The sequence below is a fragment of the uncultured Varibaculum sp. genome (genome assembly GCF_902489465.1).
Classification (GTDB): Bacteria; Actinomycetota; Actinomycetes; order Actinomycetales; family Actinomycetaceae; genus Varibaculum.
Genome location: NZ_CABTZZ010000017.1, coordinates 1 through 40,467, shown reverse-complemented (window position 1 = coordinate 40,467; position 40,467 = coordinate 1). Strand labels below are relative to the sequence as shown.

Here is a 40,467-nt window from a genome sequence, read left to right as displayed (position 1 = left end):
GGGGGGGGGGGGAGGCGCCCCCCTATTTTGGGCGGACCCAAAGCAAATATCTTTTTTCAGGGTGCCTGTGGGTGGTGCGGGGGCCGGCGCCCCCACGTCGGTTGGCGCCCGGGGAGCCGTAGTGGACAGTCCGTTTAGGTTACCCTGCACCTGATCAAGCACATTTTGCGTGTTAACAATCTGCTCATCAACACCGTGGGTCAGCGCCGAGATCTCTTTAAGAGAAATCCGTGCGGTACTCACCGCGGATTTAATGGCTCCCAGCTGTTGCGACAACTGCGTCACCCGGACATTTAGCGCAGAGGCGGCCTTAGCGGACTGTTCACGCAAACCAGCAGCGGTGTGTTGCGCATCGGATAGAGACTGATCAAAGGATTTCATCAGCGTTTTTAAATCCTCGGCGGTCTTTGCTGCATCCGACCCGGTTTTCCCGACCGTAGCGAGCAGATCTTCTATCTCGTCCAGCTGGGATTTCAGCTTGGTAGCGAGCTCTTGGGTCTGCGGGAATTCTTCCAAAACCGCAATCTGATCACGCATTTTGGTTATCGAATCATTCGCCCTCTTAATGCCTGATTGCAGTTGCGAATCCATTTCGGTGATTTTATTCGTTGCATTAGACACCGCCGAATTAGCCGCCGCCGAGGTCTCATTGAGTGCCTTTTGAGCGTTAATACTGGCTTGTCCCGCCTTAGCAGCAAAATCTGAGGCATCGGAGACAAGCGTTCCTAGAATGCCTTGGACATCCCTTAAAGCTGCCGAAACATCAGCCAATGCCGGATCAGCAGCAGATAGCGCAGACCGGACTCTTTTCATAGTCTGTAAGGAATCTGCCAAAGAGGTATTGGCAGAATCCAAGGCGACTTGTGCATCATCTAGATCCTGGTTGATACCGCCCAAGGCATCTAGAGCGCTTCCTTCAGCGCCAAGAATACTCGCGTCAATCTCTAAACCACCCTCACGCAAAGCCTGCGCAATGGCCTCTCCGACTTTTCCCCGGAAAGCTGACGTGATTTGAATATCAAGTTGATTTGCTCCGGTGTCGGTAATTTTTGGCGCAATAGCTCCTTTCTTTTCATTAACGCGGTATTCGACAGTCGGATGGTTACGTTTGCCGCTGAAAATATCAACTAAGTCTTTACTAAAGGTTTTGGGGATGACGAAAGTGGCATACACCTCCCCGGTTCTGATTTTGTGTTCGGCAGTGTCTTGATCGGTAAACTGCCAGCCGAGCTGGTCATTATCTGATAATTGTTCGACTACGAGGTCGCCAACGTTGAGCTTACCGGTCAGTGCAGAGGCTGCTCCCGCATCGTTATTTACTACCGCAATGGGCAGATTTCCGGTTGCCTCATAGGGATTCCAAAAGGCCAAAATGTTCAGCCAGGTGTACAGGGCTGGGGTAACCAAAATACCGAATACGATAATTAGGGAAAGCGGAACCGCAATAATCCGCTTCAAGTCCCGAGTGAACACCCGCCAACTATCTCTCACCGTCTAATCATAACCTCACGTTAAAAGTCTGACAGTTCGTGCTGCGCCCCTTAGTAATCAACCCTGGAATAATCCCGGTATCACGGAGGATTGCGCGTTCACCACCAGATTTAGATCAGGAAGCCTGCCCGATTTTAGAGTCCTAAGAACTCTTTGACCTTTGGGAGTTCACTTTGCATCTGCTGGTAGCCCGCGGAAAAATTCTCTTCCAGCTTAGCGGGATCATCTTCAAAATTCGCCACCCCCATATGCTGCGGATAAAACACGTAGGCTTTACCAGCCGATTCCAACCGCTCTAGTTCGGCTCGGGTCCGGTTGTAATTCCTAGGGCGTTCAATGAGAGCCTGAGCAGCCTTCGGGTAACGAGTTAGCAAACAGCGATATGCCAAATCAGGTAGGCGGTTTTCTTTCACGTATTCTCGTGGCCGGGTCAGCAGAACCAGGAACTTTTCGTAACCATCTGCCTGCGCCACGTCCAAGGGAATTCCGCCACTGGGACCTATTGCTCCATCCATACAGGCTTCACCCGCAATATAAGTAACTGGGGTAGCTATCGGCATCGATCCAGAGGCCTTACATACGTGAGTCAGTTTTTGTTCCGAATCCACCTGATTCTGTGAAAAATATAGTTCTGCTCCGCGCTGCGCGTTATATACCCCTACCCGCCATTCGGCTGGATTTGCTGCGAAACGCCCGTAGTCCAGCTCGAGCATTCCCCCAGGCTCGGTCAGGTCGTAGTACATATGGCGAGTGTCGAAAAGCCCTTTACCTTTTATCGCCGTTTTCCATCCGCCAAAATCGCGGTCAGTACTAATATCAACGAAGCAGCGTTTAGAACGCTGTGGAAGACGCGCCAAATAGTTCACCAAACTAGTGGCACCTGCGGATATTCCGGCGACATAATTCAAGTAGATTCCCGACTCCAAGAGCATATTTATTGCCCCCGCAGTGTAACTACCCCGCATTCCCCCACCTTCGAGCAGCAAGGCAGTGTCAAAGACATTGTTCTCAAACTGTTCCATACCGTGTCACCCCAAAAACAATCATACGGTTTGCCATAGTACCTGATTCGGCTAACTTTGGCGCCCCAGGGAATCCGTGAACCAAGGAAGGATGGTTTCCCCTCTCACCCGTCTGGGGGCGGGGGATAAGTTTTTCCTCCTGCCTAGGCTAGTCCGGTGCGCGGGCAGGCTGGGTTTTTCCTCCCGCCCAAGAAATTCGGAAAACGTAGCGACGTTTTCCGAATTCTTATGCCCACCGCACCTACTCGGATAAAACCCAGCCTCCCCGCGATGTCACTGTCAGCGCTCGGCGTGCAGGGAATAAGCGCGAGATAAGATCGGTTCCTGTAAAAGTTGCCCACCCCACCCCTTAGCACGGGAATAAGTTTTATCCGAGTCGGCTAGGCGGGCGTTAAATCCGAAAAGGCAACGCCTTTGCGGATTTTGGGCAGGAGGAAAAACTTATTCCCGTGCTGGACGGAGCGGGAGGAAAAACCTAGCCTCCCTGCCCACATTTGCCAAACGTGCTACAAGCTAGGACGGAGGGTTTGCAGCATGCGCTCTGCCCACTGGGCATTCGGTTCCACTTTAGAGCGCACTTTCGACGCTGCCAGTTCGTCCGTAGCTAACTGGGCTGCCACCCGCGCATCTAGATGTTGAACCTTCATAGTGGCAGTGCCGGGAACTAAATCTAGACGTACCCCGGCTACCCCCAGGTGCCGCTGTATGGGACCGGCACTGGTGGTAACCGATTGGGCTCGTTCATGAGGCGCAAAGTTAACTTTGCGCCGCAGCCACCCATCACGATAGATAAGCACGGTGTCGGTAGCAGCAAAAGCGCGGCGAAAACGGGCGAAAGGATCTAACATCTTGGCTTTTTTACCAATGCAAATGAAAGAACCCACCTCCTGCGAATCCGAATTCTTGCCGTTAAAAGCCGCCTGCAGCAGCTTTTCACTTTCTGCGCCCTCGCCAATCCCTAAATCTCTAATCGCCATGTCTAAAATAATTTTTGCCTGCTCCAGGGTTCCTACTGGCAACAGTAGGTTATCGGCAGCTTGCTTCTTTTGGTTACCGCTGGCTTCCACCCCATGACCGGCGAGGGTAACTTCGGCTTGCCACCAACCAAAAGGTCGCCACAATAGGGGCTGCAAAAAACGAATCGCGTGAATCCGCCCCGGTGGCAAGGTCTGAGATTTTAGAGCGAGCAGACCCGAGGTGACGCGGATACCGTCGTGCGTAATGTTGGCACTGAAATTGAAGCGGGAGTTAAAGCGTGACCAGACAATAGAAATGATCATCAAAGGTAAGACCGCTAGAGAAATAATCATGGAGATAATGCCCCCACTTATTAGGGCACCAAGACTCACCTTGAGCGCCAGCAGGGAAGCCGCCATACCGATCCCCGCTGCTAGTGCAATGATGATTAGCCAGATAACTTCCGAACATAGCAGGATGGAAGCCACTAATTTGCCTGGAGAAACCCGATAAACTTCGTATTCGTCTGCAGCTAAGTGGTAATCGTCCTCGGCAAAAAGCGCAGTCCCCGCCAACCCTTGGGCATGGGGATGTTCAGAATATTCATTAGGGAGGGTACGCCCCGCGATCCGGGCTACTACTTCCCGGCGTGCCCGATCTAAATATTTATTCGCCAGGAACTGGATTTCTACCCGGGAGCCTTGCCCACCTGCTGACTCTACGCGCAAGGCTCCCAAGCCAAAAATGCGAGCAGCTAGTGGCCGATAGACATCAACCGATTGCACCCGATCGAGGGGAATCTTCCGGTGTTTTTTAAAGAAAATCCCGCGGCGATATTGCACGTCGGTAACGGTTATTTTCCAAGAGGTCGCTCGCCAGGCGAAATACAGATAGATGATAAACAGCGCTAGTATCGTCAGCGGTACCGCAATCACTAGCAGCAACAGCAATGTGGGATGCCCGGCTAGATTCCCCTGGAGATAGTTAACCAGGGCAATCACATTATTTAGCGATTGCGTAAGCGCAACCGCCAGGATAATCACCAACGCCTGCCAGACTTGTAAGAGTGGAGTCAGCCAATGTACCCGCCGCCAGTCAGAGCTTTCTTCGCTTGTGGTGCTTACAACCCTAGATCCACCCTCGCTAACGGACAGATTTACACTTTCATTTTGGGAGTAGTCGTTCCCGGCAAATCCCGAAGAGTTTTCATTTGTTAGTTCGCGGTACTTTTCGCCCATCTAAATACCCTCAAGATTGGTTTCAGCAAGTTCAGAAATTTCTTCCCGCAATTGCGCAGCCTGTTCCCGAGGAATCCCCGGCAATACTGCGTCCGTCGATGCGGAGGCAGTATGCAGTTTCACCTGCGCAATCCCAAAATGACGGGCGACTGGGCCTTCTTCTACGTCCACATATTGCAGCCTGCCCAAGGGAACCACAGTTAAGGACTTGAACATTATTCCCTTGCGAATCTGCAAGTCAGTTCCGGTAACTGCCCACCCCATAGCGCGCACTTGCCGCGGAATAAGCCATAGCAGCCAAAGGGCTATTCCCAGCACCAGACCGATCACCACCAGACCTATCCATTTTTCAGAGAGGGTGAAAAAAAGAATTATCGCCACTGCTACGAAGCAAAGCAGAAAAAATGCTACTGCTGCCAGACGTACCTTAATAAGCTCCAAAGAAACCGGACGAAACTTCACCCCTGCCGGCGCGAATGGATCTAACTGAGAGGAAACCATCTATTGTCCTTTTTGCTTTTATCCTATCAACACCATCCCCAACACTAAGAGTGGGGAATACTGGGCAACCCATTGTCACGGGACTGGAGCCCATTGACACTTGCCCTCGCTAAAGATCTGCGTTAATGCCCATTTTGGGCTAATGCCGGGCTAAGTAACATTTTTTGTGCCTTTATTTCCCCCACATTTTTGGGTACAAAAAACCCCGGGCAGTTGAGGGATGCCCGGGGTTTTTTCAGGTAGTAAGAGGAGCTACCCGATCATAAAGGAACGTGTAAGGCTGATAGCACCGGCTGCACCGATGCCACCCAAGATAACGATTCCGGCGAGGGAGCCGGCGCCGCCCATGCGGTCAATCGCGGAGAGATTGTTGGCCGCATAAGCCGTAGCATCAACATCGTTAGCGGTTAGGTTGCCGCTAACTTCGGTCGTACGAGCCTGAATCTGAACGGTGGTCTGAACGCCCTCATTGGACAGCCCCTCGGCAGCCTGTGCGGTCAGCACGCCAGCAGGAATCAACGCTGCCGCAGCGATTCCGCAAGCGGCCATCTTCTTGATCGAAGTTCCCTTGTTCATTTCAGTCTCCCTCACGACCTGAATTCTTTCTTGTTGGTATTAATATTACCACCCGGTCAAATGAAAGCAAGCTAATTACCCTAATTTATGCGTGATCTACGTCACAATTTATAAAAACTTATGTAGTGGAAAGTAGATCAGTTTTCGAATTAACGCCTTGACCAGCAGTTATAAACAATTTACAGATTGTAACAAACTAATAACGCCAATACTTACCGTCCGGTAAGTATTGGCAATTTCCAGGATTTTCTCACTAAAAACCATTGAACTGTGACCTAGCTTTAATAACTTTTTCATCACTTCAAATCTTTTAGTGCCCGCGTTCACATAAATTGTTCTATACGCCTACCGCATTACTTCTACCAGAAGAGCTAATCACCCCCGGCTCCCCAGGACATCCTCTCAAGATTCGCTCTCTACCCATATATAGAGTGAGCCGAAAACCGAGCTACCCCGGCTACTTAAACCCACAAACGCTGCTTAGTTGATAATCTAAAACCGTGAATGACATGGATAATTTCCTTCCCTTAGCTGCAATGGCCGCTGCCGCGCTGCCCGAAACTGACTTCGTCTCGCTATGCTCGCCTCGATTTGAAACTGAGGATCTACGCATATGCGCAGTAAAAGATACCGCTGAACGCAAGTGGCTAGTGACCTGTCCTACCACTGAACACGCGGACAAGCAGCTACTAACCCAAACCCAGATTATGCAGGAGCTGTCCCACGATGGCGCGCGCCTGCCCTTCCGTCTCCCCTGGCCATCTCACACGGTGCGGATAGTGGGAGGAAAACACGCCCTCGTCCATCCCGCTTTCCCCGGAAGACCTGCTCGCGCGGAAGATCTAACGGTTTCAGATAAACTTGCCGCCTCCCTAGGGCAAGCGCTAGCTGCGCTACACGACCTACCCGCCCGGGTTTTACAAGCTGCCGAGCGTCCCACTTTTTCTGCGGACCAGATTCGTAGGCGCTGGCTAAGCCTACTTGATGAAGCTGCCCCTACCCATGCCGTACCGCCCCGGCTGTGGCAACGCTGGGAGGAACGTTTAGAAGATATTTCCCTCTGGCGTTTCGCTAGTGCCTTTATACATGCGGATTTGCAGGAAAGCTACCTATATATAGATAAAGAAGCTGTCAGTGGAATAACTGGGTTCGGACAGGCAAGATTCGGAGATCCAGCCCGTGACTTAGCCTGGGTGGTTTCCTCATCTTCAGACGAGTTCGCCAAAGCAGTGCTCGAGCAGTATCGAAAACTACGGCTTTACGAAGATCCTGAACTTAATACGCGAATTGAGCTTAATTCGGAGTTAGTGCTGTTGGAATGGTTAATGCACGGGGTACATCAAAACAGTAAAGAAATCATCACTGACGCTCGCGAGTTGATTACTCAGTTAGCAGACACCCTAGATAGTACCGGGTTGTTGCCCGCCCTGCGGGATGAGTCTACCCAGAAAAATCTAGCCAGCACAGAAGAAACCGCCACTGATAATCCGGCAGTCTCCCCTGCTGGTGAGCCACTAGCGACTATGGAAGAATCCGTAACCGAGGACGAGGACCAGATAGTCGCTGATGACTCAGTAGCTAACGAGGACGTGTAGGTCTCGAAAGCACCTAGACCAGATCCGGGAATAGCTCTTCGAGTTTTTGGGGAAGGCTTAAGCGCTCACTCCATTCTTCCAGGTTGCACAATAAGTCATAGCGCACAAAATAAAGTGCCGCCTCTACTTCGTCCAAGCGCAGCCCCAACGAATCAGCGTAAACCAGGCGATAAGTATTTATTTGGCGCATATAGTTCGCTACTGCTTCTTCGCTTTCTGCGCCTATATTGCCGGAGCTGTCAAAGGTTAAGGAATCGGTTTTCCAGTCAATAATTGTAGGTTTGCCACTAGCGGGGTTACGCAAAATCGCATCGATACGGGCTACTAGTTTGGTCGCCATCGGCGCCGCGAATTCAATCTCGGACTCCAGATACTCCCAGCCGCGATCAGGGTGTACGGTTCCAGATTTCCATTTTTGTTGTAGTCTCTGCAGCGATTTGAGCAGCCCTTTATCTAGATCCTGGGGCACCGAATATACACAACCTCGCAGTTCTTGATCAACCCACTGGTGAAACAAGGTACCTACCGTAGCGCCTCCGGATGGAAATGCTGGCAGAGGACGCCGCTGACTGAGAGCAAAACCAGCCGGATCCTCCTGTAATTTGCGCGCCCGAGTGACCCCACTTGAAACCGGAAGTTCCACTTGACCCCGAATTTCTTTTTCCGCTTGTTCATCACGAGTTAGCTGTACTGCTTGTAGCATCCAATCGGAATGTTTAGCTGCGATAGTTAATAGTTCTTCGGGATCTTCGGCAGACAGCAAACTATGGAGCCAGCGATCATCTTGCGCACCTCCTATTAACGTTCTCAGCTCATTTGCGGCACTTGAAAGTCGCGATAACTGTACAGATGGAGGCGTCGGCCAGAGGACTTCGCTCGGGACTGGCATCCAGTCATCATCTTCCGCCGGTTCCCGGTTCCGCAATTCCCGCATTTTCCCACTGGAATCAATTTCCACTAAGAACTGGGAGGGTACCCGTTCAGTGCTGGTGGTAGCGGTGTGTGCGCTGCCGCCAATTAGTAGTTCCGACTCCGCGCGGGTAAAAGCCACATAGGACAGGCGTCGGTCGGCTAACTGCGAGGTAAACCCCAAAGCACATTTATAGCTGTCTAAAACTTTGGGATTATCAGAATAGGCCTCCTCTGCAAAGTCATAACCACTTTTTTCCAGGCCACGCTCGATAGTTGGTAGTACTTCCTTATCTGGGCGCAAATCGTAGGGAATCATCGCGACATCGGTAATCCAAGATGATTCACTGCATTTACCATTTCCCGTTTTGAAGGGAGCCTTGGGAAGATTTCCCTGGTGGGTACGGCTTTCATCTAATCCCGGAATGGCAACCCAAGTCCATTCCAGGCCTTTGGCTGCGTGAATAGTCATTAGTTGAATAGCGTTCGGATCAGGCTCCTGTAAGGGCATATCGAGGCCAGAGCCTTGCTCATCAGAAAGCCGGAGCCAGTCTAAGAAGCTGTGCAGATTCGTGCTGACTCCATTGGATTCATATTCGCGGGCAATTTTGACAAAGCTTTCTAGGCAACGCTCAGATACTCCCCCGTCTGGGCGGATTTTTACATCCAAGTCCAGGCGTAAAGCAAAAATCGTGCGCTGTACTAATAAACCGAGGGGGTCATGAATATGGCGACGTACAGTAGCCAATTGGGTGCGGAGAATATTAAGTCGCCGATGTGCTTCGGCGCTAAAGGCGCTGCCAGCTCCCGGGCATGTCCATCCCACTTCCGGGAGGTCATCTAACGCATCCATTAGGAAGGCTTGGGGATTAATATCGGGGTTTTCATCTGGATTGGCCAAATGCCTTGCCCATCTCCACAGTAGGTCAATATCTGCCGGGCTAATACCGCACCCAGTAATTAGTCGCATGAGGTAATCACCTCGTCCGGCATCTGCGGATACTTGCAGTGCCGCAATCACGTCGGCAACTGCCGGATCATAGATGAGCCCTGCGACCCCGGTGACCTCTACCGGAATACCCCGTCGGCGTAGAGCCTGAGTGATTAGCGGACCTTGGGAATGTTTGCGCAGTAACACTGCCCCCGTAGGTAGATTTTCCTGCTTTTGCGGTGGAAGCTGCTTATTTTTGAGGGCTATTTCGTCTCGCTTCCTCCAACGCTCAGCAAAAAAATCCGCCACTAGTTCCGCTTCTTCTTCGCAGTCTTTTGCAAAGTAAAGATGGACTTTTCCGGGGTCGTCCCGTTTTTGCGGGCAGGTAACCAGCTCTTTAGCTTTTACCGAGGACGCGGGAGCGGCAAAAACATCTGGGGAGGGGGCGGGATCTATCTTATATTCCGGCTTAGGAACCTGGGTCAAGAAGCGGATTTGCTGCTCAACTTGCTGGGCGCTTTCTCCGTCCGCAAGTTTACTTAAAGGCAGTACCACCTGATTTGCTACCTTTAAAATCTCTTCCCGGTTGCGATAGGTGACCGGCATATCCTGGATATGATTGGTCATTTCTTGGGGGGCAACCCCGAATTCGGTTAAGAAGTTTTGCATTGAAAGCTCGGAGGCACCCCGCCAGTCGTAGATGGCCTGGTTAGGGTCACCTACTGCCATCACGCCTTTACCAGTAAAAATAGTAGAAAATAGTTTCAGCTGTGCCACAGAAGTATCTTGAAACTCGTCGAGCAGTATCACGTCATAACGTTGCCGCAGCGCACCCCGTATATCGGGAAAACGCGCGACTAGCATAGCCGCATAGTAGATTTGATCAGCGTATTCGAGGTAACCGTTTTCTTTTTTGTATTCCTCGTAGCTTTCGAAAATATCTAGTAACTCACTGCGATGAGTTAACGAATCCAAGAATTCTTGCATCTTAGCATTGGGTTTGTGCGATCTTCCTTTCGGCTTGCCTAAGCTATATAGTTCTCGCATCTGTTTTAATCCGGCTCGCACCTTTGCGATGTCTAAGAGCTGGTCGCGTACTTGGGAACCGATAGCTAGAGCCCTACCTGCTGTAGTAGCTACAGTTTTATCAGTAGTTAAATCTCCCGGCCAGGTGCTGACGATTTCGTACATAATCTGCCAGCGACGCGCCTCATCTAATAGCATGCTTGCCGGAGAAATCCCCAAGCGCGAACCATACTGGCGCACAATCTGGTTCGCAAAAGCATTATAGGTAGAGGTTACCGGCAGGATCGTCCCGCCGGTCTCCGGATCGGTTAATACCTCTGCTACCTCAGAAAAGTCGGGGTTAGCTGCTAAGAGCTGCAGGTTATCTCGCAGGCGGCTAGCCAGTTCTGCATCCGCCTTATTTGAAAAAGTCAGCCCCAGCACCCGATCGGGAGCGACTAAGCCGTTGGCCACCAGATACACTACTCGGAACGCCATGGTGGCAGTTTTTCCTGCACCGGCACCGGCAATTGCCATCATTGGTTGATCAACGGGAGCAGTAATAACTTTTTCTTGATCTTCATTTGGCGAATATTGCCCAATGGCTGCCGCGATCCGCGCTGGCGAGTAGCGAATATTTGGGGTATCACTCATAGCACTTGTTCTCCTTCAGCCTTTAGGGGACAACTAGAACGCAGGGAACAACGGTCACATTGTTGGTTTTCCACCGCCCGAAATACCGACCCGGAAACCACTTTTGCCGCCTGAATAATATTGTCGAGCACTAAAGCTTTTTGCTCATCAGTTAACGGGGCTTGCACCATTTCTTTCGCGATTTCTTCATAGTCAGTTTCTCCTCTAGCTTTCCGCTTGTGCTTGGAAAGATAGATCAAACTGGCGCTTTGAATCTGCTCTGGTGACCTGGCTAGCAGTGGAGCCAGCAGCTGGCGGGACCGGCTATCTCCTCCTAACAGCGCAGCTTCTAGAACCAATTGGTAGCAGGCCAGCTGTAAATGGTCAGCTAGCTCTTTTTCGCTAGGAACCGTCTTACCCGTCTTGAAATCGACTATTCTGATCCCGTCCTCGCCAGCTTCTAAACGATCTAGCCGGGCGGCCAACATGGCTACGTCGGATACCATCGCGTAGGAGCCCATTTCGGTTACCGCCGGCATTTTATGATCATCTAAATAACGGCTAAGGCGACGCACCATTTCTTCTCGTTTTTTCCCGTCTTGGCGCGAAAAGAAGGCTTCTGTTTCTTGGGGCCAGTGGGCGTAAAAGAAGGCCAAACGCTCGGACAAACTACTGTCTGTCATTTCTTCAGCAATCTGGTGCACGAGAGTTCCCCAAGCGGCGTGACCGGTAGCCTCGACCTTTTCCCCTCCCCGCCGTGAGAGCAACCAGCGAAACTCGCATTCGTTCAGATTCTCTAAAGCAGAGGGCGATATTACTGCCCGGCTACCAGCAGATTTTAGTCCGGCGGGATTCGTCCACCAGTCACTATCTATTCCTACTTGACGCCAAGTATCAGGATTAGCAAACCGAGCTCCTTGAGAAGCTAGAAATGCTAAAGTTTCCACTGCTTTTTTACGAGTTTCCCCGTCCGTCTTACTGGCGAGCACTCCCCTTAGATGTCCCACCAGGGAACGCAACGAGGGGAATAACTGATGATCACCGCGGTTTTCTGTTTGCGAAGCACCCTCCGCTCCCAGCTGTTGATCCCAATCACTGCCCAGGTATTGCGCGGCAGAAAAACTGCTAGTTTCCAAGCGTGCATGCAGATTTTCAAAAAAAATCGAAGGGTTTTCCTCAGCATCGCAGCGCACAGTAACCAACATTTTGCTGTGAGCCCGGCTGAGGGCGCACCTAGCCAGACATCGTTCCCTTTCTAAGGCACGACTGCGAGATTCCCCGGGAGCAAATTGTAGCTTTCCAGTGGGACTAAGCAGCGCGGTTGCATGGAGAAGATCCGAGATTTCCCCAGAGCGCAGCAGGGAACCGCGCTCGGAAATAGCTGGCCATTGCCCGTCCTGCATCCCAATAATTACGCAGGTATCCCAGGTGCGTCCCGCCGCAGAAAACACGGTTTCTAAAGCTACCGCCGAACCTATCCCATGGGTATCGGTAAGTACGTCCTCGGCTTGGGTTTGTTGTAATAACACCTGACAGTACGCCCTCATATCGGCATTTAAGTGCCGCTGCGACCAAATCTCGGCGTGGCGAACCAAGGCGATGACTGCATCTAAGGCTTGATCAGCAAACTCGTCACCAGATAGGGCGCGCTGACACCAAGAATCTTCAAGATTCAGTAAAGCCCATATTATTTCTAGAGCCACCAGAGGAGGCTCTGCTAACTTAGATAATGCAGCAGTTAAAACTTGGTGACAAAGAATAAAGATCTGCCCGCCCTCTACCATTTCAACCTGGGTAATCGGAAACCGCGGGGTGCCGATGGCGGCATAAAAGTCTGCTATTTTTGCTTCTACAGCGATATCGGCACCCACTAACGCGCGTTCCAAACGCAGCATCTGCAGGGAATCTAGAGCAAAAAGCGGGGAACGCAGCAGGTGTCGAATTGCTTTACCCCGAGCGGAAACTAGCTTGTCATCCCGTAAATACTGCGAGCTAGCCCCAGAAGTTTGCTCGGTGCTGGCTGGTTTCGGGTTATCTTTACCCCACTGTTTTGCGAGCTCGCTTTGTCCCGGCAGAGTAAAAAGTGACAATAAGGCGCCCGTAACGTGGTTCGCTTTGAAAAGTATTGGCCTTTGCCGCTCGTTTACGGGAATCTCCAGTCCCCGTAAAAGTGAAACAATTTCGTCTAGCTGGGAGCGGTTCCGAGCAATAATCGCCATATCTGCCCACGGAACTTGCCGAGTTAAGTGCTGGTAGCGTAGATATTCCGCGATCGCCCGAGCTTGAGAGGAAACGGTAGAAAACTCCGCGAATTTTTGTTCGCGCTTACTATCACAGTCCGTCTTAGTGCTTAGGGGATCTAAAAGCTGCAACCCTCCCGAAGTCTCCCGGAAAGATTCCTCTAACGTTATCTGAGGGCATTGTAGCTGCTCGGCCAGGTAACTACCACCATGAGGGTAGCCCCCACGGAAAGTTTCCACCGCCACCTCCGGGTTATAGAGGGCGAAAACTTTAGTGCCTCTCTTGCCCATCTCTGTCAATAGGCGCACAGTAGAAGCCGGACAATCTTGCAGGTCATCAACCACCACCCACTGAGGAAGCTGGGGTGATGCCAGTAATGCGGCGTCGCGCTCCCAGCCGTTTAAGACCTGACCAGCGCGATCTTGCATCCTGGCAGCATCCCAGCTGTTGTCTTTATAAGAGGGCTCGTATTGACTAAGCAATACTGCTGCCGCCTGCCACTCGGCAACCGCGAGTTCGCCCCCTAACTCGTCGAGACGTTGCGCACTGATTCCCCAATGGGCACAGGTGGCAAACAGGGCACGCACTTCTGAGCAGAAATAATCAGTTTGCCTGACCTCGGGGGTGATATATTCCGGCCAAGGCGCATCTACCTGCTTTAATAGTTCCTGGATCCGGGCATCTTCTTGTGACCCGGTCAGCAATACCGGTTCTACTAGTTGTTCGCGCCGCGCACTAGCAAAATCTTTAAGTACCTGGAATGCCAAGGCGGTAGGGGTAATGAATGGACGAGAGATCGGAAGTTTTCGGCTCGCCCGCGCGGTATTTAAGTATTCTGTTCGCGCGCGGGAAGGAGCTATTCCTATTATCTGATTGTGGTGGCGGTGCAGCATTTGCATAGCTGCCAGAGCCAAAATGGTTTTCCCGCTCCCAGCTGAACCGCGCACTATTAGCGAAGTAGGCGATTGCAGCTTTTCAAGTATCTGCTTTTCCTTTTCTCCTAGCTTCGGAATTTCCAATTCGGCAGGGAAAGGAACAGCGCGCAGACTAAATGACATACGAATAATTATAGGAAAAACTTCAGTTCCGGCAGTGGTTTGGTTGCTCTGGCTCGATTTTCTGCTCACGATACGACTTCACTGTAGGTAACCCGGAAATTTCCACCCCGAGCCCACCTCGCAAGCAGCATTTTCCTGGGAGGTGGCCGCTAGGATTGGAAAGCGTATCTAAGCTTTAGCTGTTAGCTAGCAAGCGGGCAGAGCCCGGTGGCAAGCAGTTAGGATAAGGCTAGACGACTGTTAAACGGAGGAAAACGTGAATATCTCACTGGGACTTAAAGGTGTTGCCAAAACTCTAGAGCTGGAAGTAGCCATGGATGCTGACCAGATTAAAGCCACTTTGCAGGCAGCTTTAGATAAGCCCGAAGAGTTGCTCTCGCTAACTAATAAGCAGAACCAGCAGGTACTTATCAACCCGCGTTTAATCGCCTACTGCCAGATAAGCGAGGAGCAACCGCAGCGAGTAGGATTCGGAATCGGATAAGCACCCGCATACCCGGCTTACTGGGTTAGCTGGCTCAACCGGCCGCCGGTGCCCGACGAATTCCCGCCTCACGGGTTCCCGGCACCGCGCAAAAAGCCGAGGCAGCACCCGAGGGTTAGCGGAAACTCTGCCTCTTTCCGGGTTCTAAACGCCTATCCAGGAGCTAAACTTCTGTCACTATTAAGCCTTCAGTCCGGTACGCTCCATCCGAGCCCGGTGATGTTCCTTGATCGCCTCGGGAATATCTTCCCCGTCCTCAGCCGTTAATTCGGGATAGCCCACAATGGCCTGACGGAAAGTAGAACGCACATCTCCGAGCACCCGTCGTCCCCACAGGGACAGCCTGGCCGGTACCGTCACCTGAGTAGCGCACGCCTGAGTGATTACCGGCGCCGCCCAAGCTTCTTGCCCGCAATCCCAGGCGACCTCGGAAAGTTCGTCTTGTGCTTGCGAGGAGAGTCCCCCAGTTAAGCTCCGGTTAAAATCGGCCATGGCTCCAATCGTTACGTAGCTTTTGACGAGACGTTCATACCAGTCAGTAGGACGCAAACGTTCCTCTAGCTGTACGGTCAGCCCCATATATTGCTTCATCTCTTCTGGCAGATCAACCCCGACATTTTGGCTAACCTGGGCTACCTTTTGATAGTTTTCCCAAGCCCGCGCGGACATCTGTCCTAAGGCGATTTCTTGATCCACCGTGGGGCATAGCGAAGCGTCTTTTGCTAACCGCTGCTGCATAGCCAGGGTGAAGTATCCGATAAGTCCCAGTCTCTGTGCGTCACTCACCCTCTTAGACTAACGCGCCTTGGGGTTTGATTCTCGCTTTTGAACAGGCTTGAGCCGCTTCTAGCAAGGAAAGCGGCTTCCAAAGAACTGTAAGCTGCGTTACCCATATTGTTTACCCTCCCTGATGGTGGGTTAGGATGGAAGAGAAGAAGACGGGTTGACCGATCGTTTTCGTAAACGAAGTATTTTTTATAGGGCACTCGCCCCGGCCTCTGTCGTGCAGAGCCAAGATTTTTCGCGATCGGCTACCTCCATAGTTCCAGGGGAAATCCCCGTGAAAGGTATTCGATTGACAACTGAAGAAAATATGCAACCAACCAGTGGAATTGCTGATACTTCTGCGGCGCACGCTCCGCATATTGAACAGGCGAAAGCCGATGTGGTGGGCGATTCCTCTATGGATCTTTCCGAAAAAACTTTTGCTGATTTCGGGGTTTCTGCTCCGCAATGCCGGGCACTTGAAGATGCTGGAATCATCCATCCCTTCCCGATTCAAGCCCTCACTTTGCCGGTAGCGCTCGGGCGACACGATATTATCGGGCAAGCAAAGACCGGAACCGGGAAAACCTTGGGTTTTGCGCTCCCGGTTCTGGAGGACGTGGTGGCACCGGATGAAGATGGCTACGAAGACCTGCTAGATCCTGGCCATCCGCAAGCCTTAATCGTCTTGCCCACCCGGGAGCTGGCTATCCAGGTCGCTAGGGAGACCGCCCAGGCAGCTGCCCGCCGCAAAGTACGTATTTGCGAAATCTATGGGGGGCGGGCTTTTGAGCCGCAAATTGCTGATCTTAAGCGAGGAGTCGAGATTGTAGTCGGTACTCCTGGTCGCCTGATTGACCTGATGAAACAGGGACATCTGAGCTTGTCGTCAGTGCGCACTATGGTGCTGGATGAAGCCGATGAAATGCTGGATTTGGGTTTCCTTCCCGACGTAGAGGTGCTTCTTTCGCGCACCCCCGCCAATCGCCACACTATGCTGTTTTCCGCCACTATGCCCGGGGAAGTTGTGGCGCTAGCCCGCCGCTATATGGAACATCCCACCCATATTCGGGCGCAAGATCCCGATGACCAGGGCGCCACAGTGAAAACCACTCGACAAGTAATTTACCGGTGCCACGCCCTCAATAAAGTAGAAGTACTGGCACGGATTTTACAGGCGCGCGAACGCGGCCTCACCATTATTTTCACTCGCACTAAACGCACTGCCGCCCGGGTAGCAGAAGATCTTGGCAAACGCGGTTTCGCGACCGCAGCATTGCATGGCGATTTAGGGCAAGGTGCCCGCGAACAGGCGCTGCGGGCTTTTAGACACGAGAAAGTCGATGTTCTGGTAGCCACCGATGTGGCAGCTCGCGGTATTGATGTTGATGATGTCACCCACGTAATCAACTATCAGTGCCCCGAGGACGCTAAAATTTATATCCACCGCATCGGGCGCACTGGCCGCGCCGGGAATTCGGGAACCGCGATCACCTTTGTGGACTGGGATGACGTGCCTCGTTGGAAGCTGATCAACAAAGAGTTATCGCTGGGCGCGGATGAACCGGTGGAAACCTACCACACCAGTCCTCACCTTTATACCGATTTGGATATTCCTAAGGACGCTGGAGGGCGCTTACCGCGTTCGATGCGTAAACGTGCCGGACTGGCTGCCGAAAAACTTGAAGATCTCGGGGAAACCGGGGGTCGCGGACGGGGTCGCGGCCGCTCAGGGCGCAGGCAAAATTCTCGTGGCCGCTCTAAAGGCGGACGGGGTAAAGGCTCTCGGGGCACGCGGGATCGACGTCGGGAACGCGATAGTCACCAAGGGTCAGGTACCCAGCGCCAACCGCGTCCTCGGCGCGCGCGCCGGCGTCGCCGCAAAGGTAGTGAAGACTAGGCGCGTCCTCGCACAGTAGCGACTTGTCTGCTAATAAGGTAGCTACCTCTACTAGTTAGGTTAAGGGAAAATGCCTAAGCGCATACAACGCTGCAAATAAGTCGCTAAGTACTGCCCAAACCCGTAGAATTTCAGCAACGTCCGCCTAGCGTAGGGATTAACGAAATATCCGCAGGCCTGAATACATTCAAAGCACTTTTGATCGGGAAGGAGAAATAGATGAACCGCGTTCAGCGAGGTGACTGGGATCAGTGGTGGCGTAGCGCCGCTATCTATCAGATTTATCCCCGTTCTTTTTCCGATTCCAATGGGGATGGGATCGGCGATCTGGCCGGGGTTTTAGACAAAATCGATTACCTGGAAAAACTGGGAATCGATGCCGTCTGGTTTTCCCCTTTCTACCCTTCACCCCAGCACGATACCGGTTATGATGTAGCCGATTATCTGGATATTAATCCCGAATATGGCGACTTGGAGACTTTCGATAAGGTTCTCGCGCAGCTGCATGAGCGCGGCATGAAAGCCATCATCGATGTGGTTCCTAATCATTCCTCTTGGGATCATCCTCTGTTTAAGCAGGCGCTAGCCGCCCAGCCCGGGGATCCGGCACGCGATATTTATATGTTCCGCAAATGCGTGGACACCACTCCCAATAACTGGGGGTCTATGTTCGGTGGATCTGCCTGGTCAAAAGTGGAGCCTCTAAGTGGTAAAGCTAGCGATCGCGACTGGTGGTATCTGCATATTTTCGATGCCTCCCAACCTGACTTCAACTGGGAAAATCCGAAAGTTCACGAATTTTTCCGCTCCTACCTGCGTTTTTGGTTAGATCGCGGGGTGGATGGTTTCCGGGTAGATGTGGCGCATGGCTTAGTGAAAGATCCCGCGCTGCCCGATGATTTGGTCGGTCCTGATCGCCTGAATTATGAGGGTCCCAATAGCGACAATGGCCGCGCCCTCGATGTGGGTCCGTTCTTTAATCAGCCGGGGGTGCACGATATTTATCGCGAATGGCGCCAGGTGTTAGATGAATATGGGCGCGACCGGATGCTGGTGGCCGAAGCCTGGGTGAATACCCCAGAACAAGAAGCTATGTATGTGCGCGAAGACGAAATGTCACAGGCCTTCAACTTTTCGGTAGTTAACTGCCAGTGGGAGCCGGCAGCGCTCAGAAAAGTCATCCGCCGTACCCTGGAGGCATCGGCCTCGGTAGGTGCTCCTCCCACTTGGGTGTTGTCGAACCACGATAAAGTTCGCCACGCCAGCCGTTTCGGTTACCCCAATGGGGCTAATACCGAAAACGGGATTGGGGCAACCGACTCGCAACCAGATCGAGAAATCGGCCTGACCCGAGCCTTATCAGCAACCGCTTTCCTAGCGGGACTACCCGGCTCTATCTACCTGTATAACGGGGAAGAATTGGGACTACCCGATGCCACCAAGCTCCCGGATGAGGCTCGACAAGATCCCACTTGGCAGCGTTCTGGATTTAGGGTACGAGGACGCGACGGCTGCCGGGTACCTCTACCCTGGTCTAATGACCCCCGCTCTAATTTCGGCTTTTCCCCAGTGGGCGCCAGCCCTGCCTGGCTGCCACAACCAGATGATTGGGGTGAAATCTCGGTTAAAACGCAAGAGGCTGATCCCGACTCGCCGCTAAACTTTTACCGTAAAATGCTTAGGGTTCGACGTGCCCTCGGCCTAGGAATGGGCGAAGCTACCTGGTTAGAAAGCGATCCGGAGGTACTGGCTTTACAGGTGAGCGGATCGACTGGCCACCAAGTAGTGGTAGTAACTAACCTGGGGGCTGGTTCGCGTCCCTTACCGAGGGTCGCAGTAGGAGATTCGGCAAATACCCTCCTGGAAACCCCCGGAATTGGTTCCTCCCATAGCTTTGGCCACAGTGGTGAAGATAAAATTGCGCCCGGACAAACTCTCTGGATCGAAATCTAGAGGTTTTCGGGACTTAACTGCTCAGACTCCCTCGAAAAGCTGGAAAAACGGGATCATTTATCAGCATGAAACCGGTGTAACTAATGCCACTGCCAAAATAGTGGATTTAAGTCGGTCATTTTCCCTTTAACCGATAGCCTTGGAATTGTACGCCTTGTAAGGAGATTGAATATGGCAGACAACCTTACCCATTCTTTAGGTTCATTTACCCGTTCTATTTCTGGTCGTCGCGCTGAAGACTCCACTCCTATGGAGTTTTGGACAGGAATGTCGCAAGCGATTGTAGAACGTATCGCGGAAAATTGGGAAGCAACCACCCAGAAGTATGCCGCGGGACGCCAAGAGCATTACTTCTCGGCTGAGTTCCTAATGGGCAGAGCCCTGCTCAACAACCTGGATAACCTGGAATTATTAGAACAGGCGAAAGAGGCTACTAACGCCTTCGGTATGAATCTCACCGACGTTCTGGAGGCCGAACACGATGCCTCCCTTGGTAACGGAGGATTGGGACGCCTAGCTGCCTGCTTCCTGGATTCTTGCGCCACTATGAACTTGCCGGTGCGCGGATACGGAATCTTGTACCGTTACGGACTATTTAAACAAGCCTTTGAAAACGGTAACCAGCGTGAGCATCCGGATCCGTGGATGGAGGAAGGCTATCCTTTCGTTATTCGCCGCGAGGAAGAGCCCCGGTTTATCAACTTCGCAGATATGCAGGTGCGGGCGATTCCCTACGATATGCCGATCACCGGATATGGCACCGATAACGTAAATACTTTGCGTTTGTGGAAGTCAGAACCGATGGAAGAGTTCGACTATGACGCTTTCAATTCGCAACGTTTCACCGATGCGATTATTGAGCGGGAACGGGTGGCTGACCTGTGCCGGGTTCTGTACCCGAATGACACTACTTTCGAGGGCAAAGTATTGCGGGTACGTCAACAGTACTTCTTTGTATCTGCCTCTCTGCAGGACATGGTAGAAAACTACATTAACCATCACGGTGATGACCTGCACGATTTCGCGAAATACAATTGTATCCAGCTAAATGATACCCACCCGGTATTGGCGATTCCGGAATTGATGCGGATTCTGCTTGACGATCACGGGATGGACTGGGAAGATGCCTGGCAAATCGTACAGAGCACTTTTGCCTACACCAACCACACGGTGCTCGCTGAAGCTCTAGAAACCTGGGAATACGCAATTTTCCAGCGTCTATTCCCTCGGATTCTGGAGATCGTAGCCGAGATTGACCGTCGCTTCCGGATGGAACTGGAGGCACTGGGCTTTGATGTTGCCCGGATTGACTATATGTCTCCGATTCATGGTGGCCGTATCCATATGGCTTGGATTGCCTGCTACGCAGCATTTTCGATTAACGGGGTGGCTGCCCTGCATACCGAAATCATTAAGCGGCAGACCTTGAAAGACTGGTACGAGATTTGGCCACAAAAGTTTAATAACAAGACTAATGGTGTTACCCCGCGGCGCTGGCTAAAACAGTGCAATCCCCGTCTAGCTAACCTGCTTACCGAAAAGCTGGGCTCTACTGACTGGGTTACCGATATGGATCAGCTCAAGAGCCTACGCAAGCTGGCTGATGACTCGGATCTAATGGCTCAGCTGCTCGGGGTAAAAGCTGATAATAAACGAGACTTTGCCCAGTGGTTGGAACAGCGCTCCGGACAAAAGATTGATCCATCTGCGATTTTCGATGTGCAGATTAAACGTTTGCACGAGTATAAACGTCAGTTGTTAAACGCGCTATATATTTTGGATCTGTATTTCCGGATCAAAGATAATCCGCAAAAGCCCTGGCCGCATCGAGTATTTATTTTCGGGGCTAAGGCTGCTCCCGGATACGTACGAGCCAAAGCGATTATTAAACTGATCAACACTATTGGGGAACTGGTCGCTAGTGACCCTGAGGTTTCTAAAGTTATCCAAGTAGTATTTGTCGAAAACTACAATGTTTCCCCGGCGGAGCATATTATTCCTGCTGCCGATATTCACGAACAGATTTCTACTGCTGGTAAAGAGGCTTCGGGAACTTCCAATATGAAGTTCATGATGAACGGGGCGCTTTGCCTGGGTACTTTAGATGGCGCGAATGTAGAGATCGTGGATTCCGTTGGGGAAGAAAACGCCTACGTTTTCGGCGCCAAGGAAGAAGAACTGCCCGAGTTGCGGTGCACCTACGATCCGCGCAAGCTTTATGAAACCGTGCCGGGACTAAAACGGACTCTGGATGCGTTTGTGGATGGAACTTTAGATGATGGTGGTACCGGTCTGTTCCATGATCTTTTGGGTTCGCTACTAGATTCCAACGGATACGAACCTGCGGACGTGTACTACGTACTGGGTGATTTCGCTGATTACCGGGAAGTGCGCGATCGCGCCGCCCTCGAATACGCTGACCAAATTGAATGGGCGCGTAAATGCTGGATCAATATCTGTGAATCCGGACGCTTCAGCGCTGATCGCACCATCAATGACTATGCTGAACAGGTGTGGAAGCTAGAAAGCGAAAAGATCTAGCGTCACCCCAGGTGAGAGCCGGGTGTCGCTAATTATTGCTACTAGGTTCACCTGGAAGTAACCGCGAATTTCTAGCAAGAAATCACAACTTAATAGAACGCCTGCGGGTGGGGAAGCTACTTCCCCACCCGCATTTTTCCTCTTCAAATCAATAGTTTTCCGGTTTTCGGGCACCAAAATAACAAGTAAGTAGCAGTGTGAAATAATAGAGGGGACTTTAACTAGCCAAAGCTGACAAGTCTATCGAAGGAGATCTACATGCATATTGCGATTACCCCCACCCCCGAAGACGCCTCTAAACTAGCGGCAAAAATTATTATTCCCCAAGTCAAACCGGGATTTAGGTTGGGGGTAGCAACTGGGTCTACCCCGGAAGGACTATACGCTGAGCTACGCGCCGCCCACGCGCAGGGACATTTTAGCCTGGAAGAATGCACTGCCTGGGCTTTAGATGAATATGTCGGGATCGCTCCTGACCACCCCGAACGCTACCGTAACGTATTGCGCCGTGAACTGGTTGGCAGCGAAAAGACCGGTCTAAAGGACGAGAATTTGCACACCCCCGATGGCTCTGCTTCCGATCCTCACCAGGCTGCACGCACCTATGAAGAAGAAATCGCTCCCGGAGTTGATTTACAGATTCTCGGTATCGGTGCCGATGGCCATATCGGTTTTAATGAACCTACCGGCTGCCTGGCTAACCCCACAAATGTGGTGACCTTAACTGCCCAAACTATTGCCGACAATGCCCGCTTCTTTGATAACGATGAAGCTAATGTCCCCAAGCAGGCAGTCACGCAGGGGCTATCCACCATTATGAAATCAGGGCAAGCAGTATTGCTGGCTTTCGGCTCTCAAAAAGCCGATGCCGTTGCCGCAACGGTAGAGGGAGCGGTCAGTGCTTTTTGGCCCGCCTCCATTTTGCAGTACCACCTAAACGCCATCATCATCGCTGATGAAGCTGCCGCCAGCAAATTGCAACTTACCGATTACTATCGGCAAACTTGGCAAGCTGAATACCCGGATTTACCGCTCAGCTACTAAGCGACATACCTAACTGCCGTCCTGCCCAAAACCTAGACTGATCCCTGTCTAGGTTTTGGGCAGTTTTCACATCTGACAGGATGCAACTTGTAGTATCTGGCTATGACTATAAAAGTGGCAATCAATGGATATGGCAATCTAGGACGCGCGGTTGAAAGAGCAGTTAATGCCGCTGAAGACATGCAGGCGGTGGCGGTATTTACTCGCCGGGATCCTAAAGATTTAGAAACTGCCGGAACCCCGGTTTATTCTGTCTCGCAGATGGCAGATTTTTCCGGAAAAGTTGACGTGTGTATTTGTTGTGGAGGCAGCGCCACCGATTTACGCACCCAAGGACCGGCAGCGGTTAAATACTTTAACACTGTTGATTCTTTTGATACTCACGCCGATATTCCCGCCTATTTCGCGGATATGGATACTGCCGCCAAGAAAGCAGGGCATTCCGCCCTGATTTCCACCGGATGGGATCCCGGTCTATTCTCGATTGCTCGGACTCTCACCGAGGCGGTGCTTCCGGATGGCTATACCCAGACTTTCTGGGGACGGGGGGTATCTCAGGGACACTCGGACGCGATTCGCCGGATCGAAGGGGTGGAGGGCGCAGTGCAGTACACTGTCCCCAACCCCGAGGCAATGCGGGCGGTAGAAAGCGGCGATAATCCCCAGCTGACCGCCGCAGATAAACATACTCGGCTCTGCTTTGTTGTGGCTGCTCCCGGTGCCGATAAAGAGCGGATTACCCGCGAAATCAAGCAGATGCCAAAATACTTCGCCGACTATGAAACCACCGTTAACTTTATTTCTGCCGAGGAGCTGGCACATGACCACGCCGGGATGCCCCACGGCGGGGAAGTGATTCGAGTGGGACATACTCGCGAGGGAATCAAACATTTGGCACGTTTTCAACTGCAACTGGACTCTAACCCAGATTTCACCGGCTCGATGGTGGCTGCCAGCGCTCGCGCCCTGGTTCGCCTACACGAACATGGACATCGCGGAGCCGCCAGCGTCCTCGATCTTCCTCCCGCTTGGTATTCCCCGTCCTCGCCTGAAGATCTGCGAGCCCAATTGCTGTAAATCTGGACAGCAAATTATTGGCCGGTAGCTTTGCGGGCAGCACTGCTAAGTGGCGCTACCAGCAGCGATATCACACCACTTCCGCTGCGGGCAGGAGCCGGCTACTAGTTTTGGGTTAACTGGCGACGGCGATTTTCTAGGCTCATTAATTCGGTAAAAATCTGTTGATAGCGCTCATCTTGCGGATCACAGCGTTGCAGCCGCGCCTTAGTATCAGCGATTTGACGAGCAAGATCACCGCGAATCATCGCCCCCCACATCCCGCGGGCATAGTCATTTAGGCGCGCGGGATCATCTTGCGGAAGGGGCGAAACCACCAGCGCCGATACCAAACTTTTTAGTTGCGCAGGGACACTCGATCCTACAAGTTCCACCCACCGTTTATTCGCTAGCAGGATTGCGCGTTTCCCTTTGAGCCCCAGCTCGTCCTCGGCTCCTCGCCAAAGCTCCGCATATTGGTCTAATCCGCCCAAGGAAGAAAACGCCGCAAAAAGAGCGCTAAACATGGGTACCCGAAAAGCAGCAGGAGACACCGTTTCCACCCCGAGCCCAAATAGGCTGGCTGGCAACTGTAATAAGCACTCCAAAGCTTGTCGTTCCAGACTGGCAACTGGATCGGAGCTGTCCGGCAAGCTAATTGCCCCGGGCACACCGGGCGCGGCAGAGTCCCCGCCTTGTCCAGATCGGGCGACTCCGCTGACCCCATAGGGGCTGGCGGCCATACTATTTCTTGCACCTGGCGTGCTTCTAGTTTGACTCCGAGAAGCATTATGCACTATCTGGCGCACCTCATTCTCTGGCATCCCCACCCACCCAGCTAGGCGGCGCGTATATTCCGAACGCAATGCCACATCCCTGATCCGTCCCACTATCGGGGCTGCCGCTCGTAAACCGGCCACTCGCCCTTCAGAAGTATCCAAGTTGTGGGCTTTCAAAGTGGTGCGCAAAACAAACTCGAACAGAGGTCGGCGCGAATCCACCAGTGCTCGCACCGCACTAGCGCCTTGCGTTTGCCACAAATCACAAGGATCTTTCCCCGAGGGTTCAATCGCCACGAAGGTTTGGGAAGCGAACGCCTGGTCTTCCCCAAAAGCATGCAGAGCCGCTTTTTGCCCGGCCTCATCACCATCGAAAGTAAATATTACTTCCCCGCCGCGTGCCTTGCCCGAAGATAGCAACACCCCGGCTGCCGGATCAGCGTTATCTCCTAGCAGGCGACGGACAATCTGCACATGATCAGAGCTAAAAGCAGTACCGCAGGTAGCAACCGCACATTCGACTCCCGCCAAGTGGGCAGCCATCACATCGGTGTAGCCTTCCACCACCACGATGCGACGCTGTTTGCTGATCGCTTTCTTTGCTCTATCGATCCCGTACAGCACTTTCGATTTCTTATAGACCGCAGTTTCGGGAGTATTCAGATATTTCGGTCCTTTATCGTCCTCACCTAACCGACGCGCCCCGAAACCTACTATTTCTCCCGTCAGATTGGATATGGGCCAGATTAACCGTCCTCGAAAACGATCATAGGGGCCGCGCTGTCCGGCAGAAAACAGTCCCGATGCCGCCAACTCTGGCTCAGTGAATCCTCGTTTACGCAAAAATGATAGCAGTGCATCCCAGGAGGCAGGAGCGTATCCCAATGAGAACTTGGCCGCTATGTCGGCATCGAAACCGCGGGCACTCAAAAACTTTTGTGCCCCGACTGCTTCTTTACTGCCCAGCTGGGAACGAAAAAACTGGGCGGCGTTGCGATTGGCTTCCAATATCCGCGAGCGCGGAACCCGGTTCGGATCCTTCTTTTCTGCACCCCCAGTTTCTTCATAATGCAGGGTAACACCAGTTTTATCTGCCAGGTATTGCACCGCTTCGGTAAAAGAAAGGTGATGAACATTTTCAACAAACTTAATCACGTCCCCACCTTCACCACACCCAAAGCAGTGATAGTACCCCTGCGCGGGGCGCACATGAAAGGAAGGAGTGCGTTCATCATGGAAAGGACAAAGCCCTTTTAGGGCGCCGACCCCGGCGGGGCGCAATGCTACCTGTTCGCCCACGATTTCATCGATGCGGGCACGCTCTCGCACCTGATCGATATCTTCGCGTCGAATTAACCCAGCCATGTCTTAATCATAGGCGAGTAAGACCCGGGCGGGATGGGAGTTCCGGATCTTACAGAGAGCGGAACATGCCGCACAGACGGGCATGCCACTGGTTAGCAGTAGTGTCGGTCAAAGAAGCGATTTGATCAACTAAAGCTCGCAAGCGGCCGTCATCTCCCGAGGCTTCCCGCCAAGTAGTCCGGTGTGGTTCTTCCAGCTCCTCCGGGCGCTCCCAGAGGGCGTCGGCAAGTTCATAGATAGTGGTGCGTTGCGCCAAATAGATAGGCTCGGTTTCGCGTGGCGCCATCATATAGGTGGCAGCGATTCCTTTTAGGAGCTTGATTTCCGCGCGGGTAGCTTCGGGAATGACTAAATCCGCATCATATCGATGCAGGGGACCGGTTCCTGCTGCCTGCAAAGTCGCGGAAGATACCGCTGAGCAAAAGCGCCCAATCAGTTGGGAAGTCATATTTTTTAGCCGCGCCATATCTCGATAGGAGCCATCGAAACTAGCCAGCCACTGCGGCAGAGCTCGAATCCGTTTCCAGGCGTCTTGCAGTTCATCCCCCACGGCGTCCCCGTACCATGAAGTCGTGGTTTCAAACACCAGCTCTAAAGATTTACTATCCCCCAAGGTATCCGGGTCTAGCTCCCCTGTTTGAATGCCGTCCTCGATGTCATGCACGGAATAAGCGATGTCATCGGAAATATCCATTATTTGTGCCTCTAGGCAGCGTTGATGCGGGGGAGAAAATTTGCGCATCCAGTTAAAGACCGGGGCATCTTCGCGGTAGCAATTGTATTTCTTGCGTGAATATTCGCTGTTCGCGCCCTGTCCTTTTAGCCAGGGATATTTGCAAACCGCATCTAAAGTGGCACGGGTCAGATTAAGTCCCAGAGGGCGCCCCTCGGCGCTCATAACTTTAGGTTCTAGGCGAGTCAGTAGGCGGAAAGTTTGGGCATTGCCTTCAAAACCGCCAATATCGTGGGCAACCTCGTCGAGTGCTCGCTCCCCATTATGTCCAAAAGGTGGATGCCCCAGATCATGGGCTTGGCAAGCGGCATCTACAATATCGGGGTCACATCCCATTTCTTGCGCGATTGACCTGCCTACCTGGGAAACCTCTATCGAATGGGTCAGGCGGGTACGAATAAAAGAATCGGTGGCCGGCCCGAGCACCTGGGTTTTTGCCCCCAGACGCCGCAGCGCCGAAGAATACATTATCCGGGCGCGATCCCGGGCGAATTCGGTGCGATGCGACGATTTTGGTGGCTCCTCCTGACAGCGTTCGCGGTCACGGGGAGAATAGGGCGCGGTTTTCATATATTTCACTCTAGCCTGTGCGCAAGTATTTACGTTTAATATCCGCTCTGATCTAGAGAAGTATCGAGCTTGGCTGCCTCAAGGACGCGGGCAGCCGCCGCATCTACCTCTCGGGTAGCTAGCCACCCCTCGGGCAAATGAGTTTTACGGGGGTTACCTCGCCGCCCGCGTTTACCTTCTGCCGCTGGGGGGAAAGGTAAGGCTGGATCCAGGGTAGAAAACAGTTGCTCCAGCTCTTGCAGACTATTAGCACTGGTGAGGGCGCGACGAAAGTCTCCTCCGACAGCGAAGCCTCTAAAATACCAACCCAAGTGTTTGCGTATATCCCGCAGGGCGCGTTCTTGGTTTCCCATCCAAGAACTAAGCATCTGCGTGTGCCGCAGCGCCATTTCACATACCTCTCCCAGGTTAGGGCGAGCGCGATTATCCGAACCGTTAAGCGCACTGGCCAAGTCATAGAATAGCCACGGCCTCCCCTGGCAACCGCGCCCTATCTCTACCCCCGCACAATCGGTTTGCGCCAGCATAGCCAGGGCGTCCTCGGCAGAAAAAATATCGCCGTTACCCCAAACCGGGATTTCTAAATCCTGTCGCAGCCGGGCAATGGCTTGCCAATTAGCGCTGCCCGAATAGTATTGATTGGCACTGCGGCCATGCAGCACCACGGCACTCGCCCCCACTTTTTGTGCCAGTTTGCCGGCTTCCCGATAGGTTTCGTGTTCGGTGTCGATCCCGATGCGAATTTTTGCAGTCACCGGCACGGGAGTATCGCGCGGAGAATCTTTCTCGCCGTCCCTAGCCCCAGCGACCACTGCCGCCACTATCTGCCCAAAACGCTCTATTTTCCAAGGCAAAGCTGCCCCGGCACCCTTGCGGGTCACTTTAGGCACGGGACAACCAAAGTTAATATCCAAGTGATCAGCCAGGCCTTCGCGCACCAACATCCGGGCACCTTGATACATAGTTTCCGGGTCTACCCCGTGCAGCTGAACCGAACGAAAGGTCTCTTCCGGGTCTGGTTTAATTAAATCCAGAGTGCGAGAATTGCCTTCCACCAGGGCGCGGGCAGTAATCATTTCACATACATAGAGCCCACTAACCGCCCCACTCGTGGGGGTGATCCCTAAGTCCTTTAACGCCTGAACGGCCTGCTCACGACACAGGCGACGAAAGGGAGCATTAGTTACCCCCGCCATCGGCGCCAGGGCGATGGGGGTGCCAACCGTTACTTCCCCTAGTTTAGTTGACATCTCGACCGTCTCCTTTAAGCATTGTTGTGATCGCATCCTCCCCTACTAGATGCGCGCCTGGCTGCTCATCTAACTTTAGAGCTTCACCGGAAGAAGAGTCAGATCCCAGGGGCAAGGAGGAAGCCCGCACAAATTTTACGAGGAAAGTTCCCACCGCTGTAGTCACCGGAATCGCCAACACTAATCCGATCGAGGCCACCAGAGTGCGCACGATTTCCTCTGCAATCTGGGAAACTGTGAGCAGCTCCAGGAAGGGACGCTGCGATAACATCGCCAAAATCAAAGTTGGTAGCGCCGTGCCCACATAGGCGAAAGCCAGGGTATAAACCGTAGACGCAATATGGTCACGCCCTATCCGCATCGCCCGTGAAAACAGTTTTCTTCGCGGCATTTGTGGATCAGCTTCATCAAGTTCCCAGACGGCGGAAGCCTGAGTAATGGTCACATCATTTAAAGCCCCCAAACCGGCCACCACGATCCCGCAAATAAACAAGGAGGGCAGCGCCAGGGCAGGTAGCTGGGTACCCAAAATCAGGGCATCCTCGTCACTAGCTCCACTTAACCCGGCTGTCCGAGTGCCAGCATAGGCGAGTAACACCGTCACCATCAGCCCTAAAAGAGTTCCCAGAAGCGCGGTAGTCGTGCGGATAGTAATCCCGTGCGCCAAGTAAACCGAGAGAAACATGATGGCACCTACCCCCACTAAGGTCACCAACATAGGCGGTTTTCCTGCCATTAGAGCTGGGAGGATAAAGAATACGATCACCAGAGTCGAGGCTGCCAGCCCCAATAGCGCTAGGAAGCCACGTCTGCCTGCCACCGCTACCACGATGATCACATAGAGCAACCCCATGATAGCTAAGGCGTTCCCTCGTTTTATATCGGTAAACAAGAAAGGGGTACCAGTAGCCATAGCATCGGTGTCATAAATCATCCACACCGCGGTGCCGACTCGAATCGCAGATTTAGACTCTTCGGGCACTCTAACGGGGACGACCTTATCCTTCCACTGCCCTTCCAGTACCTTCACGCATACTAGTGGCTGGGTTTCAGGCAATCCATTGGTGGGATCAACTGTCCCCTTTGGCATTTTCAGCCCCGCAATCAGACATTTTTTCCCGTTCAAGCCCGTCACCTGACCACTTAAACGGTTAGGTGTTTGCTGAGACCAGTCCTGTTGGGTGTCCCCTAGGGGGTTCGGACTATAAAGAGCGACAATACCGATAATAATCGCCAGAAAAACCGGTACTACCAGCGTGGTTAAAATCAGTCTAGCCCGACGTAGGGCTCGCGAGTCCGGGCGAGCCCTACGCGAAGAACTTACGTGCTGATGCAAAGGCACCCTGCCTTAGCAGCCCACCAAGCGGGTCGCTAAGTAGGAAGTTAGCTCGCTAATCTTTACCCGTTCTTGCTCCATCGAGTCCCGTTCACGCACAGTCACGCACTGGTCATCACCGGATTGGAAGTCATAGGTGATACAGAAGGGGGTACCGATTTCGTCTTGACGGCGGTATCTGCGGCCGACCTGTCCTGCCTGGTCATACTCGATATTCCAGTTCGCCCGCAGTTCTTGGGCAATCTCTTGCGCCGGGCCGGTCAGTTCGTCTTTACGTGAAAGTGGCAACACCGCAGCCTTAACTGGGGCGAGGCGCGGATCTAGACGCAGTACCGTCCGCTTATCGACTCCTCCCTTGGCATTGGGAGCTTCGTCCTCGTTATACGCCTCTACCATGAAGGCCATCAGGGAGCGAGTAAGTCCCGCGGAGGGCTCTACCACGTAAGGTGTCCAGCGCTCACCCTTTGATTGATCAAAGTAATCCAAATTCTTACCCGAAGCCTGCTGGTGTACCCCCAGGTCATAGTCGGTGCGGTTAGCGATACCCTCAAGTTCGCCCCACTTCGATCCCTGGAAGCCGAAGGCGTACTCGATATCGACAGTGCGCTTGGAGTAATGAGAAAGCTTTTCTTGCGGATGCTCATATAAGCGCAGGTTATCTTCGCTTATCCCCAAGTCCTGATACCACGCTAGACGTTCATCAATCCAGTACTGGTGCCATTGTTCATCGGTTCCTGGTTCTACGAAGAACTCTAGTTCCATCTGTTCGAACTCGCGGGTACGGAAAATAAAGTTTCCGGGGGTTATTTCGTTACGGAAAGACTTCCCGATCTGCCCGATGCCGAAGGGTGGTTTCATCCGGGCAGAGGACATCACATTCGCAAAATTGATGAAAATACCTTGCGCGGTTTCCGGACGCAGGAAGTGCAATCCTTTTTCATCGTCAACTGGCCCCAGGAATGTCTTTAGTAGCCCTGAGAAGGCGCGCGGCTCGGTCCACTGTCCGCGTTTACCACAAGCCGGGCACGGTACATCCTGCATGGATACCTCATCTGCTGAGGGTAATTGATGCTTTTCCGCGTATGCTTCCTGCAGGTCATCTTCCCGGTGACGGGTATGGCAGGCGGTGCATTCAATCAACGGGTCCGTAAAAGCCTTCAGATGTCCGGAGGCTTCCCAGACTTTTGACGGTAAGATGACCGAAGAATCCAGACCGACCACGTCGGAGCGCGAGCGCACTACCCGGTTCCACCACTGCCGTTTAATATTTTCTTTCAGCTCTACCCCGAGCGGGCCGTAATCCCAGGCAGAACGGGTTCCGCCGTAGATTTCCCCACAGGGGTAAACAAAGCCACGTCGCTTTGCTAGATTGATGACACTATCCAACTTCGAGGGCGTTTCAGCCACTGTATTTCTCCTTAAGCTCAACTTGCTGCGCCAAGGCGCTACCACCCCAGATTCTACCGGGTTGCCTGCACTTTCCAGAACCCGAACGCTAGAGCGTGACTTACAACTCTAAAAGCTGGATTAATCCGCCAGGAAACCCGAAAATTTCCTTTTACCTCGAGTTTTAGCGCTCTAGGAAAGCTTTCTACACCTTGCTCTTGAGAACGGTTATCGTTTATATTACAAGTTATGCAAAAGAGAATGAAAAAAATAATCTGCGCCGCGGCGATTGCCGCTCTGACACTGGGAGGATGCTCAGCGACTACAAAAAGCGGGAAAGAGGATGGCGGGAAAGTCGAGGCCGTAGCCTCCTTCTACCCCCTGGCCTACGTAACCAGCCAAGTTGGTGGAGATCTAGTGGACGTAACCAACCTGACGCCCTCGGGAGAAGCCCACGAGGTAGAGCTATCCGCGAAAGACCTCACCACCATCTCGCAGGCGGATGTGCTGATTTACCTATCGGGATTTCAAGCCGCCGTTGACGACGCGGTAAAAGAAGCCGCCCCCAAGAACACTTTGGACGTCGCCAAGGCCGCCAAGCTAAAAAAACTATCTGCCGAAGAAGCAACTGAGCACGAAGCCGAACACGATCACGAGGGCGAACACGAGGGCAATCACGAAGCGGCCGGTCACAACCATCATCACGGCGGTTTCGACCCTCACTTCTGGCTAGATCCCCAGCGGCTGTCCCAAGTGGTACCGCAAGTAGTTGCCACCCTTAGCCAGGCCGACCCGGATCACGGCGATACTTTCAAAAAAAATGGAAAAGCTCTGCAAGACAAACTAGCTGACCTGGACAAACAATATCGCGCTGGCCTTAATAAATGCGCCACGCCTACCGCAGTTACCGCTCACGAAGCCTACGGATATCTGGCAGATCGTTACGGATTCGAGCAAGTGGGAGTAAAGGGGGTGGATCCGGAAGCCGAAACCTCACTGACTCGCCTACAGGAAGTTGCCAATATTGCCAAGGACAAGAAAGTCAACGTATTGTTTTCGGAGAGCGCACTCGGAGATAAAGACACCAAGACTTTAGCCGAGCAACTCGGGATCAAATCCGAAGTACTTGACCCCTTAGAAATACAAGTAGATAAGAACCGGGATTACCTGCAGGTAATGCACGATAACCTGGAAAAATTGAGCAAAGCGATGAAATGCCAGTAACTGAGAACTTCACTTCTCTGCCTTTTAGGGCGACGGATCTATCCGTCGCCCTACAGGGCAATTTGATACTGGAAGATATTAACTTGCAGATTACGCCCGGTACTACCGTGGCACTATGCGGGGAAAACGGCTCCGGGAAATCCACCTTGGTACGCGCCGCGGTAGGACTAAATCCGGTGAGCTCGGGGAATCTAGAGATTTTTGGCGCCCGAGTGGGCGATAAAAATTATGCCAGAGCCCTCGCAAAAGTAGGTTACGTTCCCCAACGCAAAAGCGCACTCGGCACCGTTCCCGCTACTGCCCTAGAAGTCGTACGTTCGGGACTATTACGAAGAGGACGAGTAGGCCCCAAACGCTCCGACCGGGAACGTGCCCGCCTGGGGCTAGCAAAAGTAGGGTTAGCCGGATCGGAGAATAAAAAATTTCAGTTTATGTCGGGCGGCCAGCAGCAACGGGTATTGATTGCGCGCGCCCTAGTGCGTGACCCGGAGTTCTTAATTATGGATGAACCTTTGGCGGGGATAGACCGGCAAAGCGCGCAAAGTCTGGCTGCCATTATCGCGGAGGCTAAATCCGCTGGTAAAACCCTGTTAATCGTATTGCATGAACACGGTTTCTTAGCTCCCTTAATCGACCGAACCATCACCTTAGAATCTGGACAGATCGCCTCCGATAGCTTAACAAATACCCTATCCCCGCTCGTAGGAGATGCGAACCAGGAATGATTACTACCCCCACCAGCATTTCTTACCCGGCGCTAACTGCCCCCAGCCTGCAACTTAGTTTTGCGCCCTCCTCTAGCCATCTCGCCCCCTCCGCTATCCGCGATACTCTCGCACAGTTACCGAGCTTTGCAGCCGATTGGGCAAGTTTATTAGCCTCTCCTTTCTTTTTACGTTCCCTAATCGTGGCCGTCCTGGTGGGACTGAGTGCCCCCATTATTGGCACCTACCTGGTGCAACGTCGGCTGTCACTACTCGGAGATGGAATCGGACACGTAGCTCTGACCGGGGTGGCTCTCGGTTGGGTAGTTGGTAATCTAACGGAAGTTGCTGGCGGGGACGCTTTAGCGATCCCGGGGGCGGTTATCGCCTCGATCGCCGGCGCAGTGATTATTGAACTAGTGCGCGCCAAAGGCGGAGCCAGCGGTGACGTGGCGATGGCCTTACTTTTTTACGGAGGGATCGCTTCCGGGGTGCTGGTGATTTCCCTGGCTGGGGGCACCACCAACCAGCTAAATTCCTATCTATTCGGCTCAATCGCCGCCGTCTCTTGGTCAGACGTTTACCTGACGATCGCCTTATCGGTGCTGATCCTAGTGTTTGGACTGGGGATGCGCAGAGAACTTTTCTCTATCTGCAACGATGAGGAGTTCGCCTTGGCGTCGGGAATCCCAGTAAGGCTGCTGACCATCTGCTTAGCGGTGGTTAGCGCCCTGACGGTATCGACTGCCATGCGCGTAGTGGGAGTGCTCCTAGTTTCCGCGCTAATGATTGTGCCCGTAGCCATCACCCAAATTTATGCACGCTCTTTCAGTGCCACTATGGGATGGGCAATGCTGCTGGGAGTGGTCATGTGTATTGCAGGGCTAGTCTTTTCTTACTTCACGGCCGCCGCCTCCGGATCGGCGATCGTGATGGGGCTGATAATCCTGTACGCACTGGCAGCAGCGTTGCATCCCCTGGTATATCGCCGGCATTTACAAACCCCGCAAGAACCAGCTCACTGTGGGCATCATTAGACCTGCCGGGTCAAAACCTGGGATCTAAACTAGTTTCCGCCAGTAGCCGGCACCGGAGTTACTTCCAGTAAATCCGCTGCGGCTTCTAAAACATCTAAAGAATTTATTCCTGTTTGCAGCGCTTGAAAAGCTGCCACCAGCCCCGGGGCATTAGGGTCTACTGCTACCAATAGTCGATCTGGCCCGGCAATTTGCGGAATAATCTCCCACTCGGCTCCCGGAAGCACCTGCCGGATTACCCGGGCGATTCCGGCTAGCAAAGCGGGATTCTCCCAGCCGGGAACCCAGGTATCTGCGCAGGCCAAAGCATTTAGCAGGGGGCGCGGCAGCAGGTAAGTTTCATCTAGCAGCATCCGACCGGGGGAATCGAGGGCGGCAATAGCGAGGGAGCGGGCACCAACTGGTAACGGTCGTGGCCTATCTTCCCTGCCCCCTGTCGGCGCGAGTTTGTTACCTAAACCCGCATCTACGGCCTCATTCATAGCCCCCAGCGACGAATAAATGGGAACTGCCGGCGCAGCGGAGGCACCTTTTAGGTGAATCTGTGGCAACTGTCCGCTGGGGCAATCGCCCTCAGGGGCGACCTCATGGGGTAATACCGGCAAGATGACGCGCCCATCCCCTAAAGCCGCCGCTATCGCTACCAGGCGCTCTCTTAGACCGTTAAGCTTAAAAGCCGCTGCCATAGCCGGATCTATCTCGCCTTTGTCAGCGGAATTACTATGGCGAGCCAAGGCACGTAAAATCGCGTTTTCTTGCTTGGCGGGCATAGAGTTGCTGCCGGCGGATTTCGCCTGGGCGGGGCTGGAAATCTCCAAACTACGCTCTCCCGTTAGCAACCATCAAGGCCTGCTCGATAGTGAACTGCCCGGAGTACAGGGCTTTGCCCACAATAGCCCCCTCGACCCCAATGCTGGCGAGCTCGCGCAAAGTACGTAAATCATCCAGGGTGCTCACTCCCCCACTGGCTATTACCTTCGCGGAAGTTACCTCGCATACTTCGCGCAGCAATTGCGTATTCGGGCCGGTCAAGGTGCCATCGCGCATTACATCGGTGACTACATAGCGGGCGCAACCGGCTGCATCTAGCCGCGCAATCATTTCAAAGAGGTCACCGGCGTCTTTGGTCCAGCCATGAGTCGATAGGGTATGTCCGCGCACATCCAGCCCCACCGCAATCTGGTCACCGTATTTAGAGATCACCTGGCAAGTCCACTCTGGGTTTTCAATCGCGGCGGTACCCAGATTTACCCGCCGTGCCCCCGCGTTTAGCACCCGTTCTAACGACTCGTCGTCACGGATCCCCCCTGATACCTCTACCTGCAGATTTACCTGTTCAACGATTTCTTGCACCACTTGGGTGTTATTCCCCCGCCCAAAGGCGGCGTCTAAATCCACCAGGTGTAGCCAGCGGGCTCCGGCCTCTTCGAAAGTACGGGCGGCTTCTAAGGGCACCCCATAAACTTTTTCGCTACCAGCTTTGCCTTGATGTAGGCGTACTGCTTGGCCAGAGACTATATCTACTGCCGGTAAAAGTTCTAGCATTGTTCTCCCTTAGAAGCTTTGCGTCCAGTTACGAAGCAGCTCCATGCCGGCATCGCCGGATTTTTCGGGATGGAACTGCGTAGCCGAAAGAGGACCGTTTTCAACCGCGGCGATAAAAGGGGTTCCGTGGATGCCCCAAGAAAAAATCGGGGGTTTCATCCGCGAGGATTGCCGATAATGCCCGGAAGGATCAGCCGTTACCCCGTAGGAGTGCACGAAGTAAAAACGCTCATCTGCGATCCCGGAAAAAAGCTGCGAACCCTTCCCTACCTGGATCTTTGACCAACCCATATGGGGCAGAATCGGGGCACGTAGTTTTTCTACTGTTCCTGGCCATTCCCCCATCCCGGCGGTGTCCTCGCCGTGCTCAAGGCCGCGTTCAAATAGTATTTGCATACCCACACAGATTCCGAGCACCGGCCGCCCGCCCGCTAAACGCCGGTCAATCAGGGTGTCACCGCGGCGAGCATGCAGATCCTTCATCACTGCCGCAAATGCCCCTACCCCGGGAACAAGTAGCCCATCAGCCTCCAAGCAGGTAGAAAAGTCACTGGTCAGGACAACCTTTACCCCGACGCGTTTTAAGGCGTTAACCGCCGAGCGCACATTGCCGGAGCCATAGTCGAACACCGCTACCTGTTTAGTCACCGTCCTTGTCCTCCCGTTTACCGGGGTCTTCCCCGCGATTAGTATCTTCTTGCAGTCCCCGCAATTGCCGCAGCAAAATCCCCGGTAAATCACGCAGGCGGGGAGGACGGATCTCGGGATAATCTTCGGGGGAAGTCCGCCCGAGTAGCAGATCTTCTATCCGCTCATCAGCGCAAGAAACTAGCGGGCCGGCTGGAATAGTACGGTCAAACCGTCCGTCATAGTACACGCGCGCTGTAATCTGCCCCTGTACCCCCGGGTCATCATCACGATCCGAACGCAAAGTAGAAACAAACAGGACTGCTCCATAGGGAGTAATTTTTGAAACCGCGAGGGCGAGTTCCTCAGCCTCTGGGCAAACTGGACGTTCCTCCCCTAGTAGCGCTTCTAACTCATCATCGGGAGTAGGAGTCAGGCGTTTCCACACTACACACCCGGACTCAGTTTCCACGATCCGGGCATCAATCTCGTGAGCTGCCATCATCGTGGCTAGCGGTACTGCCTCTAGCAGGTTGGTCAATACTAGCGCCACATCTCCGGCTTCGGGTGGCAATGCCTCTAAATGTTGCCAGGCTTGCAAATCCTGGTCTACTTCTTCACTGAATCCATCGAGCTCTTCTCCGTTAATGCCCGATTGGGCGATTACCTGGTCGAAGTAATCTTCTGGTTTAGCTGCGGATTCATTATCGCCCGCCAAGTTTTCCTCGCGGGGTTCTTTATCGCGGGGATCCTCCTGATCGGGAAAGTTTGCGGCGTTCACAGCGCGCCCTTTGTGGAAGGAATACCGTTAACCCGAGGATCGGTTGCTACCGCGCCCCGCAGTGCCCGCGCTACTGCTTTGAACTGTGCCTCTACAATATGGTGCGGGTCGCGCCCAGCAAGTACCTCCACATGCAGACAGATCCCGGCATTATAGGCAAAAGACTCCCACACATGGCGGGTCATCGAACCGGTGAAATGTCCACCAATCAGATGATATTCCTGGCCAGCTGGCTCTCCGCGGTGCACACAGTAGGGGCGTCCCGCCACGTCAACCACAGCCCGCGCTAGCGCTTCATCAAGCGGTACGGTGGCATCAGCGAAACGGCGGATCCCCGCTTTATCCCCCAGAGCCTCGCGCAGAGCTGTTCCCAGGCAAATAGCGGTATCTTCTACGGTGTGATGCACATCCACCTCAATATCGCCGCGAGCAGCAATATTCATATCGATCAAGGAATGCTTGGAAAGCGCGGTGAGCATATGGTCATAGAAAGGCACGCCGGTACTAATCTGACTTTTCCCAGTGCCATCTAGATTTATTTCTACCGTGATATTTGATTCCGCGGTTTCCCGGGTGACTTTCCCACTGCGGCTCATTTGGTTACCTCCTCGAATGCTTCACGAAATGCTTGATCTTCTGCGGCGGTGCCAATACTTACCCGCAAGAATCCTTCCGGACCTACCTCGCGGATCAACACCCCGTGCTCCAATAAATCATTGAAGACTTGGTGTCGATCCGGGAAGGGACCAAAAAGCACAAAGTTAGCCTGGGTTTTAGGTACGGTGTAGCCTTTACCCTCTAGCCAGGACGCCAAGTTATCGCGACGCTCACGCAACTGCGCTAACTGTAGGAGCTGTTCTTCGGCATGCCCCAAGGCCGCGATTGCCGCCGCCTGGGTGAGCGCAGACAGGTGATAGGGCAAACGCACCCGCATAATATCCGCAATTACTTCCTTGGCCGCCACCAGGTATCCCAGGCGCAGTCCCGCCATCCCGAAAGATTTCGACATAGTGCGCGATACCACCAGGTGCGGGAATTTCTCTAAGAGGGCGAGGGCGCTGGGCTGATCGGGATCCCGGAACTCCCCGTAGGCCTCGTCAATTACCACCACAGTAGCAGTGGAACTGCCGGAGATCACCGGCCCGGTTTCTTTAGCTTGCTGCAAAATCTGCACTAGTTCGGCTTGGCTGCTGGCAGTACCGGTCGGATTATTGGGATTCGCCAACAGTAGCACGCTGGGACGCACTTCACGCAGTGCCTGGAGCAGGGCAGCAACATCAATATTCCAGTCGCTTTGTCGGGGAACCGTCACATATTTCGAGTGCGCGCCCCGCACGTATTCCGGATACATCGAATAGGAGTATTCGGTTCCCAACACCGTGCGTCCTGGCCCCGCATAGGCTCCCAAAAGCTGGGTCATCACTTCATTAGAGCCATTAGCCGCCCAGATTTGCTCGACCGGAAAATCGAGCCCTGATTCACGCTTTACATAGCCGCCTAGAGCCGTTCGCAAGGCGGTGAAATCTCGATCGGGGTAACGGTTAAGCCCCGCCGCCGCTTCACTAACCGCGCGAGAAATATCGGCAATCATCTGGGAACTGGGAGGATAGGGATTTTCGTTTACATTTAACCGGGCAGCCACATCCAATTGCGGCGCCCCATACGGGGTAACCTGTGTAAGTTCTTCCCGCAGTGGCAGCAAGGGAGGCTGTTCCATAAATAATCGTTCCTTTCTGGCTCCCATTCTAAAGGCAATACTCAGATAATGCTTTGCCCTCGCCGATTAGCTGATTTCGTTTTCTAAGGACGAAACCGGCCAAAAACGGCGAGGGCAAAACACCTAGCTATTTAGTCAGAAGCCGAAACCATGGTTTCGGCGGTAGCCATCGCTTTACCTTTTTCGTTACCCAGCGAGCCACCTGCCAGCTTATTCACCACTATGGCGATCGCGCCATCCCCGGTCACGTTAGTGGCAGTACCAATCGAGTCAATTGCCACATACAGCGCAACCATCAGCGAATACAGTTCGGGAGAAAATCCCAGGAAGCCCATTAAAACGCCTTGCGCAGCCGCGATTGCGCCACCGGGAACCCCCGGTGCCGCCACCATAGTAATCCCCAGGATGATGATGGCCATCGCCATTTTCCCAAAGGAAATAGGCTGCCCGGTCATCTGCATAACTGCCAGAGCAAAAGCAGTGATCTTAACGGTGGAACCACCCAGGTGGATGGTGGCACACAGCGGAATCGTGAAACCAGCGATTTCTTCAGAAACTCCGTTGTTGCGCGCGCACTGATAGGTCACCGGAATGGTGGCTGCCGAAGAAGCAGTACCCAGCGCGGTGAAATAGGCTTTCGCCATCCGGCCTAGTGCAGTAAAGGGGTTAGTCTTCGCAATCGCGCCTGCTATCACATATTGAATCAGCAGTAGCACCACAGTCAGAACCACCGATACCAAAATCACTTTGATCATCACTTTGATGACCAGCGCAATCTGCCCCGAGTAGGACATGTTCAGGAACGTACCGAAGATAAACAACGGTAGCAGCGGAACAATCGCCCGTTTAATCATCAACATGGTGATATCCCGGAACTCCGCGTAGGCGCGATGCAAAGTTGGGGTGTTCAGAGCCGCCATGCAAATCCCTAAGATAAAAGCCAAAATCAACGCACCGGTAACGTCTAGCACCGGGGTGATATTGAGGTTATCTCCTAGCAGGGAGGCCACCGCGTTCTTGGGTTCTTTTAGTTCAGGAGCCGATTCGGTCAGGATCCGTGGGAAAACCACGGACGCAATGCCGTAGGTACCGAACCCCGCAAAAAGAGTTGAGCCGTAGGCGATCGCGACTGTGGCCAATAGCCATTTACCGGCTCCCCGCCCCAGGTCTGCTAGAGCCGGCCCTACCAGTCCCAAAATGATCAAAGGAATACAAAAACTCAAGAATTTACCGAAAATATCGTTGAAAGTGGCGAAAGGAGAAATAAATCCTTTAGGAAGTCCCGGGATCATACCGATCAAAGCCCCGGCCACGATCGCCACCAACACCCAAAACAGCAGTTGTTTAAACACGCTGGGGATACGTTCATTTGTGTCAGCCATACTTATTCCTATCTTTTCTTAACTAAATCGGCAGTTAACAGCTTCTTCGTGTGACGGAAGATCTTACGCGCTCGCAAAGCCAGTTAAGGGACGCGCCATAGCCACTAGAGAGGGGAGCTGATACTCAAATC

General features: G+C 53.1%; 30 protein-coding genes. 10 read left to right on the top strand and 20 right to left on the bottom strand.

Annotated elements, in window-relative coordinates; genetic code table 11:
- The 5 genes from RDM26_RS04790 to RDM26_RS04770 form a co-directional block, all read right to left on the bottom strand.
- Positions 1–1,491: YhgE/Pip family protein (locus tag RDM26_RS04790; protein ID WP_307737873.1), on the bottom strand; the 1,491-nt coding region annotated here is incomplete at its 3' end.
- A 134-nt stretch (positions 1,492–1,625) separates the two neighbouring features.
- Positions 1,626–2,513, bottom strand: coding sequence for a DUF6363 domain-containing protein (locus tag RDM26_RS04785; protein ID WP_307737872.1), 888 nt, complete (start codon positions 2,511–2,513; stop codon positions 1,626–1,628).
- A gap of 506 nt (positions 2,514–3,019) precedes the next feature.
- Positions 3,020–4,708: a PH domain-containing protein gene (locus RDM26_RS04780; protein WP_307737871.1), complete on the bottom strand. Its 1,689-nt coding sequence runs from the start codon at positions 4,706–4,708 to the stop codon at positions 3,020–3,022.
- Positions 4,709–5,209: a PH domain-containing protein gene (locus RDM26_RS04775; RefSeq protein WP_307737870.1), complete on the bottom strand. Its 501-nt coding sequence runs from the start codon at positions 5,207–5,209 to the stop codon at positions 4,709–4,711. It abuts the gene before it with no gap.
- A 252-nt stretch (positions 5,210–5,461) separates the two neighbouring features.
- Positions 5,462–5,785 (bottom strand): hypothetical protein, encoded by a 324-nt coding sequence (locus tag RDM26_RS04770; RefSeq protein ID WP_024058465.1) that lies wholly within the window; start codon positions 5,783–5,785, stop codon positions 5,462–5,464.
- Positions 5,786–6,294: 509 nt separating this feature from the next.
- Here RDM26_RS04770 and RDM26_RS04765 point away from each other — a divergent pair.
- Positions 6,295–7,380: a phosphotransferase gene (locus RDM26_RS04765; RefSeq protein WP_307737869.1), complete on the top strand. Its 1,086-nt coding sequence runs from the start codon at positions 6,295–6,297 to the stop codon at positions 7,378–7,380.
- A 13-nt stretch (positions 7,381–7,393) separates the two neighbouring features.
- Here the strand turns inward: RDM26_RS04765 and RDM26_RS04760 are convergent, their stop codons facing one another.
- Entirely contained in the window at positions 7,394–10,879 is a 3,486-nt protein-coding gene (locus tag RDM26_RS04760) for a UvrD-helicase domain-containing protein (RefSeq protein ID WP_307737868.1), read from the bottom strand.
- Positions 10,876–14,226 (bottom strand): PD-(D/E)XK nuclease family protein, encoded by a 3,351-nt coding sequence (locus RDM26_RS04755; protein ID WP_307737867.1) that lies wholly within the window; start codon positions 14,224–14,226, stop codon positions 10,876–10,878. The genes RDM26_RS04760 and RDM26_RS04755 overlap by 4 nt, the downstream gene beginning before the upstream one ends.
- Positions 14,227–14,413: 187 nt before the next feature.
- On the opposite strand from RDM26_RS04755, the gene RDM26_RS04750 reads away from it, so the two are divergent.
- Positions 14,414–14,641, top strand: coding sequence for a DUF3107 family protein (locus tag RDM26_RS04750; RefSeq protein ID WP_307737866.1), 228 nt, complete (start codon positions 14,414–14,416; stop codon positions 14,639–14,641).
- A gap of 180 nt (positions 14,642–14,821) precedes the next feature.
- Here the strand turns inward: RDM26_RS04750 and RDM26_RS04745 are convergent, their stop codons facing one another.
- Positions 14,822–15,427 (bottom strand): ferritin-like fold-containing protein, encoded by a 606-nt coding sequence (locus RDM26_RS04745; RefSeq protein WP_307737865.1) that lies wholly within the window; start codon positions 15,425–15,427, stop codon positions 14,822–14,824.
- Between the two features lie 307 nt (positions 15,428–15,734).
- On the opposite strand from RDM26_RS04745, the gene RDM26_RS04740 reads away from it, so the two are divergent.
- The 5 genes from RDM26_RS04740 to RDM26_RS04720 all read left to right on the top strand — a co-directional run bounded on the left by RDM26_RS04740 (position 15,735) and on the right by RDM26_RS04720 (position 23,921).
- On the top strand, positions 15,735–17,306 hold the full coding sequence (locus RDM26_RS04740) for a DEAD/DEAH box helicase (protein ID WP_374041817.1): 1,572 nt from the start codon (positions 15,735–15,737) through the stop codon (positions 17,304–17,306).
- A gap of 219 nt (positions 17,307–17,525) precedes the next feature.
- The gene (locus RDM26_RS04735; RefSeq protein WP_307737864.1) at positions 17,526–19,259 is read left to right on the top strand and encodes an alpha-amylase family glycosyl hydrolase; all 1,734 of its coding nucleotides are present in this window, start codon (positions 17,526–17,528) and stop codon (positions 19,257–19,259) included.
- Between the two features lie 171 nt (positions 19,260–19,430).
- Positions 19,431–21,800, top strand: coding sequence for a glycogen/starch/alpha-glucan family phosphorylase (locus tag RDM26_RS04730; protein ID WP_307737863.1), 2,370 nt, complete (start codon positions 19,431–19,433; stop codon positions 21,798–21,800).
- 258 nt (positions 21,801–22,058) lie between these two features.
- Entirely contained in the window at positions 22,059–22,844 is a 786-nt protein-coding gene (locus RDM26_RS04725; protein WP_307737862.1) for a 6-phosphogluconolactonase, read from the top strand.
- 102 nt (positions 22,845–22,946) lie between these two features.
- The gene (locus RDM26_RS04720) at positions 22,947–23,921 is read left to right on the top strand and encodes a diaminopimelate dehydrogenase (RefSeq protein ID WP_307737861.1); all 975 of its coding nucleotides are present in this window, start codon (positions 22,947–22,949) and stop codon (positions 23,919–23,921) included.
- A 104-nt stretch (positions 23,922–24,025) separates the two neighbouring features.
- On the opposite strand, the gene dnaG is transcribed toward RDM26_RS04720, so the two are convergent.
- The 5 genes from dnaG to RDM26_RS04695 all read right to left on the bottom strand — a co-directional run bounded on the left by dnaG (position 24,026) and on the right by RDM26_RS04695 (position 31,340).
- Entirely contained in the window at positions 24,026–26,044 is a 2,019-nt protein-coding gene (gene dnaG / locus RDM26_RS04715; RefSeq protein WP_307737860.1) for a DNA primase, read from the bottom strand.
- A 49-nt stretch (positions 26,045–26,093) separates the two neighbouring features.
- Positions 26,094–27,347 carry a deoxyguanosinetriphosphate triphosphohydrolase gene (locus RDM26_RS04710; protein WP_307737859.1) on the bottom strand — a complete coding sequence of 418 codons (1,254 nt, stop codon included), beginning with the start codon at positions 27,345–27,347 and terminating at the stop codon, positions 26,094–26,096.
- Positions 27,348–27,382: 35 nt separating this feature from the next.
- Positions 27,383–28,597 (bottom strand): tRNA dihydrouridine synthase DusB, encoded by a 1,215-nt coding sequence (gene dusB / locus RDM26_RS04705; RefSeq protein ID WP_307737858.1) that lies wholly within the window; start codon positions 28,595–28,597, stop codon positions 27,383–27,385.
- Positions 28,587–29,723 (bottom strand): YibE/F family protein, encoded by a 1,137-nt coding sequence (locus RDM26_RS04700; protein ID WP_307737857.1) that lies wholly within the window; start codon positions 29,721–29,723, stop codon positions 28,587–28,589. The genes dusB and RDM26_RS04700 overlap by 11 nt, the downstream gene beginning before the upstream one ends.
- A gap of 222 nt (positions 29,724–29,945) precedes the next feature.
- The gene (locus tag RDM26_RS04695) at positions 29,946–31,340 is read right to left on the bottom strand and encodes a glycine--tRNA ligase (protein WP_307737856.1); all 1,395 of its coding nucleotides are present in this window, start codon (positions 31,338–31,340) and stop codon (positions 29,946–29,948) included.
- Positions 31,341–31,580: 240 nt separating this feature from the next.
- Here RDM26_RS04695 and RDM26_RS04690 point away from each other — a divergent pair, with 240 nt between their 5' ends.
- From RDM26_RS04690 to RDM26_RS04680, 3 genes are read left to right on the top strand one after another with little or no spacing between them, the layout of a single operon-like run.
- Positions 31,581–32,543 carry a metal ABC transporter solute-binding protein, Zn/Mn family gene (locus tag RDM26_RS04690; RefSeq protein ID WP_307737855.1) on the top strand — a complete coding sequence of 321 codons (963 nt, stop codon included), beginning with the start codon at positions 31,581–31,583 and terminating at the stop codon, positions 32,541–32,543.
- Positions 32,534–33,268, top strand: coding sequence for an ATP-binding cassette domain-containing protein (locus RDM26_RS04685; protein ID WP_307737854.1), 735 nt, complete (start codon positions 32,534–32,536; stop codon positions 33,266–33,268). The genes RDM26_RS04690 and RDM26_RS04685 overlap by 10 nt, the downstream gene beginning before the upstream one ends.
- Positions 33,265–34,284: an iron chelate uptake ABC transporter family permease subunit gene (locus tag RDM26_RS04680; RefSeq protein ID WP_307737853.1), complete on the top strand. Its 1,020-nt coding sequence runs from the start codon at positions 33,265–33,267 to the stop codon at positions 34,282–34,284. The genes RDM26_RS04685 and RDM26_RS04680 overlap by 4 nt, the downstream gene beginning before the upstream one ends.
- Positions 34,285–34,313: 29 nt before the next feature.
- On the opposite strand, the gene RDM26_RS04675 is transcribed toward RDM26_RS04680, so the two are convergent.
- From RDM26_RS04675 to RDM26_RS04645, 7 genes are all read right to left on the bottom strand, one after another.
- The gene (locus RDM26_RS04675; RefSeq protein WP_307737852.1) at positions 34,314–35,102 is read right to left on the bottom strand and encodes a hypothetical protein; all 789 of its coding nucleotides are present in this window, start codon (positions 35,100–35,102) and stop codon (positions 34,314–34,316) included.
- Position 35,103: 1 nt separating this feature from the next.
- On the bottom strand, positions 35,104–35,829 hold the full coding sequence (priA, locus tag RDM26_RS04670) for a bifunctional 1-(5-phosphoribosyl)-5-((5-phosphoribosylamino)methylideneamino)imidazole-4-carboxamide isomerase/phosphoribosylanthranilate isomerase PriA (RefSeq protein ID WP_307737851.1): 726 nt from the start codon (positions 35,827–35,829) through the stop codon (positions 35,104–35,106).
- A gap of 9 nt (positions 35,830–35,838) precedes the next feature.
- Entirely contained in the window at positions 35,839–36,477 is a 639-nt protein-coding gene (hisH, locus tag RDM26_RS04665; protein WP_307737850.1) for an imidazole glycerol phosphate synthase subunit HisH, read from the bottom strand.
- A complete protein-coding gene (locus RDM26_RS04660) occupies positions 36,470–37,237 on the bottom strand; it encodes a hypothetical protein (RefSeq protein WP_307737849.1) in 768 nt (255 codons plus the stop codon). Before RDM26_RS04660 ends, hisH begins: the two co-directional genes overlap by 8 nt.
- The gene (hisB, locus tag RDM26_RS04655; protein WP_307737848.1) at positions 37,234–37,833 is read right to left on the bottom strand and encodes an imidazoleglycerol-phosphate dehydratase HisB; all 600 of its coding nucleotides are present in this window, start codon (positions 37,831–37,833) and stop codon (positions 37,234–37,236) included. Before hisB ends, RDM26_RS04660 begins: the two co-directional genes overlap by 4 nt.
- Positions 37,830–38,954 (bottom strand): histidinol-phosphate transaminase, encoded by a 1,125-nt coding sequence (locus RDM26_RS04650; RefSeq protein ID WP_307737847.1) that lies wholly within the window; start codon positions 38,952–38,954, stop codon positions 37,830–37,832. Before RDM26_RS04650 ends, hisB begins: the two co-directional genes overlap by 4 nt.
- A 131-nt stretch (positions 38,955–39,085) precedes the next feature.
- The gene (locus RDM26_RS04645; protein WP_307737846.1) at positions 39,086–40,336 is read right to left on the bottom strand and encodes a cation:dicarboxylate symporter family transporter; all 1,251 of its coding nucleotides are present in this window, start codon (positions 40,334–40,336) and stop codon (positions 39,086–39,088) included.
- Between the last annotated feature and the right edge of the window lie 131 nt (positions 40,337–40,467).

Coding starts and splice junctions, on each gene's coding strand:
- RDM26_RS04775 (WP_307737870.1), bottom strand. CDS start 5,209: ATGGTTTCCTCTCAGTTAGATCCATTCGCGCCGGCAGGGGTGAAGTTT.
- hisB (WP_307737848.1), bottom strand. CDS start 37,833: ATGAGCCGCAGTGGGAAAGTCACCCGGGAAACCGCGGAATCAAATATC.
- RDM26_RS04710 (WP_307737859.1), bottom strand. CDS start 27,347: ATGAAAACCGCGCCCTATTCTCCCCGTGACCGCGAACGCTGTCAGGAG.
- RDM26_RS04735 (WP_307737864.1), top strand. CDS start 17,526: ATGAACCGCGTTCAGCGAGGTGACTGGGATCAGTGGTGGCGTAGCGCC.
- RDM26_RS04770 (WP_024058465.1), bottom strand. CDS start 5,785: ATGAACAAGGGAACTTCGATCAAGAAGATGGCCGCTTGCGGAATCGCT.
- RDM26_RS04730 (WP_307737863.1), top strand. CDS start 19,431: ATGGCAGACAACCTTACCCATTCTTTAGGTTCATTTACCCGTTCTATT.
- dusB (WP_307737858.1), bottom strand. CDS start 28,597: ATGTCAACTAAACTAGGGGAAGTAACGGTTGGCACCCCCATCGCCCTG.
- RDM26_RS04725 (WP_307737862.1), top strand. CDS start 22,059: ATGCATATTGCGATTACCCCCACCCCCGAAGACGCCTCTAAACTAGCG.
- RDM26_RS04680 (WP_307737853.1), top strand. CDS start 33,265: ATGATTACTACCCCCACCAGCATTTCTTACCCGGCGCTAACTGCCCCC.
- RDM26_RS04765 (WP_307737869.1), top strand. CDS start 6,295: ATGGATAATTTCCTTCCCTTAGCTGCAATGGCCGCTGCCGCGCTGCCC.
- dnaG (WP_307737860.1), bottom strand. CDS start 26,044: ATGGCTGGGTTAATTCGACGCGAAGATATCGATCAGGTGCGAGAGCGT.
- RDM26_RS04720 (WP_307737861.1), top strand. CDS start 22,947: ATGACTATAAAAGTGGCAATCAATGGATATGGCAATCTAGGACGCGCG.
- RDM26_RS04780 (WP_307737871.1), bottom strand. CDS start 4,708: ATGGGCGAAAAGTACCGCGAACTAACAAATGAAAACTCTTCGGGATTT.
- RDM26_RS04785 (WP_307737872.1), bottom strand. CDS start 2,513: ATGGAACAGTTTGAGAACAATGTCTTTGACACTGCCTTGCTGCTCGAA.
- RDM26_RS04740 (WP_374041817.1), top strand. CDS start 15,735: ATGCAACCAACCAGTGGAATTGCTGATACTTCTGCGGCGCACGCTCCG.
- RDM26_RS04685 (WP_307737854.1), top strand. CDS start 32,534: ATGCCAGTAACTGAGAACTTCACTTCTCTGCCTTTTAGGGCGACGGAT.
- RDM26_RS04650 (WP_307737847.1), bottom strand. CDS start 38,954: ATGGAACAGCCTCCCTTGCTGCCACTGCGGGAAGAACTTACACAGGTT.
- priA (WP_307737851.1), bottom strand. CDS start 35,829: ATGCTAGAACTTTTACCGGCAGTAGATATAGTCTCTGGCCAAGCAGTA.
- RDM26_RS04690 (WP_307737855.1), top strand. CDS start 31,581: ATGAAAAAAATAATCTGCGCCGCGGCGATTGCCGCTCTGACACTGGGA.
- RDM26_RS04645 (WP_307737846.1), bottom strand. CDS start 40,336: ATGGCTGACACAAATGAACGTATCCCCAGCGTGTTTAAACAACTGCTG.
- RDM26_RS04760 (WP_307737868.1), bottom strand. CDS start 10,879: ATGAGTGATACCCCAAATATTCGCTACTCGCCAGCGCGGATCGCGGCA.